The sequence below is a fragment of the Streptococcus sp. Marseille-P7375 genome (assembly GCF_902460365.1).
Lineage (GTDB): Bacteria > Bacillota > Bacilli > Lactobacillales > Streptococcaceae > Streptococcus > Streptococcus cristatus_I.
The window spans coordinates 115,344-172,155 of sequence record NZ_CABPTR010000002.1; the positions used below are offsets into that span (position 1 = coordinate 115,344).

Annotated in this window: 61 protein-coding genes, 1 tRNA gene and 2 pseudogenes (2 of these 64 only partly in view); 15 read left to right on the forward strand and 49 right to left on the reverse strand. The window is 41.8% G+C overall.

Annotated elements, in window-relative coordinates; translation table 11 throughout:
• The 3 genes in view from glyS to FZ954_RS05955 are tightly spaced (at most 20 nt apart) and all read right to left on the reverse strand, a layout consistent with a single transcriptional unit that may run on beyond the window.
• Positions 1-422 carry the 5' end (the start) of a glycine--tRNA ligase subunit beta gene (glyS, locus tag FZ954_RS05945; protein ID WP_148877722.1) on the reverse strand. It extends 1,618 nt beyond the left edge of the window, so the window shows 422 of its 2,040 coding nt (coding positions 1-422); it begins with the start codon at positions 420-422; its stop codon lies off the left edge, out of view.
• Between the two features lie 2 nt (positions 423-424).
• Positions 425-1,342 carry a glycine--tRNA ligase subunit alpha gene (glyQ, locus tag FZ954_RS05950; protein ID WP_002893545.1) on the reverse strand — a complete coding sequence of 306 codons (918 nt, stop codon included), beginning with the start codon at positions 1,340-1,342 and terminating at the stop codon, positions 425-427.
• A 20-nt stretch (positions 1,343-1,362) separates the two neighbouring features.
• Positions 1,363-2,124 (reverse strand): elongation factor Tu, encoded by a 762-nt coding sequence (locus FZ954_RS05955; RefSeq protein WP_148877723.1) that lies wholly within the window; start codon positions 2,122-2,124, stop codon positions 1,363-1,365.
• A 581-nt stretch (positions 2,125-2,705) separates the two neighbouring features.
• Between FZ954_RS05955 and FZ954_RS05960 the strand changes: the two genes are divergently transcribed.
• From FZ954_RS05960 to serS, 5 genes are all read left to right on the forward strand, one after another.
• Positions 2,706-3,698: a PTS sugar transporter subunit IIB gene (locus FZ954_RS05960; protein WP_148877724.1), complete on the forward strand. Its 993-nt coding sequence runs from the start codon at positions 2,706-2,708 to the stop codon at positions 3,696-3,698.
• Between the two features lie 44 nt (positions 3,699-3,742).
• On the forward strand, positions 3,743-4,546 hold the full coding sequence (locus FZ954_RS05965) for a PTS mannose/fructose/sorbose transporter subunit IIC (protein ID WP_005591779.1): 804 nt from the start codon (positions 3,743-3,745) through the stop codon (positions 4,544-4,546).
• Positions 4,547-4,564: 18 nt separating this feature from the next.
• A complete protein-coding gene (locus FZ954_RS05970; RefSeq protein WP_148877725.1) occupies positions 4,565-5,476 on the forward strand; it encodes a PTS system mannose/fructose/sorbose family transporter subunit IID in 912 nt (303 codons plus the stop codon).
• 70 nt (positions 5,477-5,546) lie between these two features.
• Positions 5,547-5,918, forward strand: a complete 372-nt coding sequence (locus tag FZ954_RS05975) for a DUF956 family protein (protein ID WP_005591777.1) — start codon at positions 5,547-5,549, stop codon at positions 5,916-5,918.
• A gap of 212 nt (positions 5,919-6,130) precedes the next feature.
• Positions 6,131-7,408, forward strand: a complete 1,278-nt coding sequence (serS, locus tag FZ954_RS05980) for a serine--tRNA ligase (protein ID WP_005592303.1) — start codon at positions 6,131-6,133, stop codon at positions 7,406-7,408.
• 286 nt (positions 7,409-7,694) lie between these two features.
• Here the strand turns inward: serS and FZ954_RS05985 are convergent, their stop codons facing one another.
• A complete protein-coding gene (locus tag FZ954_RS05985; RefSeq protein WP_187423337.1) occupies positions 7,695-9,653 on the reverse strand; it encodes a peptide ABC transporter substrate-binding protein in 1,959 nt (652 codons plus the stop codon).
• Between the two features lie 279 nt (positions 9,654-9,932).
• On the opposite strand from FZ954_RS05985, the gene pbp3 reads away from it, so the two are divergent.
• Positions 9,933-11,210, forward strand: a complete 1,278-nt coding sequence (gene pbp3 / locus FZ954_RS05990) for a D-alanyl-D-alanine carboxypeptidase PBP3 (RefSeq protein WP_148877727.1) — start codon at positions 9,933-9,935, stop codon at positions 11,208-11,210.
• 193 nt (positions 11,211-11,403) lie between these two features.
• On the opposite strand, the gene sufB is transcribed toward pbp3, so the two are convergent.
• The 9 genes from sufB to FZ954_RS06035 form a co-directional block, all read right to left on the reverse strand.
• Entirely contained in the window at positions 11,404-12,816 is a 1,413-nt protein-coding gene (sufB, locus tag FZ954_RS05995) for a Fe-S cluster assembly protein SufB (RefSeq protein ID WP_125383452.1), read from the reverse strand.
• Positions 12,817-12,833: 17 nt separating this feature from the next.
• A complete protein-coding gene (sufU, locus tag FZ954_RS06000) occupies positions 12,834-13,271 on the reverse strand; it encodes a Fe-S cluster assembly sulfur transfer protein SufU (RefSeq protein WP_002902442.1) in 438 nt (145 codons plus the stop codon).
• Entirely contained in the window at positions 13,258-14,490 is a 1,233-nt protein-coding gene (locus FZ954_RS06005) for a cysteine desulfurase (RefSeq protein WP_148877728.1), read from the reverse strand. Before FZ954_RS06005 ends, sufU begins: the two co-directional genes overlap by 14 nt.
• Before the next feature lie 40 nt (positions 14,491-14,530).
• Positions 14,531-15,793: a Fe-S cluster assembly protein SufD gene (gene sufD / locus FZ954_RS06010; RefSeq protein WP_148877729.1), complete on the reverse strand. Its 1,263-nt coding sequence runs from the start codon at positions 15,791-15,793 to the stop codon at positions 14,531-14,533.
• 41 nt (positions 15,794-15,834) lie between these two features.
• Entirely contained in the window at positions 15,835-16,605 is a 771-nt protein-coding gene (gene sufC / locus FZ954_RS06015) for a Fe-S cluster assembly ATPase SufC (RefSeq protein WP_005591767.1), read from the reverse strand.
• A gap of 83 nt (positions 16,606-16,688) precedes the next feature.
• Positions 16,689-17,861, reverse strand: coding sequence for a glycosyltransferase family 4 protein (locus FZ954_RS06020; RefSeq protein WP_125446084.1), 1,173 nt, complete (start codon positions 17,859-17,861; stop codon positions 16,689-16,691).
• The gene (mecA, locus tag FZ954_RS06025) at positions 17,852-18,595 is read right to left on the reverse strand and encodes an adaptor protein MecA (protein ID WP_148877730.1); all 744 of its coding nucleotides are present in this window, start codon (positions 18,593-18,595) and stop codon (positions 17,852-17,854) included. Before mecA ends, FZ954_RS06020 begins: the two co-directional genes overlap by 10 nt.
• Before the next feature lie 111 nt (positions 18,596-18,706).
• Positions 18,707-19,549, reverse strand: a complete 843-nt coding sequence (locus FZ954_RS06030) for an undecaprenyl-diphosphate phosphatase (protein ID WP_005591764.1) — start codon at positions 19,547-19,549, stop codon at positions 18,707-18,709.
• An 88-nt stretch (positions 19,550-19,637) separates the two neighbouring features.
• Entirely contained in the window at positions 19,638-21,533 is a 1,896-nt protein-coding gene (locus FZ954_RS06035; protein ID WP_148877731.1) for a DUF2207 domain-containing protein, read from the reverse strand.
• Positions 21,534-21,663: 130 nt separating this feature from the next.
• On the opposite strand from FZ954_RS06035, the gene FZ954_RS06040 reads away from it, so the two are divergent.
• Both FZ954_RS06040 and FZ954_RS06045 read left to right on the forward strand, forming a co-directional pair.
• On the forward strand, positions 21,664-23,229 hold the full coding sequence (locus FZ954_RS06040; RefSeq protein WP_148877732.1) for an ABC transporter substrate-binding protein/permease: 1,566 nt from the start codon (positions 21,664-21,666) through the stop codon (positions 23,227-23,229).
• Positions 23,226-23,966 (forward strand): amino acid ABC transporter ATP-binding protein, encoded by a 741-nt coding sequence (locus FZ954_RS06045; RefSeq protein WP_045500703.1) that lies wholly within the window; start codon positions 23,226-23,228, stop codon positions 23,964-23,966. Before FZ954_RS06040 ends, FZ954_RS06045 begins: the two co-directional genes overlap by 4 nt.
• A gap of 93 nt (positions 23,967-24,059) precedes the next feature.
• Here FZ954_RS06045 and FZ954_RS06050 read toward each other — a convergent pair whose 3' ends face one another.
• The 18 genes from FZ954_RS06050 to FZ954_RS06130 all read right to left on the reverse strand — a co-directional run bounded on the left by FZ954_RS06050 (position 24,060) and on the right by FZ954_RS06130 (position 38,359).
• Entirely contained in the window at positions 24,060-24,275 is a 216-nt protein-coding gene (locus FZ954_RS06050) for a hypothetical protein (RefSeq protein WP_001130035.1), read from the reverse strand.
• 110 nt (positions 24,276-24,385) lie between these two features.
• A complete protein-coding gene (locus FZ954_RS06055; RefSeq protein ID WP_148877733.1) occupies positions 24,386-25,282 on the reverse strand; it encodes an SPFH domain-containing protein in 897 nt (298 codons plus the stop codon).
• A 93-nt stretch (positions 25,283-25,375) separates the two neighbouring features.
• Positions 25,376-26,626 carry a threonine ammonia-lyase IlvA gene (gene ilvA / locus FZ954_RS06060; protein WP_148877734.1) on the reverse strand — a complete coding sequence of 417 codons (1,251 nt, stop codon included), beginning with the start codon at positions 26,624-26,626 and terminating at the stop codon, positions 25,376-25,378.
• Between the two features lie 66 nt (positions 26,627-26,692).
• Positions 26,693-27,715 carry a ketol-acid reductoisomerase gene (gene ilvC, locus FZ954_RS06065; RefSeq protein ID WP_005591758.1) on the reverse strand — a complete coding sequence of 341 codons (1,023 nt, stop codon included), beginning with the start codon at positions 27,713-27,715 and terminating at the stop codon, positions 26,693-26,695.
• A 65-nt stretch (positions 27,716-27,780) separates the two neighbouring features.
• Positions 27,781-28,257, reverse strand: a complete 477-nt coding sequence (gene ilvN / locus FZ954_RS06070) for an acetolactate synthase small subunit (protein WP_005591757.1) — start codon at positions 28,255-28,257, stop codon at positions 27,781-27,783.
• Positions 28,250-29,950, reverse strand: a complete 1,701-nt coding sequence (locus FZ954_RS06075; protein ID WP_148877735.1) for an acetolactate synthase large subunit — start codon at positions 29,948-29,950, stop codon at positions 28,250-28,252. Before FZ954_RS06075 ends, ilvN begins: the two co-directional genes overlap by 8 nt.
• Positions 29,951-30,111: 161 nt before the next feature.
• Positions 30,112-30,711, reverse strand: a complete 600-nt coding sequence (locus FZ954_RS06080) for a response regulator transcription factor (protein ID WP_148877736.1) — start codon at positions 30,709-30,711, stop codon at positions 30,112-30,114.
• Positions 30,708-31,814 (reverse strand): sensor histidine kinase, encoded by a 1,107-nt coding sequence (locus FZ954_RS06085; protein ID WP_148877737.1) that lies wholly within the window; start codon positions 31,812-31,814, stop codon positions 30,708-30,710. The genes FZ954_RS06080 and FZ954_RS06085 overlap by 4 nt, the downstream gene beginning before the upstream one ends.
• 4 nt (positions 31,815-31,818) lie before the next feature.
• Complete coding sequence (locus FZ954_RS06090; protein ID WP_148877738.1) at positions 31,819-32,553, reverse strand: ABC transporter permease; 735 nt, start codon at positions 32,551-32,553, stop codon at positions 31,819-31,821.
• Positions 32,554-32,564: 11 nt separating this feature from the next.
• The gene (locus FZ954_RS06095; protein WP_148877739.1) at positions 32,565-33,440 is read right to left on the reverse strand and encodes an ABC transporter ATP-binding protein; all 876 of its coding nucleotides are present in this window, start codon (positions 33,438-33,440) and stop codon (positions 32,565-32,567) included.
• The gene (locus tag FZ954_RS06100) at positions 33,427-33,621 is read right to left on the reverse strand and encodes a hypothetical protein (RefSeq protein ID WP_148877740.1); all 195 of its coding nucleotides are present in this window, start codon (positions 33,619-33,621) and stop codon (positions 33,427-33,429) included. Before FZ954_RS06100 ends, FZ954_RS06095 begins: the two co-directional genes overlap by 14 nt.
• A gap of 2 nt (positions 33,622-33,623) precedes the next feature.
• Positions 33,624-33,800: a hypothetical protein gene (locus tag FZ954_RS11750; RefSeq protein WP_187423338.1), complete on the reverse strand. Its 177-nt coding sequence runs from the start codon at positions 33,798-33,800 to the stop codon at positions 33,624-33,626.
• Between the two features lie 147 nt (positions 33,801-33,947).
• Complete coding sequence (locus tag FZ954_RS06105) at positions 33,948-34,538, reverse strand: SP0191 family lipoprotein (protein ID WP_048766462.1); 591 nt, start codon at positions 34,536-34,538, stop codon at positions 33,948-33,950.
• 201 nt (positions 34,539-34,739) lie between these two features.
• A complete protein-coding gene (locus FZ954_RS06110; protein WP_045500682.1) occupies positions 34,740-36,404 on the reverse strand; it encodes a DAK2 domain-containing protein in 1,665 nt (554 codons plus the stop codon).
• 2 nt (positions 36,405-36,406) lie between these two features.
• The gene (locus FZ954_RS06115) at positions 36,407-36,772 is read right to left on the reverse strand and encodes an Asp23/Gls24 family envelope stress response protein (RefSeq protein WP_005591747.1); all 366 of its coding nucleotides are present in this window, start codon (positions 36,770-36,772) and stop codon (positions 36,407-36,409) included.
• Between the two features lie 145 nt (positions 36,773-36,917).
• The gene (gene rpmB / locus FZ954_RS06120; RefSeq protein WP_001140948.1) at positions 36,918-37,106 is read right to left on the reverse strand and encodes a 50S ribosomal protein L28; all 189 of its coding nucleotides are present in this window, start codon (positions 37,104-37,106) and stop codon (positions 36,918-36,920) included.
• A gap of 135 nt (positions 37,107-37,241) precedes the next feature.
• Positions 37,242-37,907, reverse strand: coding sequence for a LiaF transmembrane domain-containing protein (locus FZ954_RS06125; protein WP_148877741.1), 666 nt, complete (start codon positions 37,905-37,907; stop codon positions 37,242-37,244).
• Positions 37,908-37,912: 5 nt separating this feature from the next.
• The gene (locus FZ954_RS06130) at positions 37,913-38,359 is read right to left on the reverse strand and encodes a LytTR family DNA-binding domain-containing protein (RefSeq protein ID WP_015605723.1); all 447 of its coding nucleotides are present in this window, start codon (positions 38,357-38,359) and stop codon (positions 37,913-37,915) included.
• 404 nt (positions 38,360-38,763) lie between these two features.
• Between FZ954_RS06130 and FZ954_RS06135 the strand changes: the two genes are divergently transcribed.
• Positions 38,764-39,027: a SemiSWEET family transporter gene (locus FZ954_RS06135; protein ID WP_005591744.1), complete on the forward strand. Its 264-nt coding sequence runs from the start codon at positions 38,764-38,766 to the stop codon at positions 39,025-39,027.
• A 52-nt stretch (positions 39,028-39,079) separates the two neighbouring features.
• Here FZ954_RS06135 and FZ954_RS06140 read toward each other — a convergent pair.
• Positions 39,080-39,152: transfer RNA gene (locus tag FZ954_RS06140), tRNA-Thr, on the reverse strand.
• 241 nt (positions 39,153-39,393) lie between these two features.
• Here FZ954_RS06140 and FZ954_RS06145 point away from each other — a divergent pair.
• The 3 genes from FZ954_RS06145 (at position 39,394) to FZ954_RS06155 (ending at position 40,815) form a co-directional block, all read left to right on the forward strand.
• A complete protein-coding gene (locus FZ954_RS06145) occupies positions 39,394-39,846 on the forward strand; it encodes a DUF3290 family protein (protein WP_148877742.1) in 453 nt (150 codons plus the stop codon).
• Entirely contained in the window at positions 39,846-40,475 is a 630-nt protein-coding gene (locus FZ954_RS06150) for a DUF421 domain-containing protein (RefSeq protein ID WP_148877743.1), read from the forward strand. The genes FZ954_RS06145 and FZ954_RS06150 overlap by 1 nt, the downstream gene beginning before the upstream one ends.
• A 136-nt stretch (positions 40,476-40,611) precedes the next feature.
• Positions 40,612-40,815 (forward strand): CsbD family protein, encoded by a 204-nt coding sequence (locus FZ954_RS06155; RefSeq protein WP_148877744.1) that lies wholly within the window; start codon positions 40,612-40,614, stop codon positions 40,813-40,815.
• A gap of 340 nt (positions 40,816-41,155) precedes the next feature.
• On the opposite strand, the gene FZ954_RS06165 is transcribed toward FZ954_RS06155, so the two are convergent.
• The 5 genes and pseudogenes from FZ954_RS06165 to FZ954_RS06195 form a co-directional block, all read right to left on the reverse strand.
• Positions 41,156-41,653 carry a GNAT family N-acetyltransferase gene (locus FZ954_RS06165; protein WP_262366231.1) on the reverse strand — a complete coding sequence of 166 codons (498 nt, stop codon included), beginning with the start codon at positions 41,651-41,653 and terminating at the stop codon, positions 41,156-41,158.
• A gap of 26 nt (positions 41,654-41,679) precedes the next feature.
• Positions 41,680-42,729: a DUF389 domain-containing protein gene (locus FZ954_RS06170; protein ID WP_148877746.1), complete on the reverse strand. Its 1,050-nt coding sequence runs from the start codon at positions 42,727-42,729 to the stop codon at positions 41,680-41,682.
• Positions 42,730-43,022: 293 nt separating this feature from the next.
• Positions 43,023-43,463 (reverse strand): annotated as a pseudogene (locus FZ954_RS06180) (ABC transporter); the annotation flags it as partial.
• A gap of 543 nt (positions 43,464-44,006) precedes the next feature.
• Positions 44,007-44,954, reverse strand: a complete 948-nt coding sequence (locus FZ954_RS06190) for an AEC family transporter (protein WP_148877749.1) — start codon at positions 44,952-44,954, stop codon at positions 44,007-44,009.
• A gap of 76 nt (positions 44,955-45,030) precedes the next feature.
• A complete protein-coding gene (locus FZ954_RS06195) occupies positions 45,031-46,656 on the reverse strand; it encodes a malolactic enzyme (protein ID WP_148877750.1) in 1,626 nt (541 codons plus the stop codon).
• Between the two features lie 359 nt (positions 46,657-47,015).
• Between FZ954_RS06195 and FZ954_RS06200 the strand changes: the two genes are divergently transcribed.
• Both FZ954_RS06200 and FZ954_RS06205 read left to right on the forward strand, forming a co-directional pair.
• Positions 47,016-47,366, forward strand: a complete 351-nt coding sequence (locus tag FZ954_RS06200; RefSeq protein WP_148877751.1) for a helix-turn-helix domain-containing protein — start codon at positions 47,016-47,018, stop codon at positions 47,364-47,366.
• Between the two features lie 127 nt (positions 47,367-47,493).
• Entirely contained in the window at positions 47,494-48,372 is an 879-nt protein-coding gene (locus tag FZ954_RS06205) for a LysR family transcriptional regulator (protein ID WP_148877752.1), read from the forward strand.
• A 492-nt stretch (positions 48,373-48,864) separates the two neighbouring features.
• On the opposite strand, the gene FZ954_RS06210 is transcribed toward FZ954_RS06205, so the two are convergent.
• From FZ954_RS06210 to FZ954_RS06240, 7 genes are all read right to left on the reverse strand, one after another.
• Positions 48,865-49,428: a TMEM175 family protein gene (locus tag FZ954_RS06210; RefSeq protein ID WP_148877753.1), complete on the reverse strand. Its 564-nt coding sequence runs from the start codon at positions 49,426-49,428 to the stop codon at positions 48,865-48,867.
• 159 nt (positions 49,429-49,587) lie between these two features.
• On the reverse strand, positions 49,588-50,238 hold the full coding sequence (locus FZ954_RS06215; RefSeq protein WP_148877754.1) for a DsbA family protein: 651 nt from the start codon (positions 50,236-50,238) through the stop codon (positions 49,588-49,590).
• Between the two features lie 19 nt (positions 50,239-50,257).
• Positions 50,258-50,437 (reverse strand): type Z 30S ribosomal protein S14, encoded by a 180-nt coding sequence (locus tag FZ954_RS06220; protein WP_014677714.1) that lies wholly within the window; start codon positions 50,435-50,437, stop codon positions 50,258-50,260.
• Positions 50,438-50,707 carry a hypothetical protein gene (locus tag FZ954_RS06225; RefSeq protein ID WP_148877755.1) on the reverse strand — a complete coding sequence of 90 codons (270 nt, stop codon included), beginning with the start codon at positions 50,705-50,707 and terminating at the stop codon, positions 50,438-50,440.
• On the reverse strand, positions 50,704-51,624 hold the full coding sequence (gene trxB, locus FZ954_RS06230) for a thioredoxin-disulfide reductase (protein WP_148877756.1): 921 nt from the start codon (positions 51,622-51,624) through the stop codon (positions 50,704-50,706). The genes FZ954_RS06225 and trxB overlap by 4 nt, the downstream gene beginning before the upstream one ends.
• A gap of 8 nt (positions 51,625-51,632) precedes the next feature.
• Positions 51,633-51,947 (reverse strand): thioredoxin, encoded by a 315-nt coding sequence (gene trxA, locus FZ954_RS06235; RefSeq protein WP_148877757.1) that lies wholly within the window; start codon positions 51,945-51,947, stop codon positions 51,633-51,635.
• 306 nt (positions 51,948-52,253) lie between these two features.
• Positions 52,254-52,922 (reverse strand): metalloregulator ArsR/SmtB family transcription factor, encoded by a 669-nt coding sequence (locus tag FZ954_RS06240; RefSeq protein WP_021143446.1) that lies wholly within the window; start codon positions 52,920-52,922, stop codon positions 52,254-52,256.
• Between the two features lie 413 nt (positions 52,923-53,335).
• Here FZ954_RS06240 and FZ954_RS06245 point away from each other — a divergent pair.
• Positions 53,336-53,638 (forward strand): annotated as a pseudogene (locus tag FZ954_RS06245) (tyrosine-type recombinase/integrase); the annotation flags it as partial.
• A gap of 94 nt (positions 53,639-53,732) precedes the next feature.
• On the opposite strand, the gene rpsI reads toward FZ954_RS06245, so the two are convergent.
• From rpsI to rlmB, 5 genes are all read right to left on the reverse strand, one after another.
• Positions 53,733-54,125 (reverse strand): 30S ribosomal protein S9, encoded by a 393-nt coding sequence (rpsI, locus tag FZ954_RS06250; RefSeq protein WP_002902303.1) that lies wholly within the window; start codon positions 54,123-54,125, stop codon positions 53,733-53,735.
• 18 nt (positions 54,126-54,143) lie between these two features.
• Entirely contained in the window at positions 54,144-54,590 is a 447-nt protein-coding gene (gene rplM / locus FZ954_RS06255) for a 50S ribosomal protein L13 (protein ID WP_003026230.1), read from the reverse strand.
• A gap of 183 nt (positions 54,591-54,773) precedes the next feature.
• Positions 54,774-55,637, reverse strand: a complete 864-nt coding sequence (locus FZ954_RS06260; RefSeq protein WP_148877759.1) for a DegV family protein — start codon at positions 55,635-55,637, stop codon at positions 54,774-54,776.
• Between the two features lie 142 nt (positions 55,638-55,779).
• Positions 55,780-56,424, reverse strand: a complete 645-nt coding sequence (locus tag FZ954_RS06265; RefSeq protein ID WP_148877760.1) for a hypothetical protein — start codon at positions 56,422-56,424, stop codon at positions 55,780-55,782.
• Positions 56,424-56,812: the 3' portion of a 23S rRNA (guanosine(2251)-2'-O)-methyltransferase RlmB gene (rlmB, locus tag FZ954_RS06270; RefSeq protein WP_148877761.1), read on the reverse strand. Its footprint extends 343 nt past the window's final position; 389 of the gene's 732 nt are visible here — the last part of the coding sequence; the start codon falls outside the window, past its right edge; the stop codon is at positions 56,424-56,426. The genes FZ954_RS06265 and rlmB overlap by 1 nt, the downstream gene beginning before the upstream one ends.

Sequence of the window (56,812 nt, forward strand, 5' to 3'; positions counted from 1 at the left end):
GTCAGAGCTTGCAGAACTTCCGTCACTGCTGGGATGATCTCCTCTACTGGGCGGCCGATTTCTTCCTTGGTCACATAGACATATTCTTCCCCTTTAATTTCGCGGAAAGTAATGTCCTCAACCGTCAAGCCTTTGCCACGGACAAAACCTTCGGCAGCCTTTGTAAAGTTCCCATCAGCGTCCAGAGCAATTTTCTTAGAAGGGCCTTTGAAATCTTCGGTCAAATCAGACTGCTTGTCCGCCAAGCCAACTACGCGCACCGCCAGACGACGAGGCGTAGAGAACATTTCAATTTTCTCAAAGGTCAGACGATGGTCTTTCAGGAAGGCTCCCATCTTGTCGCGCAGCTGCTTCATGCTCGGTGTCACGACATAGGCTGGCATTTCCTCCAAGCCTAATTCAACTAATAAATTTTTTACCATGATTATTCTCCCTCCTCTGCCAAGAGTTTCTCGCGAGTCTCAGCATCCAAAAGTGGGTAGCCTAGACGCTTGCGCTCAGCCACAAAGGTCTTAGCCACAACACGCGCCAGATTACGAATACGGGCAATATAACCAGCCCGCTCTGTCACAGATACAGCTCCACGCGCATCCAAGAGGTTAAAGGTATGCGAGCATTTGAGAACATAGTCATAGGCTGGGTGCACCAGATGCTCGTCCAGACAGCGCTTAGCTTCCGCTTCAAACTTCTCAAAATTCCCCAAGAGCAAGTCTTGGTCGCTGACCTCAAAGCTGTACTTGGAATGTTCATACTCAGGATGAGTGAAAATTTCACCGTACTTAACGCCATCTGCCCACTCAATGTCGTAGACTGAGTCCACTTCTTGGATATAAGAAGCCAGACGCTCCAGACCATAAGTCACCTCAGCAGTTACTGGCTGAGTTGGTAGACCTCCGACCTGCTGGAAGTAAGTGAACTGAGTGATTTCCATACCATCCAGCCAGACTTCCCAGCCCAGACCAGCCGAGCCAGTTGACGGGTTTTCCCAGTTATCCTCGACAAAGCGGATGTCGTGCTCCAGCGGATTGATGCCCAAGAGCTCCAAAGACTGCAAATAAAGTTCTTGGATATTGCTTGGAGACGGCTTCATAACCACTTGAAATTGATGGTGCTGGTACAGACGATTCGGATTTTCCCCATAGCGCCCATCTGCTGGCCGGCGAGACGGCTCTACATAGGCCGCGTTCCAAGGCTCTGGCCCAATTGCCCGCAGGAAGGTATAGGGACTCATTGTTCCCGCCCCCTTCTCATTATCATAAGCCTGCATGAGCATACAACCTTGGTCATTCCAGAACTGCTGTAAAGTCAAAATAATTTCTTGAAATGTTAACTTCTTAGACATTTGTTACTCCTTTTGTTTGTTTATATCTCTTTGTCTATTATTTTCTGTTCTATGAACCAATCCAACAAGGGAATTGTCTTATCTGTATTTGCCCACCGATGATAAGAATCAAAGACTGCTTGCACACTTCCTAAATTTTCTACTAGCTTGTCAACTGTCAAAAAACTGCGCCAGTATTCGTAAAAAATACTAGCATAATTCCCTTGATAAGTCGAAGTACCGAAATCATTCAATGAGTGCCAACCGTGCTTTTCCTGAAAGAGCTCAACAAGAGACTGATTACAAGCTTTTTCCACTCGAAATTCCTCATCTGTAAAGAAATACTTGCGGCTAATATACTCAACCATCCCTTCTTCAAACCAGATATAGGCACCGTATCCATCAAAGTCATCTAAAAAATGCTCCGACCAATGAGCTAACTCATGGCCCACAATCTGCAAGAGAGAATTTTCAGACAAAGACTGATAGTGGTTTGCTATTGCTTGAGTTTGGTGAGAGGTATCGTAATTCTCCAACTGAAGGAGATACAAATCTTTCCAAACCGTCAATTCGGGAGTCATAACCATCCGCCTATCATTTGTATAGGCTGGTACAGGAATTTCCCGAATGATCTGCGTAGCAGAATCAAAATCGGACCAAATGATGGCTTGCGGCAAGTCATAAACCGCAAACTCGTCTTTTAAAAATGTTAGATAATCCTGCAACTTTGCGGAATTCTTTGCGACGAAATCTTGAAAAGCTGCGAATTGGTTCTCGTCTTTTACAAGATAAAAGTTCTCCACGAATCTCCTTTCTTTCGAACAATAGGTTCAGTACGCAAAAGAACCACATCCGACAGTCCTAGGCTATGCGACCTAGGGGCGTCAAGACGCGGTTCCACCCTAATTTATTACTTCATTACGTTTAAAAATGTTAACCGAAAGCGCCATCTGCACTGCTTCCCTATCTGGCTCCCACCCACCCAGACTCGCTAAAAAGTAGACAATGAGAATTCTTTCTAAAAAAGATTATAGCAGAAAATAGATGATTTGTAAAATACTTCTTGGACTTCAGCTATAAATTCTTCCTATATAAATTCACTTTCTAATCAATTTATCAGATAAGCATTTTCATAGAAATTTTCATCCACTTTCATATATTAACCTAGTTACATTAGCAATCTAATCTTCATCTAATTATTTGGTGAGAAGAAAAGATCAAAAAAGACTGATATAACAACGTTTTTCACTAGAAATAGAATTTGAAAATAATTGTCTCCTCGATTCAGGTACTTGCATTTTTCATGAAAACGTTTTATAATAATAGTTAGCCTTAAAGTTTTCTTAAACTTAAGTCAAACATTTTATAAGGAGGAAAAACAATAATGAGTATTGGAATCATTATTGCCAGCCACGGTGAATTTGCTGCCGGCATTCATCAGTCAGGTTCTATGATTTTTGGTGAGCAAGAAAAAGTTCAAGTTGTAACTTTCATGCCAAACGAAGGTCCTGATGATCTGTATGCAAAATTCAATGACGCTGTGGCTTCGTTTGATGCGAACGATGAGGTATTGGTCTTGGCTGACCTTTGGAGTGGGTCTCCATTTAACCAAGCTAGCCGTGTCATGGGTGAAAATCCAGACCGCAAGTTCGCTATCATTACAGGCTTGAACCTGCCTATGCTGATTCAAGCTTATACAGAAAGGATGATGGATGCCAACGCCGGCGTTGAAGCTGTAGTGGCCAATATCATCAAAGAAGCCAAGGAAGGAGTCAAAGCTCTGCCTGAAGAGCTGAATCCAGCTGCTGAAGAAGCAAATGCTCCTGCTGCTGCACCAGTTGCTCAAGCGGCTATCCCAGAAGGAACTGTTATCGGAGACGGCAAGCTCAAAATCAACCTTGCTCGTATCGATACACGTTTGTTGCATGGGCAAGTTGCAACGGCTTGGACTCCAGATTCAAAAGCAGACCGTATCATCGTTGCTTCTGACTCTGTAGCTAAGGATGAACTTCGTAAAGAACTCATCAAACAAGCTGCACCCGGTAATGTTAAAGCAAATGTTGTTCCAATTGATAAGCTGATTGCTGTTTCAAAAGATCCACGTTTCGGTAATACGCACGCTCTTATCTTATTTGAAACTCCGCAAGATGCCCTACGCGCTATTGAAGGCGGTGTGCCAATCAAGACCCTCAACGTCGGCTCAATGGCTCACTCAACTGGTAAGACAATGGTCAACAACGTTCTATCAATGGACAAGGACGATGTGGCAACTTACGAAAAATTGCGTGACCTCGGAGTTGAATTCGACGTACGTAAAGTACCAAATGATTCTAAGAAAGATTTGTTTGACTTAATTAACAAAGCCAACGTTCAATAATCTTAAACGTTTCGCTCTCATATTATTATGAAAGGATTTAAAACATGTCTATTATTTCTATGGTTTTAGTAGTCTTTGTTGCCTTCCTAGCTGGTCTTGAAGGTATCCTGGACCAATTCCAATTCCACCAACCATTGGTTGCATGTACCTTGATCGGTCTTGTAACTGGTAACTTAACTGCTGGTGTTATCCTTGGCGGATCTCTTCAAATGATCGCTCTTGGTTGGGCAAATATCGGTGCTGCTGTTGCACCTGATGCTGCCCTTGCTTCTGTTGCTGCTGCTATCATCATGGTTCAAGGTGGAGATTTCACTGACAAAGGTATCACAGTTGCAACTACAATCGCGATTCCTCTTGCCGTAGCTGGTCTCTTCCTTACTATGATTGTGCGTACTATCTCTGTTGCCTTGGTTCACGCTGCAGACTCTGCTGCTAAAAAAGGCGACTTTGCTAGCGTTGAACGCGCGCACTTTGTAGCTCTCCTTCTTCAAGGACTTCGTATCGCGATCCCTGCAGCCCTTCTTCTTGCTATCCCCGCAGAAGCAGTGCAAAAATTGCTTGCTATGATGCCTGATTGGTTGGCAGGCGGTATGGCTGTCGGCGGGGGAATGGTTGTTGCCGTTGGTTACGCTATGGTTATCAACATGATGGCAACTCGCGAAGTATGGCCATTCTTTGCTATCGGTTTTGCTCTTGCTGCTGTTAGCCAATTGACTTTGATTGCCCTCGGTGCTATCGGTGTAGCAATCGCCCTTATCTACCTCAACCTTTCTAAGAAAGGCGGAAACGGTGGTGGCGGTTCTGCTACATCTAACGACCCAATCGGCGATATCCTAGAAGACTACTAAGAAAGGAGCTGCTATATCATGACTGAAAAAATTCAATTATCTAAATCAGACCGTCAAAAAGTTTGGTGGCGTTCTACTTTCTTGCAAGGTTCTTGGAACTATGAACGTATGCAAAACTTGGGTTGGGCTTATTCTTTAATTCCAGCTCTCAAGAAACTTTACACTAAAAAAGAAGATCAAGCTGCTGCTCTTGAGCGTCACTTGGAATTCTTCAATACTCACCCATACGTTGCTGCTCCAATCATCGGTGTAACACTCGCCCTTGAAGAAGAAAAAGCAAATGGTGCAGAAATTGACGATGCAGCTATCCAAGGGGTTAAAATCGGTATGATGGGACCTTTGGCTGGTATCGGTGACCCAGTCTTCTGGTTCACAGTTCGTCCGATCCTTGGAGCACTCGGTGCCTCTCTTGCTTCAACAGGGAACATCATAGGACCAATCCTCTTCTTCGTTCTTTGGAATGCGATCCGTATGGCCTTCTTGTGGTACACTCAAGAATTGGGTTACAAGGCTGGTTCTGAAATCACTAAAGACATGTCTGGTGGTATCCTCCAAGACATCACTAAAGGTGCTTCAATCCTTGGTATGTTTATCTTAGCTGTATTGGTTGCACGCTGGGTAAACGTTAGCTTTGCGCTTCAATTGCCATCTACAAAACTCTCTGAGGGAGCTTACATCAACTTCCCTAAAGGTGCTGTAACTGGCGAGCAACTTCAAAAAATCTTGGGTGATGTTGCAGGCGGATTGAGCTTGACTCCTGAAAAAGCAAATACCCTTCAAGGACAAATTAACTCTTTGATTCCAGGTTTGATGGGACTTCTCCTTACCTTCCTCTGCATGTGGTTGCTTAAGAAGAAAGTTTCTCCAATCACAATCATCATCGGACTTTTCGTTGTTGGTATCGTTGCCCGCGTTATTGGTTTGATGTAATCAAAAAGAAGGTTTCGGCCTTCTTTTTATTATGGTATAATAGCTATAGTATTTAAAAGGGAGATGTTCTATGGCGCAATCGCAAAATAAATCGATTGAATTTCAAACGACAGGGGTTTCCTATCTGGGTTTAGGTGGCAAGGTTGGGAAGTTTTTAGTTGGTGATGTTGCACTGGAATTCTACGCCGACGCTAATGTAGAAGACTATATCCAGCTACCTTGGTCTAGCATCCAGCAGATCGGTGCCAATGTCTCTGGAAAAAATGTCAGTCGCCATTTTGAAGTCTTTACAGACAAGGGCAAGTTTCTCTTTGCCTCCAAGGACACTGGAAAGATTCTCAAAATTGCACGGCAACATATCGGAAATGAGAAAGTTGTCAAATTGCCTACCTTGATCCAAACAATTGGCCAATTCTTTAAAAATCTATTTGCAAAAAAATAGAAAATCCTGTATAATCTAGGAAACGGATAAGTAAGACTATCGCTTCTTTCAGAAAGTCTGCGGGTGCTGCGAGCAGATAGGAGCCTAGTGTGAAATTCTACCGTTGTAAAACAACTACATACATAATCAAGTGCACACCTGTGAAGTTGGATGGAACCGCGGCCTAGCCGCTCCAACAGTCTCCTCGGTGTGCTTTTATTTTTGGAGGTCTTATGTTAGATTTAAAACGTATTCGGACAGACTTTGATGCTGTCGCAGAGAAATTAGCTACCCGTGGTGTAGCAGCTGATGTGCTCAATCAAATGAAGGAAATTGACGAGCAAAGACGTGATTTACTGGTGAAAGTAGAAAATCTCAAAGCAGAACGCAACACCGTTTCTGCAGAGATTGCCCAAGCCAAGCGCAACAAAGAAAATGCAGATGACAAGATTGCAGCCATGCAAAAACTATCTGCCCAAGTCAAGGACTTGGATGCTACTTTAGCTGAATTGGATGCTAAACTAACCGAATTCACTACAACCCTGCCAAACATTCCACACGATAGCGTGCCAGTCGGAGCAGACGAGGATGACAATGTAGAAGTCCGCCGTTGGGGTACACCTCGCCAATTTGACTTTGAAGCTAAGGCTCACTGGGATTTGGGCGAAGATTTGGACATCTTAGACTGGGAACGTGGCGCAAAAGTTACTGGAGCCCGCTTCCTCTTTTACAAGGGATTAGGAGCTCGATTAGAGCGCGCCATCTACAACTTTATGCTAGACGAGCATGGCAAAGAAGGCTATACGGAGGTCATCACTCCCTATATGGTCAACCATGACTCTATGTTTGGTACTGGCCAATATCCTAAGTTCAAAGAAGATACCTTTGAGCTAAGCGATACCAACTTCGTGCTCATCCCAACTGCCGAAGTTCCACTGACCAACTACTATCGAGACGAAATTCTAGATGGCAAGGAATTGCCAATCTACTTCACAGCTATGAGCCCATCTTTCCGCTCTGAAGCTGGTTCTGCTGGTCGTGACACACGTGGTCTGATCCGCCTGCACCAATTCCACAAGGTTGAAATGGTGAAATTTGCCAAGCCAGAAGAATCTTATGAAGAGCTGGAAAAGATGACTGCCAATGCAGAAAACATCCTGCAAAAGCTCAATCTGCCTTACCGTGTCGTTGCTCTTTCTACTGGCGACATGGGCTTCTCTGCTGCTAAAACCTACGACTTGGAAGTCTGGATTCCAGCTCAGAACACTTACCGTGAAATCTCTAGCTGCTCTAACACAGAAGATTTCCAGGCTCGTCGAGCACAAATTCGCTACCGTGACGAAGCCGATGGCAAGGTCAAACTCCTCCACACTCTAAACGGGTCTGGATTGGCTGTCGGACGTACAGTAGCTGCTATCTTAGAAAATTACCAAAACGAAGATGGCTCTGTAACCATTCCTGAAGTCCTACGTCCTTACATGGGCGGCTTGGAAGTCATCGCACCAAAATAAACAATGAAAGGTCCGAAACAATCGGACCTTTTCTTATACTCCTTAAGGAGAAACTCAACAGTTCAGAAAGAGAAACGAAATATAGGATTTTCTACTTTAAAAAGAGGCTGGGACAAAAGTCCTAGCCTCTCAATTGTCTTTGGATTGTCGAGCAAGGCGCAGTGGTTGAGTGGGCTCTACTACGCTGATTTCATCAGCTTTTACAGCCCTACTCAACTGTGCGGAGGTGGGACGACGAAATCGAATTCTAACGAATTACCGATTTCTGTCCCACTCTCCTTTTCTGTTACTTAACGTGACTTGCTAACTCTTCTTGAGCTTTTTTATTTGATTCTTCTTTTTCTTTTTCCCATTTTTTCAAAGCCTTTTGATAATCAGCTACTGTCAGAACCTTATCTTGAAGCTCCATTCCCTTAAATACATAGACATCACCCTTGATACCTACATAAGAGTAGGCTTTGGTAAATGGTACGACCTTTTGAACCATTGGTGAAGCGCCTGCAGAAATAGATGGAATGACAATAGAACTATCTGTTAACCAAGCCTGCGCTGCTGCATATTTCGTATAGCGAGCATTGGTGTCTTGCTTTTCTGCATCTGCCTGATCCAAAAGCGCTTTGTAGTCCGTTAAACCAACCTTGGAAGCAAGATCTTGGTTTTGGCCTTTTGTCAGACCAATATTGTCCAAGATATCCCCTGTCTCTGGGTTAAAGATATTCAAATAAGTCACTGGATCTTGATAGTCCGCTGACCAACCAGACATATTGAGGTCATAGTCCTTTTGGGCAGCTGTTTCTGCGAAGTAAGTAGAGTTATCAAAATCGTCTGATGACATTTGATGCACGTCAATCACAACGTTTTCTTGGCCTAGAGCTGCCTCAACAGATTGTTTGAAGGAGTTGGTCCGCTGCACCATGATTTTATCAGTTTGGTCAACTGGTACATCTAGATGAATTGGGAATTCAACTCCCTGTGCTTGCAAAGCTTCTTTTGCCTTAGCAAATTCTGCCTTGGCCTTATCTGGGTTGTAAATGCTGTCTTGAGCATCAGCTAATTTGACACCTTTCCATTCATCCCCATAAGAAGCCAACTGTGATTCAACAACATCCGAGAAGTCCTTGCCATCTACTTGCACAAAACTAGGAGGCACAAGCAAGCTTCTGATAATTTTCGTTGCTCCTTCATTACCATTCATCTGGGCACCAAAGGATTTACGGTCAAAAGCAAAGTTGATTGCTTGGCGGAAGTCTTTATTTTGAATTGCTTCTTTGCTGGCAGCTTTTTGGGCATCTGTCTTAGAAGTGTGGCTATAAGCCTGACGATTCAAGTTAAAGGCATAGAAATAGCTAGTTGAGTTTTGTGGAGTAAAGATGATGTTGTCCTTGTATTTCTTTTCTACTGATGCGTAGTTTGAGCTAGTCGGATAGAGACGAGCTTGTGTGTAAGCACCATCAGTAAAGTTACGGATCAACGACTCTTGGTCAGAACCATCGTAGTAAGTCAACTTGACATCTTCGATCTTCACATTGTCCTTGTCCCAATAGTTTTGGTTTTTAGAATATTCGATAACAGACTTAGAAGTAAATGACTTTAATACATATGGACCATTGTAGAGGATACCGGAAGGTTTCACGGTACCAAAGTCTTTGCCTTCTTTCTTCAGAAATTCTTCGTTAATCGGGAAGAGAATGCCCATCGTTGTCTTAGAATTCCAATAGCTTTCTGGCTGATTCAGAGTGTATTGAACTGTATTGTCGTCGATTGCCTTGACACCGACAGTAGAGAAATCATTGCTTTCTCCTTTGATATAAGCATCCAAGCCCTTGATAGAGTTTTGCACGATTGGTAATGCTTCTGATTTTTCATCTGCAGCGTGCTTGAGCCCTGTGACAAAATCTTGTGCCTTGACAGCAGCATACTCTTCACCTTCTGCTGTGTACCATTTAGCATCCTTACGCAACTTATAAGTATAAGTTAGGCCGTCTTTGGACACAGTCCAGTCTTCAGCCAATGAAGGGACAAGATTCCCATATTGATCATTTTCTAAAAGACCGTCGACCAAATTGGCAATAACGTCAGAAGTGGAGGCGCGATTGGAGTTTACATAATCCAATGTATCTGGATCTGTATTATAGACATAAGAATATGTCTTTGCCGAGCTGGTGCTTGACTTGCCACAAGCAGCTAAGAATAGCGCTGATGCTGCAACCAAACCAGTAATAGCCAACCATTTAGATTTTTTCATGAGCAAATCTCCTTCTTTAGATTATGTATTATTATACATCATTTCCAGACAAAAACAAGTCTTATTTAAGAAAATTTTAAAATTCTATGCATTTTTCTTATTTTTATTGAAACAAAGTATAGGAAAATTTTTATGCATTTTCATATATTTTCATAAACATGCATAAAATCTTATAAATAAAAATTTGTTCAATATTTTACAAGGATTCTTGAATAGGATTATCAAAAATATCGGCTTTTTTATGTTACAATAGATTTATTACTAATCTAGGGGAAAGAAATGAAAAAACTTTTTATATTTCTACTGCTATTCTCTGGTCTGATTGCCAAGCCTGTTCTGGCAGATGACTATGAAATTGCCGCTAAAAGCGCCATTGCTGTCGATGCAAACTCAGGAAAAATCCTCTATGAAAAGGAGACTACAAGCCCACTAGAAGTCGGTGCTATTACTAACATTTTGACTGCTTATCTGGTTTACGAAGCCATTGCTAATGGCAAACTGAGCCTAGAAACTGAGGTTGATATTTCTGATTATGCTTACCAGCTGACAGTAAATCCCTCTATCGCGAACCTGCCTCTGGAAGCGCGACGCTACAAGGTAAAGGACTTGCTGAATGCCTCTCTTTTGGCCAGTGCCAACAGCGCCACTATCGCTCTGGCAGAAAAAGTTGCTGGAAGTGAAGAAAATTTTGTCAAAATGATGAAAGCCAAACTCAAAGAATGGAATATTTCTGATGCAACCATTGTAAATGCTACTGGTACAGATATTCGTTTACTAGATGGTTCGCTAGACACTACTAATACCGAAGAGGAGGCCGCAGAGAATTCTAAAAGCAAGAAAAAACAAGAGACTGTCAATAAGTTCAGTGCTTATGATATAGCTGTGATTGCTTCACATCTGATCGATGACTACCCAGAGGTCCTTGGTATCACTTCCAAATCTCATGTGAATTTTGCAGGAATCCAACTAGAAAATCCCAATTTAATGTTGGAAGGCTCTCCTAGTTTTCGGACAGGAGTGAAGGGCTTGAAGACAGGTGGGTCCAAGCAGAATGGTGTCTCATTTGTCGGCGTAACAAGTGAAAAAGGGATGCGATTGATCACAGTCGTTTTAGGGGTCGCACAGGAAGATAACGACCCTAATACTCGTTTTGGCGTTACATCTAGCCTAATGACCTACGTTACGCAAAATTTTTCTCCGACAGTCTTGGTCAAAAAAGGGGAAAGATACAACAACTCCCAAGTAGCTATTAGAGACAGCCAAGAGGATAAGGTCGCTGCAGTTGCCAGTGAGGACCTGGTAATCCTAGAACGGATAGCCAATCAGGCTGAACATAAAGTTACCTTTACTCCAAGTTCACAGGAGCTGCAGGCACCCTTGAAAAAGGGTAGTGTAGTGGGCACCCTCACTTATACAGATTCTGAGCCAATCGGCCAGGGCTACATCGAAAATAAGAAAACTTCTATTTCTATGGTTACAGAAGAAAAGGTTGAAAAAGCTATCATTTTCAAAGTCTGGTGGAACGACTTCATCCGCTTTGTCAATGAGAAGTTATAAAAGAAATACCGCGAATCAATTGATTCGCGGCTATTTGTATACTTTGTAAACGTTTAAAGTAATCAAAAAAAGTTCTTTGAGGGGTAATTAACAATATAGTATTCTGCTACTGTTTAACAGGTCCTCTGAATTTTTTAAACACTTTGCTTAAGCAAAGATTTATTCACAATTAAAAAGAGGCCAACGCCTCTTTTTATCCAACAGACCCTTCCATTTCATAGCTGATGAGACGGTTCAACTCAACAGCGTATTCCATTGGCAGTTCCTTGGTGAAGGGCTCGACAAAGCCCATGACAATCATTTCTGTTGCTTCGGATTCCGATAGGCCACGGCTCATGAGGTAGTAGAGCTGCTCCTCTGAAATCTTAGAAACCTTAGCTTCATGTTCCAAAGCCACTTGCGAGTTGTGAATTTCATTAAATGGAATAGTGTCTGAAGCAGACAAGTCGTCCATGATAATAGTATCACACTCGATATGGCTGACAGATTTCTTAGAATTGCGAGCAAAGGTCACTTGTCCGCGGTAGTCTACCTTACCTCCGCCCTTAGCAATGGACTTGGAAACAATAGATGAGCTAGTATGTGGCGCATTGTGAATCATCTTAGCCCCTGTATCCTGATGCTGACCAGCATTGGCAAAGGCAATAGAAAGCATGGTACCACGCGCCCCTTCTCCATCAAGGTAAACAGATGGGTACTTCATGGTTGTTTTGGCACCCAAGTTTCCGTCAATCCACTCAACTGTCGCATCTTTCATGGCCCGTGCACGTTTGGTTACCAAGTTATAGACATTATCAGACCAGTTTTGGATGGTCGTATAGCGCATATAGGCGCCGTCAAGGGCAAAGATTTCAACAATAGCTGCATGTAAGCTGTTACTTGAATAAGTAGGCGCTGTACATCCTTCTACGTAGTGAACACTTGCTCCCTCATCAACGATAATCAAGGTCCGCTCAAACTGACCGGAATTTTCATTGTTGATACGGAAGTAGGTTTGAAGCGGAATGTCTACCTTAACACCTTTTGGCACATAGATAAAGGTACCACCAGACCAGACGGCGGAGTTGAGAGCTGCTAGCTTGTTATCTGTTGGAGGGACTAGCTTAGCAAAATACTGCTTGAAGAGCTCTGGGTATTCCTTAAGAGCTGAGTCGGTATCCGTGAAAACGATTCCTAGCTTTTGGAACTCTTCCTTCATATTGTGGTAGACCACTTCGGACTCATACTGGGCAGCTGCACCAGCAAGGTAAGCTCGCTCTGCTTCTGGGATCCCAATCCGCTCAAAGGTTTCCTTGATCTTCTCAGGCACTTCATCCCAGCTTCTAGCTGGCTTATCAGAGGCCTTTTGGTAATAAATCAAGTCATCAAAATTAATTTCTGACAAATCCGGCCCCCAAGTCTGCATCGGCATCTTTTTGAAAACCTCGTAGGACTTAAGGCGGAAATCCAACATCCACTCTGGTTCACCCTTGGCTGCAGAAAGCTCACGAATAACCGCTTCATTCAGCCCTTTCCCTGTCGAGAGAACAGGCTCAACATCGTCATGGAAACCAAACTTGTACTCACCGAGATCAATTGGTTTTGGTTCTACTCTTTCTTCTGACATAATTTCCTTTCACATTCTTACTTTTTATCTTCTTCAATTGCTCGCTTGAGGGCATTCCAACCCAAGGTCGCACACTTAATCCGCTGCGGGAATTTGGCAACGCCAGCTAAAAAGGCTCCATCTCCCAATTCTTTCTGGCGACTGTCTTCTTGGCCCTGAACCATCTGTGAGAAGACTTCTGCTAATTCCAAGGCCTGCTCTTTTGTCTTGCCCAGAACCGCATCCGTCATCATGCTGGCCGAAGCCGTTGAGATAGTACAGCCGGAATTCACAAAGGCAATATCCTCTATCTGATTTTCAGCATTAAACTTCACTGACAAACTGATAACATCACCACAGGTCGGATTATTGAGGACTACCTGCTCCACATCTTCCAGTTTCCCATGATGATGGGGGTGAGCCGAGTGATCGGTCACAACCGCCTTGTAAAGACTGTCTAACTTAGAAAGCGCCATTGAAAAACTCCTTTGTCTTTTCTAAAGCATCTATCAACTTGTCACAATCCGCATAGGTATTGTAGATATAAAAGCTGGCCCGCACAGTCGCTGGCACCTGCAGGTAGGTGAGCAAAGGCTGAGCACAATGGTGACCCGCCCGAACAGCCACTCCTTCGTAGTCCAGAGCCGTTGCGGCATCATGTGGATGGAGACCATCCAGGTTAAAGGCAATCACGCCTGAGCGCTGGGCCAAATCCTGAGAGCCATAAATGGTCAAGCCTTCCACTGCCCGTAACTTAGGAAATACGTAGGCAATCAAGTCCTGCTCATGCTGAGCAATGGCATCCATGCCCAGCTCTTCCAAATAATCAATGGCCGCCGCAAGACCGATTGCACCTGCCATATTTGGCGTACCGGCCTCAAACTTCCAAGGAAGCTCCTTCCAGGTCGCTTCCTGCTCATAGACGAAATCAATCATTTCGCCGCCGAACTCGACTGGTGTCATCTGCTCTAGCAGCTCTTCCTTGCCATAGAGAACTCCGATACCAGTCGGGCCTGCCATCTTATGCCCCGAAAAGGCGAAGAAGTCCACATCCAAATCCTGCACATCAATCTTCATGTGCGGAATGGATTGAGCTCCATCCACCACCAAAAGTGCTCCTCGCTGATGAACCAGTTGGGCAATCTCCTTGATGGGATTGATGACACCGAGGACATTAGAAGCATGAGCCAGAGAGACAAACTTGGTTCGCTCATTGAGCTTGGCACGGAAATCTTCCATATCCAGAGCACCGTCTTTGAGATAGACATAGACCAACTTGGCTCCAGTCTTCCTACAAGCTTCCTGCCAAGGGATGACATTGGAATGGTGCTCCATGATAGAAATCAGCACTTCGTCACCAGGCTGCAGCCTTTCAGCCGCAAACTGAGCCACCCAATTGAGACTCGTCGTGGTTCCTCGCGTAAAGAGGACTTCTCTGCTAGAAGCCGCATTGATAAAAGAGCGAACTCTTTCTCTGGCTGCTTCATAGGCTGCTGTTGCCCGCTCGGCCAGCGTATGCACACCACGGTGGACGTTGGCATTGTCTCTAAGATAGTAGTTTTCGATAGCTGCCAACACCTGCTTGGGTTTCTGGGTTGTCGCCGCATTGTCCAAATAAACCAAAGGCTCATCATTGACAATTTGGTCCAAAATGGGAAAATCTTTCTTGATTGCTTCTGCATTAAATCCAGACATGAAGACTCCTATCTACTTACGCGGGACAAGGCCCAGCTTTTTATCTTTTTGCGAGAATAATATCGATATTTTCAATCATTTCATCACGGACTTCTTTAACAGGGATTTCCACAATCACTGAGCCTAAGAAGCCACGCACGACCAAACGTTCAGCCGTCGCCTTATCAAGACCCCGACTCATGAGGTAATACATATCCTCCGGATCAACCTGACCGATAGAAGCCGCGTGACCAGCTGTCACATCGTTCTCATCAATCAAGAGAATTGGATTTGCATCTGAGCGCGCTTGGTCAGACAGCATGAGAACCCGGCTTTCCTGCTGGGCATCTGCTCCCTTAGCCCCTTTGATAATATGGCCGATACCATTGAAGGTCAGCGTTCCTTTTTCCAGGATAACCCCGTGCTGTAGGATATTTCCGATAGAGTTGCAGCCATAGTTAGTCACTCGGGTGTCAATTCCCTGAACCTGCTTGCCACTTGAGAGCGCCACTACTTTCATATCCGCATGGCTTCCATTACCGTAAAGGTCGCTATCAAAGTCAGCCACGACATTGCCTTCGTTCATAACGCCGATAGCCCAGTCAATCATGGCATCATTATCCAACTTACCGCGACGGCTGATATAAGCCGTCACATTTTCGCCCAAACGATCAATAGCGGAAAACTTAATCTGAGCTCCAGCCTGGGCAATGACTTCAACGGTGATATTGGCAGTTGCTAGAACAGTTCCCTCACCGTAAGTTTCCAAGCGTTCCAAGTAGCTAACCTTTGAATGCTTGCCTGCGATAATCAAAATATGCTTGTTAAAAGGAACATCGCTTTCGCTATCCTGATAAAAAATTCCTTCAATCGGCTGGTCAATCTCAACATTATCCGGTACATAAAGAACCGCACCGCTGTTGAAGTAGGCCGTATGGTAAGCCGCCAATTTATCCTCGTCATACTTGACTGCGGACATGAAATGCTTCTCTACCAACTCTGGTATCTCTTCCAAAGCAGAGTGGAAATCAGTGAAGACCACACCTTGCTCTGCCAAATCAGCTGGCAATTGCTCAAGGACAGTTTGGGTTCCCATTTGAATAAACTTGAGATTGTCTCCAAGAGCCGTGAAATCTGGCACATTAGTCAAAGGCTCGCTATCCGAAATACGGCCGTCACCCAGATTCCAGCGGTGAAATTTGACCCGCTCAATAACTGGCAAGTCCAGTTGATCAATCTTGTCAAAAGCCTGCTGACGGAGATCAGCCAACCATACTGGTTCTGCGTGAACTTGTGAAAATTCGTGAATCAATTCTTTTGTCATGTCATTCTCCTATCTTTTATCAAAGTCAAAAGAATGTTTGACTAGACTTCTTCAGTATAGTTGAAGCCCAACTCTTCAGCCAATTTGGCATAGCCTTCTTTTTCCAAGCGAACTGCCAGTTCTGGACCGCCAGAAAGAACAACTTTCCCCTCCATCATGACATGAACTACGTCTGGAGTGATATAGTTGAGCAGGCGTTGGTAGTGGGTGATGATCATAGCGCCAAAGCCTTCGCCGCGCATAGCATTAACCCCTTTAGACACGACCTTGAGAGCGTCGATATCCAGACCTGAGTCAATCTCATCCAAAAGCGCAAAAGTTGGCTCTAGCATGAGCAACTGCAGGATTTCATTACGTTTTTTCTCACCACCTGAGAAACCTTCATTAAGGTAGCGCTCAGCCATCTCTTCCTTCATGTTGAGCAATTCCATCTTTTCATCTAGTTTAGTAATGAAGTCGCGGACAGAGATTTTTTCATCGTCTTCCTTGCCAGCATTCATGGCCGCACGGAGAAACTCTGCATTGGTAATACCAGGAATTTCACTAGGATACTGCATCGCAAGGAAGAGTCCCATACGAGCCCGTTCATCCACTTCTAGCTCCAAGATATTAACCCCATCAAAAAGCACCTCTCCTTGAGTTACTTCATAGTTAGGATTTCCCATAATAGCTGCAGACAAGGTAGATTTCCCTGTTCCATTTGGACCCATGATGGCTGCAACTTCTCCCGTTTTCAGAGTAAGATTTACTCCTTTGAGGATTTTTTTTCCTTCAATTTCAACATGAAGATCTTTGATTTCTAAGACAGACATTTCTTTTTCCTTTCTTTGCTTAGCTGATTTACATACTTTAGTATACCAAAAAAAAGCCCAAAAGGCTTTTATTTTGTTTAGAACTATTCTTGTTTGTGTTTCTTTTGGTATCTCTTCTCTCGAACTTCTTCTCGATAAGAAGAGTTTCCGATAAAGCGTAGGATATTGAGCAGAGGCGTCCTCTGTGGACCCAGAACACCTATTAGTTCTACCAAGAGTTCGACACCTAGCAGAAGACCAATTACGAGGAGGAGTCCACCGATGCGGGTTGATACATTTAGCAGGAGAGAAATCATTGAGAAAATCATAGAAATCCCATAGATAACCAGAACTGTTCCCCGATGTGTCAGCCCCAAGGACAAGAGCCTATGATGAAGGTGGTGACGGTCAGGCTGGTAAAATTTCTGACCTGACAAAGTTCGACGAACGATTGCCAAAAAGGTATCGGTAATTGGTACACCCAAGATAATCATAGGCGTTACAATCGCTACCGCTGTCGCATTCTTCAAGCCTTGTAGAGACAGGACCGAAATCATAAAGCCAATGAAAAGAGCCCCCGTATCCCCGCCATATATAATGGCTGGATGATAATTGTAAGGAAAGAAGCCAGCAATAGAGGCCACTAAAACCAAGATGGTCAAAGTCAGAAATAAATTATGACCCGGCAAGAAAAAGTAGGAAACAATGCCCATGGTTAGCAAGGAAATAATGGAGACCCCGCTAACAAGGCCGTCTAAACCATCCATGAGATTGACCGCATTAGTAATAGAGACAATCCAGAGAATGGTCAGAATAAAAGATAGCCAAGGTGGGAAAAAAAGATGGGGACCACCAAACGGAATCTTAAAGTCATCCAAGCGGAAATCCGTCAGCCACCAAATCAGACAGGCAGCTAGCACAATCCCCCCTAACTTCATCAGAGGACTTAATTCTTTAATATCATCGATAAGCCCTGTCAGGGCAACAATCAAGCCCCCCAACACCACCGGCCAAATATAGTCAAAATAAGTCTGTTCAAAAAAAGTGACGCCAACAATCTGCGGCATGAAGACCAAAGTTGCCAAGGTAAAAGCCGTCACAACTGCCAGACCGCCTGCACTCGGCATGGGCTTCTTATTGATTCGTCGAGCATTAGGATAGTCGACTGCATCCATTTTAAAAGCCAAGAGGCGAACGAGGGGAGTCAGCAAAACTCCGACAAAAAATGTCGCTAGTAGCACCAAAATGAACTTCAATGGAAAAGCAATCATAAGCATTCAACTTTCTGCAACTGTTGGATGGCTTCTGTCACCAAAAGCAGACGTCCGTGTTCTTGTAGGACAGCACGAGTAATATCTGTATCCTCAGCAAATTCCCGCATTTTAGACAGTAACCAAGCTGGATAGAGCTCTGGTTGCTCTTCCAAATCTACCAAAATAGTCAGGTAGTAGGCAGAGTCATATTTATAGAGTTCTGACAGGTCTATTGGATAGTCAACCGTTTTGGCGAAAGAAACTGCACTCTGCAAATTAGTAAATGACAAAATATAGTAGACATAACGATCTAGATTTTCTTCCCTATCTTCTGAAGAATCTACAGAGGCCTCCTGATCAGCCTCTGCTGCTTCTAAAGATTTGACTGCCTCAAGGTCATCCTTACTCTTTTCAAAGATATTTTTCTCTAAAGTCTTTAAGAACTCATCTGGAGACATCTGACTGAGCTCATCCATGTCTGGTAGATTGCCCAAATCTTCAAAATTCAAATTCTTATCAATCTTGGATCTCGTCACAAAGACATCCAACTTGTCTGGCTTAGGCGTCACTCGAAAGCTTAGCATGCCACTGTCCAAGAAGCTTTCCGGCATTTCCAACTCATCCAAAATAGTATAGAAAAATTCTTCTGTTTTTTCTTGGGGAACTAGGAAATCCGCGATTTCCATTCCGTGTTCTTCTAGATCTTCCAACTGGATGGTGATTTTAATCGTCGAATCATTAATCTGTTTCACTTCCATCTCATCAACCTCATACTTTCATAGTCTTTCTATTATACTAAAATTCTAAACTTATTTCAAAAAAATAACTGGTCAAATAAGAAAAGGCTGGGAAAATTTCCCAAGCCCTGATTAGCCAATAATGACCTTAATCAGACCGTAAACCAAGAGCAAAACTCCGAGTCCGATCCGATATTTACCAAAGATTGTAAAGTCATGATTCTTGACATAGTCTGTCAGGAAGCGAATCACATAAAGACTGACACCGAAGGCCACTCCCATCGCTACCAATAAAAGGAATAATTGATCGAAACCTAAAGAATTACCCTTGATAATAAATTTCAGGATTTTCAGCCCACTTGCACCAAACATGATTGGAATACCTAAGTAGAAAGTGAACTCTGTCACAACTGGTCGACTGACACCATTCAAGAGACCACCGACAATGGTCGCACCTGATCGGCTAGTTCCTGGAAAGAGGGACAAGACTTGGAAAAGACCGATATAAAGGGCTGTTTGATAAGGAAGTCTACTCAATTCTGTAACAGTCGGTTCCACCTGCTCTCGTTTTTCCAGATAGATAAAGGCAGCCCCGTAGATAATCAGCATGATCGCGACGGATACCAGATTATAAAAATGCGCTTCAAACCAATCATCTAGGAAAAGACCGATGATTGCAGCTGGCAAAGCAGCAACGACTACCTTGGCCCAGAGCTGCCATGTCAGCTGAATTTGACGAGCTGTTTTCCCTGGCTTAAAAGGATTGAGCTTATCAAAATAAATCACCACAACCGCCAAGATAGCTCCCAGTTGAATGACAACATTGAACATTTCCATGAAGGCTGGATTTTCATTTTTATACTTGATAAAGTCTTGAATCAGAATCAAGTGGCCGGTACTCGAAATGGGTAGCCACTCTGTAATTCCTTCAACAATTCCATAAATAATGGACTTTAAAATTTCAATAATAAACATACATAACTCCTAAAACAACTTTAACATTTATTATACCACATATTGGAGGAGAGGAAAAGCTTTCTCAAGGGCTTTAGCAAGCTTTTTATCAAAAGGCTCCGCCACCTCCGCCTCCACCGCCACCAGAGAAGCCACCTCCTGCTCCCCCTCCTGATGAAACAGAAAAATGACTGGCCGTCGAGGCAATGTGTCCATAATTTGAAAAACTATGGGAGCTTGCGTAGAAAATAGGATGAAGATTATATTGTAGATAAGTATTCATAGACGCGTTTTCCAAGGAAATCTGACGCAGCTTCATGACCCGACTAACCCGATCCGCATAGCCAAATAGGGTAGCATAGACCAAAAGTCGGTTCCACAGGACAATGCCCTCTACCTCGGTATCGTATAGGCGAGCGATGTAGCGTAGCATATTCGCAAAGCTATTCCAGAGATAGAAATCATGGGCCCCCTCATCGCTCAAGACACCATCCCGCTGATATAACTGCAAGGCTCTGCCCAGCAGAACGGTCAACACCGAAGCGACAGCTGCAAGCGGAAGATAGGACCAAATAAAACCGTCTAGCTTGATCAAATAGATAAAAAATGTCAAGAGAGACAAGCCAAAAGCAAGGAAACTTGCCATTAGAGCCAACCACAAGAGAAGCTTTTCTCCTCGTTTCAAAGGACGATAGTGATCCAGCAAGTTTAGCTCCCGAATCTCCTTTAATACTTGTTCAGACAAAAGGTTTAAATCAGTTGAAAAGCGATTTTTTATTCGATTTCCAATTTGGCGGATTCGTGCTTCATCTGTTGATTTTTTATTTTTATAAAGATCTTCTGAAATCTGATAAGATTCAAACAAGTCTGCTACAGCTGTCTGTTTATGGTCACCAAATGCCATCTGTAAGAATTGACCTTCAAACTCTGACAAACCTTTTTTAGAAGTTGGTTTCAAGATTGGCTTGTCTGCAGTTCCTAAAAGCTCGATATAGCCTCGATCCATCAAATCCAGCAAGGTCGCCTGCACCAAATTTTCAAATTTCAATGCGGCTCGTCCGCCACTGGTCGGATCGACTTCCCTCATATCCACAGCAAAGATATTGGCCGCTACAATGAGCGGAGCCAGATCTTGCGGAGCTTCATAGAGGCGAGCATCTTTTGGAAAAGCTTGGCTAGGACGAATCTTAACTCGAAAGATCAAATAAAATATTCCCGAAAGCATCAGCAAGAACAACCCCAAAAGAGGCAGATAAACTTCCCCCAAGCGATGATAAAACTGGCTCTTGGCTACAATCTCTTTCTCAACTGCTTGAAAAGTCTGTAGATAGTTGGTTGCTTTTGGATCCTCTACTGCCTGATGTAAGGCTTGGCGATGCCAATATCCATGCAGTTCAACCTTCTTCCTGCTAGGCAAATGAGATAGCTGTATCCGATAATCACCTCGGTCCCTATTTATAGTAGCCGATTGGCCAAAATAACCTGTATGAACATACATGTCTGTTAGAGACCAAGTTCCCAAGCCCCAAACCTTAATCGTCACATTTTGCAGCTCTTCTTCCCAATCACTGATTGGAGTCCATTTGAGCTCTGCAATATCTTTATGAAGAAACAGAAGATTGGTCAAGTTCCATGTGACTGTTACTTTGACCGTATCGCCTTCTTTACCCGCATTGTAAATCTTAACCTCGTAGCCATCTCCTAAATCCGTGACTCGTGGTTCAAAGTCATATTTTACGACTCCATTCGTTTTCACAGAAACTTTTGGATCTGAATCAATAGCAAAGCCTTCTGGCATCTTTCCTGCTGAGCCTAGGGAAACCATCTGGCCATTGTAATCATCATCAAAATGATAAGTCACCTCTTCTGTATAGGTAGCTGTATTATCGGCGTGGATCTCCAAATCTCCATTATAAGACTGGATTTGATAGTCTAAAGCTGACACCGTTCCAGCAAAAAATAAACTCAAAAAAAGAATAAAAATCCCTGACAAGTACCTTTTCATAAACCAAAGTCCTTTTCTAAATCTTTATCCTATTATAGCATTTTTCTCAAGTAAGGGCTTACCGGGATTGAAAAGTCGAATATTTTTCGGTAGAATAGAAAGAACTATTTTAGAAGGACTAGGAGAGAATATGAAAAAATTCATTTTAACCTTATTGACAGCCCTCCTCGTCTGTCTGGGGACCTTTACCGTAGCTCAGGCGGATGATTATCTCAGAATTGGGATGGAAGCGGCCTATGCCCCTTTCAACTGGACCCAAGATGATGATTCGAATGGCGCTGTTAAAATCGAAGGAACAAATCAGTATGCCAATGGTTACGATGTCCAAGTTGCTAAAAAGATTGCTCAGGAAATGGGCAAGGAGCCTCTAGTTGTAAAAACTTCTTGGAACGGACTGATTCCAGCCTTGACATCTGGTAAAATCGATATGATTATCGCTGGTATGAGCCCAACTGCCGAACGGAAAAAAGAAATCGCCTTTTCTAACAGCTACTATACTAGTGAGCCTGTTATGCTGGTTCGAAAAGACGGCAACTACGCTAATGCTAAGACCCTCAAAGACTTCAAGGATGCTAAAATCACCTCTCAGCAAGGTGTCTATCTTTACAATCTGATTTCTCAACTGCCAGGTGCTAAGCAAGAGACCGCCATGGGAGATTTCGCCCAAATGCGTCAAGCTCTAGAATCCGGTGTTATTGACGGATATATTTCTGAACGTCCCGAAGCTCTGACAGCTGAAGCTGCCAACTCTAAGTTCAAGATGATCCAATTTAAAGAGGGCTTTGAGGTTGGCGAAGAAGATGCCTCTATCGCTGTCGGTATGCGTAAAGACGACAGCCGAATCGAGCAAGCTAATGCAGCTATCGCTAAACTCTCAACGGATGACCAAGTCCAGCTGATGGATCAGATGATTAAGAAGCAGCCGGTGGACACCGATACTGACGATGCTGAAGATACATTCTTCAACAAAGTTTTTAAAATTTGGAAGGAAAATTGGCCTCAGTTCTTACGCGGAGCTGGTTTGACCTTGCTTATTTCCATCACAGGGACGATCGCTGGTCTCCTCATCGGTTTGTTGATTGGGGTCTATCGGACAGCGCCCATTTCAAAAAATAAGGCTCTAGCCTTCCTGCAAAAACTATTCGGTTGGTTCCTTAATGTTTACATTGAAATCTTCCGTGGTACGCCTATGATTGTACAATCCATGGTTATCTACTATGGAACAGCTCAGGCCTTTGGTATTTCGATTGACCGGACGGCTGCAGCCATCTTTATCGTTTCTATCAATACTGGTGCCTACATGAGTGAAATTGTCCGCGGTGGTATCTTTGCCGTTGATAAAGGACAATTCGAAGCGGCTACTGCCCTCGGAATGACCCACGGCCAAACCATGCGCAAGGTCGTCCTACCACAGGTAGTTCGCAATATTCTGCCTGCAACGGGGAATGAATTTGTCATCAATATCAAGGATACATCTGTCCTCAATGTTATCTCCGTGGTGGAGCTCTACTTCTCAGGAAATACCATTGCAACTCAGACTTATCAGTATTTCCAAACCTTCACTATTATCGCAGCTATTTACTTTGTCTTGACCTTTACCGTCACTCGAATCCTTCGTTTCATCGAGCAGAAATTTGACACAGATCATTACACAACAGGTGCCAACCAAATGCAGACGGGAGAATTGAAACAATGACCGAAACAATTTTAGAAATCAAAAATCTCAAAAAATCCTATGGAGAGAACCAAGTCTTGAAAGACATTTCTCTGACTGTCCGCAAGGGCGAAGTTATCTCCATTATCGGAAGTTCTGGTAGCGGAAAATCAACCTTTCTCCGCTCCATCAACCTCCTAGAAACACCTACTGCTGGCGAAATTCTCTACCGCGGGAAAAATGTCTTGGACGAAAACTACGACCTGACTCACTACCGCGAAAAATTAGGCATGGTGTTCCAAAGTTTTAATCTTTTTGAAAATCTCAATGTGCTGGAAAACACCATCGTAGCTCAGACAACCGTACTCAAAAGAGAGCGTGCTGAAGCAGAAAAGATTGCCAAAGAAAATCTGGAAAAGGTCGGTATGGGTGAGCTCTACTGGCAAGCCAAGCCTAAACAACTCTCAGGTGGACAAAAGCAGCGGGTTGCCATTGCACGTGCGCTTTCCATGAATCCTGATGCCATCCTTTTCGATGAGCCAACTTCAGCTCTTGACCCAGAAATGGTCGGCGAAGTTCTGAAAATCATGAAGGAATTGGCTAAAGAAGGCCTGACTATGATTGTCGTGACCCACGAAATGGAATTTGCCCGTGATGTTTCCAGCCGTGTTATCTTTATGGATAAAGGCGTCATCGCAGAAGAAGGCACTCCACAAGAATTCTTTACCAATCCTAAAGAAGAACGAACCAAGGAATTCCTACATCGCTTCTTGAAATAAACAACCAATCAAACAAACAAGACGGAAAAAGATACATCCGCCTTGTTTTTTTATTCGCAAAATAAAAAAGCGGGTTTCCCCACTTTCCGAAGATTAGTCTTCAAACTTTTCATGATTCTTATCGTAGAAATCAATCAAGCCAAGAGCTGTTTCAAAAGAAATATTCTTTACTTTTGCACGTCCTTGAGCAAGAGCAATAATTGACATTTCACGCGCGTTTGTTTCTTTACTAATACGGTAACCTGTAATTTTTTTGTCACGAACCCATCCAACGACTGACTCTACTTTTTCAAAATTTGATTTAGCCATTTCTTACTCCTCTCTAACTTATTTCGAATACTAATATAATGGTTTTTATACAGTTTGTCAACTTAGAAAAACCAAAACAAACAAATTAAATAATTCTGAATATTCTATATTTATTTAGCTTTGAGGGCTGAAAGGATCTGGGTGCGAATACTCTCCACTCCATCAGGATTTGCTGGAAGGAAGATTGTATTATTTCCTTGCTTATCTGCAAAATTATTCAAGGTATCTAAATATTGGTTAGTCAAGAGGATGGACATAATCTGTTCTTCTGTCAATTCAACATTGGCGCCTTTGAGCTCCTTAATTGAATCTGCTAAGCCATCTACGATTGCCTTCCGCTGCTCTGCAATACCGACCCCATGAAGACGATCTTTCTCAGCCTCAGCTTCTGCAGCAGTTACAATTTTAATCTTATCTGCTTCTGCCAATTCCTGAGCTGCCACGCGCTTGCGTTGAGCTGCGTTGATTTCGTTCATAGACTGTTTAACTTCTGCATCTGGCTCAACCTTGGTAATCAAGGTCTTGACAATGATGTAGCCATAGGTTGACATTTCTTCTGCCACTTGCTTTTGGACTTCTAGGGCAATTTCGTCCTTCTTTTCAAAGAGCTCGTCCAAGGTCAGCTTAGGAACAGAGGAACGCAGAGCATCTTCGATGTAGGACTTAATCTGCGCTTCTGGCCGCATGAGTTTATAGTAAGCATCTGTAACATTGTGTTCATTTACCCGATACTGGGTCGCCACATTCATGGTCACAAAGACATTATCCTGAGTCTTGGTCTCAACAATAATGTCGCTTTGTAGCAAACGCAACTGAACACGAGCGGCGATTTTGTCAATTCCCAAAGGCAAACGGACATTCATCCCACTTGTACTAGTCTTGTGGTAACGACCAAAACGCTCAATGATGGCAACAGATTGCTGGCGCACGACATAAAGCGAGCTAAGTGCCAATAGACCACAAAGAAGGACAAAAATGAGAAAGAAGAAAAAGAAATTCAGTAACATAATCGTATCTCCTTAATTTAATATAGTATATTCTAGCACAGTCCTCACTCACTTGCAATTAAAAAGTGGGATTTTGCTAAAATATTTTTAGGATCAGACTAACATGTTGTAAAGCGTTTCATTTCCGTTTAGATTGATGAAGGAAGGATCAAAATGCTCGATTCGATTGATCAGACCCGCATAGTCATGCTTATTGGCCAAGGCAATCCCAATCAGGACCGGTCCGGTTCCTTTGCTGGCCCGCTTGATGTATTCAAATCGAGTGATGTCATCATTTGGCCCTAAAATATCATTTACAAATTCACGTAAGGCACCTGGCCGCTGCGGGAAGTTTACTACAAAATAATGCTTGATGCCATCATAGATGAGGGCACGCTCTTCCATTTCAGGCATACGGTTAATGTCATTATTTCCGCCCGAAATGATACAGCAGATAGTTTTTCCTTTGATATATTCTCGCAACACCTCCAAGGCCGCCACGCTAGCTGCACCAGCAGGCTCTGCGATGATTCCTTGTTTAGAATAGAGATCAATCAAGGTTTCTGAAATCAAGCCTTCATCAACCCCGATAAGTGTTTCTACATTCTTCTTCGTCGCTTCATAAGTAGAGGCCCCTACCTTTTGAACTGCGATACCGTCCGCAAATTTGTCAATTTCATTGAGTTTGACAGGACCGCCTGCTTCAAAAGCTGCTCTCATACTGCGGGCTCCATTCGCCTCTACTCCGATCACTTCAATTTGTGGCTGGCTTTCCTTGATGTAAGTGGATACTCCTGCGATGAGACCGCCGCCTCCTACTGGTACCAAGACCAAGTCTAAATTGATGGACTCCCGAGCTGTATCTTCTAGGATTTCATAAGCAACCGTTCCCTGACCTGCTTGAACATGAGCATCATCAAAAGGATCAATGAAAGTCCGATTTTCCATCCGTGTGAATTCCATAGCAGCCCGAGCAGAAGCATCAAAAGTATCTCCTACTAGCTTAATCGTAACAAAATCACCACCAAAGAAACGAACCTGCCCAATTTTTTGCTGAGGAGTTGTGATGGGCATAAAAATAGTAGCTGGAATTTTCATTTCATTACAAGTGTATGCGACACCCTGAGCGTGATTGCCCGCAGAAGCGCAAACAACCCCACGTTCTCGCTCTTCCTTGCTCAACTGAGAAATGGCATAATAGGCACCACGTATTTTGAAAGAACGAACACGTTGGGCATTTTCCTTTTTAAGATAAATCTTTGCCCCGTACTTCTCTGACAAGTAATGATCATAATCAAGCGGTGTATTGACAACAACATCTTTTAATACCTTATGAGCACGGACGATATCTTTTGCTGTTAACATTCATTTTCCTTTCCAAATGAGGTAAACAAACTCAGCTGGGATTCCAGCTGAGTTTTCCACACAATCTTAGTTGTAGATCTTGAAAGCATCGTCGTCGTTTTTACCAACGAATGGCATTGCTTTACGCAATTCCGCACCGACTTTTTCAATTTCAAGGTTAGCTGCTTGTTCACGGTAAGCAGTGAGTTTTGGACGTCCAGCTTTATAGTCATTTACAAAGTCATTTGCAAATTTACCATTTTGGATATCTGCAAGAACTGCTTTCATGTTTTCTTTGACTTGCTCAGTAATCACACGTGGACCTGATACATAGTCACCGTATTCAGCAGTGTTTGAAATAGATTGACGCATTTTCTTGAATCCACCTTCATAGATCAAGTCAACGATGAGTTTCATTTCGTGCAGCACTTCAAAGTAGGCCAATTCTGGAGCATAGCCTGCTTCTGTCAAGACTTCAAAACCTGCTTCGATAAGGGCAGTCAAACCACCACAAAGTACAGCCTGTTCACCAAACAAATCTTCTTCAGTTTCTTCTTTATAAGTTGTTTCAAGCAAACCAACACGAGCTGCACCAACACCTTTACACCAGTCCATCGCGATGTCTTTGGCATTCCCAGTCGCATCCTGATATACCGCGTAAAGAGCTGGAACACCGAAGCCTTCTTCAAAAGTACGTCGAACCAAGTGACCAGGACCTTTTGGTGCACACATGAAGACATCTACATCTGCAGGAACTTTGATAAATTCAAAGTGGATATTGAAACCATGAGCAAATCCAACTGCATTACCAGCTTCCAAGTTAGGAGCGATTTCTGTTTCGTAAAGTTCTTGTTGGATTTCATCTGGAGCCAAGATCATGATAACATCAGCCAATTTAGCTGCTTCTGCTACTGTGTACGTGTCAAAGCCATCTTCTTTAGCTTTGTCAAATGACTTACCAGGACGAACACCGATAATCACATCATGACCTGTATCACGCAAGTTTTGTGCATGAGCATGACCTTGTGAACCATAACCGATAACGGCGATTTTTTTACCGTCAAGCGCTGCTACTTTTACATCTTTTTCGTATTCCATTGTTACTGCCATAATGTTTACTCTCTTTTCTATTTTTTATTGCCTTATAGGCTTGTTTAACAAATTAAAGGTTTCGTTTAATCACGGGTAAAGCCAGTTGCCCCAGTCCGTGCGATATTGCGAATGCCGTAAGGACGGATGACTCGTAAGAGCGCTTCGCTCTTTTCTGCATCGCCCGTCATCTGGATAGTGATTGAGCTTGGTGCCACATCTACTACCGTTGCCCGGAAAGGCTGGATAATGGCCAAGATTTCTGCACGCTTAGCAACTGGTGCCGATACCTTGATCAAAATAACTTCTCGCTCTAGGTGAGGATGATCTGTAATATCTCGCACCCGAATCACATCAATCTGGCGATTAAGCTGCTTGATAATCTGCTCCACTTCATTGAGGGAATTTACATCAATGATAATGGTGATCCGAGAAACATTTTCATCCTCAGTCGCACCGACAGAGATACTTTCGATATTGACCTGACGTCTGGAAAGCACACCCGTGAAGCGATTCAGAACACCCGAACGATTTTGGAGTTTAGCTGTCAACATTCTACGCATGGAACTTCACCCCCAACATCTCATGATTGCTCTTGCCAGCTGGCACCATTGGAAGCACGTGCTCCTTGCGAGAAATATCTACCTCGATAAACATCGGTATATCTTCCTTTAGGACTTCCAAATCTTGAGCAATGGTCTCTGGATTATCAAATTTATAGGATTTGACACCATAAGCCTGAGCCATCAGCTGAAAATCTGGCAAACTGTCAAAGACTGACTCGGAGGTACGACCATCATAGAAAGCTTCCTGCCACTGGCGAACCATACCTAGCGAATGATTATTGAGCATGATGACCTTAATCGGAATCTTGTAGATATTTAGGATGGCCATCTCTTGATTGGTCATCTGGTAGCCGCCGTCTCCAACGAAGAGAACCACATCTTTATCTGGATTGGCAATCTTGGCTCCAATCGCTGCTGGAACACCAAAGCCCATGGTTCCGAGACCGCCAGACGTGACGAGCTGACGTTCGTTGCGATAAGGATAATACTGGGCTGTCCACATTTGGTGCTGGCCGACGTCCGTCACCACAATAGCATCGCCCTTGGTCAACTCACCCACGCGCTCAATAACAGCCTGAGGTTGTACGACACGCTCTTTCTTATCATAGGAGCGTACCCGCTCCTTGTCTCGTGTCACCTTTTCTATCCACTTGCTGGTATTGTTGTGCACTTGCTCTTCTTCAAGCAACATTTGCAAAGCTTTCTTGGCATCTCCTACAATAGGAATATCTACGCTGATGATCTTACCAATTTCTGCTGGATCGATATCAATGTGGGCCACCTTAGCACTTTTAGCAAAGGTCTTAGGATTACCAGTCAGACGGTCATCAAAACGACATCCAATGCTAATCATGAAGTCCGCTTCCGTCATCGCAATATTAGCCGCGAAAGAACCATGCATACCACCCATACCTAAGAACAAAGGATGATCTGTCGCAATCGTTCCCTGACCCAACAATGAGGTCACTACTGGAATCTGATACCGCTCTGCAAAAGCAACCATCTCCGCTGCTGCCCCTGCATAGCTAATACCACCACCAGAAAGAAGAACAGGTTTTTTAGCCTTAGAAAGCTGTTTAAGAATCTTCTTAATCTGTAATTCATTAGGCTCAATTGTTGGTTGATAGCTTGGCAGATGCAACTGAGTGTCATAGATAAAGTCCGTATCCAGAGCTGAGACATCCTTTGGCAAATCAATAACGACTGGCCCTGGACGACCTGTGGTCGCAATATGAATAGCCTCCGTAATGATTCTTGGTATGTCTGCCGTCTCCCGTACCTGATAATTGTACTTAGTGATGGGAGTAGTAATACCGACAATGTCGGCTTCTTGAAAGGCATCCTTACCAATACCTGGCGTCGCTACCTGCCCAGTAAACACCAAAAGGGGAACACTGTCACTCATAGCGTCGGCGATCCCAGTAATGGCATTGGTTGCCCCCGGACCACTGGTTACAACGGCCACACCAATTTTCCCAGTAGACTTAGCGTAGCCTTCTGCTTCATGAACACACCCCTGCTCATGGCGACCAAGAATATGGCGGATACCTTTAAAGCTATAAATAGCATCATAGAGGGGCAAGACTGCACCACCAGGATAGCCAAAAATAGTATCAACACCAAGATTCTTCAAGGTTTCCAAGACCAGCTGCGAGCCGGACTTAGGAGTTTCTAATTGGATTCTTTCCATATTTCCCCTTTCATTTATTTACAATTTTCTAAAAATTCAAAAAGCTTTCTACTATGATAACATTTTTGAAAAAAATTGCAAGTATCGCGGATGTTTTTTTTCATTCTGATTGAAAAAGATAAAAAAATCCCGCTAAATCCGAATGTAGCGAGATAATTATTTTATATCCATCCTTGTTCTTGAGCAATTCGGACAGCTTCCGTACGATTGTCTGCTGCTAGCTTGGTCAGGATGGTCGACATATAGTTGCGAATAGTTCCATTTGATAAATAGAGTTTTTCAGCAATTTCTTTATTAGAAAGTCCAGTTGCTGCTGCTTCTAAGACTAGAAGCTCCTGATGAGAGAGGGGATTTTTATGAGTCATCAGCACTTCCATGAGTTCAGGTGAGTATTCTTTTTGTCCAGCCAAAACCGTGTGGATGGTTTTCATCAGATCCGCAATGCTACGTTCCTTGAGTACATAAGCATCAACATCCGCCTTAACCGCTCGCTCAAAATAGCCTGGCCGCTTAAAAGTTGTCACAATGATAACCTTGACAGTTGGCTGGTATTCCTTGATCCATTCTAGGACATCCAGCCCTGTCTGATAGGGCATTTCTACATCCAAGATAGCCACATCGACTGGATTGGTCTTGAGCAGTTCAACAGCTTCACGACCGTCTACCGCTTGAGAAACACTAGCAACATCCGGCTGCAACTGCAAGAGCTGGCAAAGGGCATCCCGCAGCATACTCTGATCTTCTGCTAATAATATCTTCATCGCTCGTCTCCTTTAATCCTATACGGCAAGAGCACGCGAATAATGGTTGGCTTGTGATTGCTGATGACCTCCACGCTACCGTCAAGCCCCTCCAAGCGCTCACGTACCGAATGCAAGTCTTGGCCCGTCACTTGCCTAAAGCCTCGGCCGTCATCTTCAACTTCCAAGATCAAATCTCGGCCCTGACTATACAAATCAATTCTGGACTTCTTGGCCTCCGCATGCTTGATAATATTGGTTGCCAATTCCAATAAAATCATACTAATGGTAAACTGTATTTCCGTAGGAATGCTGGCGACATTGAGCTGATTATGAAGCTCCAAATCAATATCACTCATCTCCAGCATGGTTCGGATTGTTACTAACTCTTCATCCAGCGTCCGCGTCTTGAGATTGTCTACAATCCGTCGAACATCAGCCATGGCCTGCTTACTGATCCGCCGCACTTCCTCCATCTCTTTCTCCGCCTGCTCGTAGGCCTTCATTTGCAGGAATTGCTGGGCCAACTCTGTCTTGACACTAAGCATGGCAAAGGTATGCCCTAGACTGTCATGTAAATCCCGTCCGATTCGATTGCGCTCATTTTCCGCTAGGAAGAGATTGAGCTGGGCATTCTGCTTACTTTTTTCTTCCTTGAGCTGTTCAGCAACTTGGATACGATGCAGACCTAGGGTCAAGAAATCCGAAAAGAGAAAGGTCGTTGAGAAAAGAATCAAATCACCTATACTTATTTGATTTTGAATATAAAACCCAAACAAAATAGACGGTTGGATAGCTAAGAAACTCCAGAAGCGCCAAGATGTAAAGGAAATTTCCTTATAATGATAAATTAGAAGATTGGACAAATAAAAAATATACCACACGAAGCCCCCATTCAGCCAAATGGAAGTGTAAAAAATGTAGGCAAGCATGATCCACCAGGACAGCGCCTGATAGAAAGGCTTTTTCTCTGTGAGGATGGTATAGTAAGCCACTATAAACAATGCTGTCCAAAGCAAAGTCAAAAGCGGGTATTCACCGCTGATGACACCCGCTATTGGAAAGATGATAAAGACCAGAGAAATATGAAACATATGATGTATGTTTTTGAACTTTTCCCACATAGAATTATTTAACCTCAATCCGTTTTTTGAGCTGAAGGACTAAAATGCTAAAGAAAATGGTGTAGGCTAGGACGATTAGCATGGCAGAGACATTCCAGTCATGGTGTTCCAAATAGGCAGAAACCACCTGCATGAGCTGGTAACTCGGAGTTAGCTTGCCGATAGATTGCAACCAGTCCGGAAACATAGTCAGTGGAAACCAAAGCCCACCCAAGACCGCTAAAGCCATATAAACGATATTGCCTACGACCGACATGAGCTGGGCACTGGGCAGGAGACTAACCAAGACGCCCATGGCGATAAAGACCATACTACCGACCAAAAGAATCAGGGCAATCGCCAGCCAGTCCATCATGGGCATATTGACTCCACGAACGAAATGTCCAACAGAGAAGACCACGATGATGGAAAGCAGAAAGGTCAACAAAGTACTGAAAAGCTTTGATATATAATATTCTACCATAGAAACGGGCGAATGCTGAATCAATTTTTGCCAGTTATTGGTCTTGTCCGACTGCAAGGTACTGGGAATACTGAAAAAGGCACTGGACATGATGCTAAAAACGGTCATAGAAAAGAGGTAGGTATGTAGCGCAAGCGTCGGCACATCAGAACCTGACATCATTCCTGAAAAGATCAGATAGAACACGCTGGGCAGACCGATAGAGAGCAGGTAGTAAGCCGCCTGCCGCTTCATTAAAATCAACTCCATTTTCATTAAACTAACCATATTTTTCATAATGCTCTCCTTTACTCTTGTGTCGTCTCAAAAATGCTATCCAGCAGGGTGCGATTGCGGACTTCGATTTCTTCAATCGTACAGCCATGCTCCTGCAGAATTTGCCAGACCTGACTGGCATCCTTGGTCGCAAAAGATAGAGCCTTTTGCTTGATTTCAATCTCTGTTACACCGGCTATCTTTTCCACGATTTCTTTATAGGAAAGGGGCAGAGTGAAGTGTTTTTCCTGCTCTTCCTTGCGCATAGCATAAGGCGTGGTGTCGCGGATGAGCTCTCCCTTATGGAGCACCAAAATCCTATCAGCCGTATGCTCCACTTCTTCAATATAGTGGGAAGAATAGACAATAGTCACACCTTGCTTCTTGAGCTGATCCACAATTTCCCAGAAATGCTGGCGCGTCGAGGTATCCATAGCAGATGTCGGTTCATCCAAGAAGAGAATCTTTGGACGGCCAATCAAGGCTAAAATAAAGGAGAAGAGGCGTTTTTGACCACCAGAGAGCTTGGAAGCTAGCTGGTTCTTCTGCTTGTCAGAAAAGCCCAACAAGGCATTGATTTCCTCTTCAGACAGGCTATTGGGATAGATGGATCGAAAGAAAGCGAGGAGTTCCTTGACTTTCAAATCTCCCACTACTGTATTTTCCTGAGGCAAAATGGCAACCATCTCCTTCAAACGATTATCCGTTGGCTTTAGCCCCTGAACTAGTGCTTGACCAGAAGTCAGGAATTTATCGCCTAGGAGACAATCTATCAGAGTTGTTTTGCCAGCTCCGTTGGGGCCAATCAGAGCCACACAATCCCCTTCTTCAATGTCAAAGGAAATGTGACGCAAGATTTCCTTCCCCCGAATGCTTTTAGATAGCTTTTTCACTTCAATCAATTTCATGATCTTCCTCCTTAATAAAATCATAGATGAGCGGCCAGATGACAAAGACAACTAGAATCACTCCCTCTACTCCCATATAAAATTGCTGGGGTAGAAATTCTAACAGAAAACCCGGTATCATTTGAAAACACCATACACCCATTGCAACTCCAATGAATAAGATGGACAAGTACTTTTTCATTTCTACTTTCTCCTCTTGCTTAACTTAGCCGCTTCCTTTAGGACATAGCTAGCCAGCCCCAAGCTAGCAAAAATCTCCCAAGGAAAGCGGTAAAGAGCTGCTCCGCTCATTCTCGCCAACTGATAAAACATCATCCCAACGAGACTCAAGACTGCTACTTTTATCAACCATATTTTCATGTAACTACTCCTGATTTCTTCATTTCTTACTTGTATTATAGACCTTCCTGCATCTTCCGACTAGATGATTTTGTCACTAGACCATATGACAAATGTCATGGTTTCTAGACAGCAAAAAAAGACGAGATAACTCGCCTTTATACACTCTTATTCTTCTTTCAAGCCGCCTAATTTCATACCTAAAATAAACATTGAAGGAGAGGTGTCTTTTATGTCATTAAGTCCCAAGTCTTTAAAGAAAGATAGGCTTGCTGCTTTCGCTACATCCATTTTCTCAAAATCCAGATCAACTATGGCCTGTAATTTCTTATCAGCTGTTACGGAGTATTCAATCGTCACTCCCTCCATATTCTTAGCTTCCACATAGTTTGGTTCTGATTCCATTCCTTCTCGAATAATAGCGGTCATTTCCTCTGGGCTCATAGTAGCTGCAGCACCACTGGCTTCTTCTGGCAAATTACTCAACAGCTCCATTCGAAGTTTCAAGAGTTTGTCTCCTCGATAGGTCACCGTATCACGATGATGGATGCCTTTGAGGTCTCCGACCAAGGTTTTAGAGACAATAGCTGTACTTTCAGAAGAAGCACTCGTAGAGGAGTCACTTGAGCTGGAACTTGAGCTCGTTTCAGCGACTCTTGATTCAGCTGGAACCTTTGGACGATGCTTGCCAAATTTCGGAACTACACATCCTGTCAATAATACAGAAGCAGAAATAACTAGAATAAATAACTTTTTCATAGTACACCTTTTCTTTTTATTTTTTCCAGTATACCATAATGCCACTATCTTGTCTAAAGCTTGCATATAAAAAAATCAAAGAGGCTGGGGCAAAAGTCCTAGCCTCTCAATTGCCTTTGGATTGTCGAGCAAAGACGCAGTGGTTGAGTGGGCTCTACTAAGCTGATTTCATCAACTTTTACAGTCCCACTCCCAAATAAATTATTCTACACTAAAAATATATGGATACACTGGCTGATTTCCTTGGTGGATCTCAACTTCTAGATCTTCATATTCTTCCATCAGATCTTGAGCCAAGCCATTTGCTAATTCCTCGTCACCATCTTCACCGATATAGATGGAAACAATCTCACTGTCTTCATCCAACATCTTCGCAAAGGTTGCTTTTAAAGTTGTTAACATATCTGGATTTGACACAAGGATTTTGCCATCAACCATACCCAAGTTATCATTTTCATGGATTTCGAGGCCATCAATGGTCGTATCACGAACTGCAGTCGTAATGCTACCGCTGACCACGTCGCTCAAGGCAGCTGTCATTCGCTCATGGTTCTCTTCGATGGTTTTTCCACTATCAAAGGCCAAAAGGCTTGTCAAACCTTGAGGAAGCGTGCGTGTTTCAATCACTGTCGTTGGTTGCTCAAGCACTTCCGCTGCAGATTGGGCCGCCATGAAGATATTTTTATTGTTAGGTAGGAAAATGATATTGCGCGCATTAACCTGGTCAACAGCCTTGATAAAGTCCTCTGTAGAAGGATTCATAGTCTGACCACCAGAAATGATATAGTCCACACCCTGAGCCTTGAAGATTTCAGCAAGGCCGTCACCAGCTACCACGGCGATAATAGCGTATTCTTTTTCTTCAGCTGGCTTGGTAGCTTTTTCTTCCTTCTCAAGCTGGGCTTCGTGCTGGTTGCGCATATTGTCCACTTTTACCTTGACAAGGCTACCATACTTCAGTCCTTCTTGCATGACCAGACCTGGATCTTCTGTATGGACGTGGACTTTCACGATTTCATCATCATTAACTACCAGCAAGGAATCCCCAAGCTCATTCAAATAATTACGGAATTCATCATAGTCAAAGTCCTTGACATAGGTTGGTCCTTGCTTCAAAGCCACCATGATTTCTGTACAATAACCAAAAGTGATGTCTTCTGTCGCCACATGGCCTGCTACAGATTTGTGGTGTTCAGCATTGATCATCTCAGTCATCGTAGCCGGAGTCGCTTGAAAATCTTCTGATGCGATATATTCGCCAGTCAGGGCAGAAAGGAAACCTTCATAGATAAAGACCAAACCTTGACCACCAGAGTCCACAACACCAACTTCCTTGAGAACTGGTAACATATCTGGCGTTTTAGCAAGGGCAGCCTTTGCTCCTTCAAGAGCCGCTTTCATAACTTCGACAGCATCATTTGTCGCTTCAGCTTTCTTTTTAGCACCGATGGCCGCACCACGAGAAACGGTCAAAATTGTTCCCTCAACTGGCTTCATAACAGCCTTATAGGCTACTTCTACACCAGATTGGAAGGCAAGAGCCAAAGCTTGTCCATCAAGCTCATCTTTTCCTTTTACGCTTTGTGAAAAACCACGGAAGAGCTGAGACGTGATAACACCAGAGTTCCCACGCGCACCCATCAAGAGTCCCTTAGCAAAGATAGCTGCTACTTCACCAACTGTTGAAGCTGACTTATCAGCTACTTCTTTGGCACCATTTTCAATGGTCATCCCCATGTTTGTCCCAGTATCTCCATCTGGTACTGGGAAAACATTTAAAGAATTGACATATTCAGCCTGTTTATTTAAACGAGTTGATGCCGCCTGCACCATTTCTTGAAATAAACTAGTAGTAATATTTGACACGATTATTCTCCTACAACTTTAATATTTTGGATATAGACATTCACTGTGTGGGCAGTGATCCCAAGTTGATTTTCCAAACTAAACTTAACGCGTTCTTGGATATTTTTGGAAACTTCACTGATTTTAATGCCGTAGCTCAAAACGGTATAAACATCAACTGCAATACCACCATCCTCAGATGTTTTTACTACCACACCCTTGGCATAGTTTTCTTTACCCAAAAGAGCTTGAAAGTTATCTTTAATTGCATTTTTGCTGGCCATTCCAACCACACCAAAAATTTCGGTTGCTGCGCCGCCAACGATTGTCGCAATCACGTCATCAGTCAGCTCAATTTGACCATCTTTTGTATTGATTTTTACAGTCATCACTTGTACCTCAAAAGTATTTTATAGTTTATTTTACCATATTTTAGACAGGGTGTAAAAGAGGAAGGACAGAAATAAACTGTCTAGTCTGAAAATTCAACAACAAAAAAGGGAAGGAATAAATCTTTCCAATCCCTTTCATGTATTAAACGCGTTCAACTTTACCTGACTTAAGCGCGCGAGCTGAAGCCCAAACTTTTTTAGGTTTTCCGTCGATCAAAACAGTAACTTTTTGAAGATTTGGTTTAACAGCGCGTTTTGTTTGGTTCATCGCGTGAGAGCGGTTGTTTCCAGATACAGTCTTACGACCTGTAAAGTAACATACTTTAGCCATTAGTGTGTTTCCTCCTATTAGATCTAATATTACGGATGTGCTAGCACCACATACCGTACTATATTATCAAAAAACTTGGCGTTTGGCAAGTACATTTTCCCAAACTTTACAATTTCTAATCAATAATCCGTTTTCTTAGATGTAAACAATCTTCAAAGAGCCAAAGGCAACATTGCCGCGCACATATAAAGTCTTGTCTTTCTCATTGACATTATGCGGATTGACCACTGTACCGAAAGCATTGTCCACATTTAGCTCTACTTGCCAGTTACTTGGGATGTAAAGCGTCGCACTACCGAAGGCTACTTCCACATCAAAACTAGCAGAATCGCCTAAAATTCTGGCATTATCAAAATATACAGTCGCACTACCAAAAACACATTCTACTTTATCATGGACGAAATTCTCCGAATTGATATAGCGAGTGCCGCTGCCAAAAGAAATCTCTCCTTCCGTTGTAGACAAGCCCTTTCTAGACAAATAACGAACACCCCAGATCCTTCTTGGCTTGAAAATCATGTTAAGCCCAATGCAGGCCAAAACACCACCCATTACCAAGGTGCCTGTAGAGATTGCCAAGAAGTGATAGACAGAATTAGCAATTATCAGAGCAATAATCGTCATGATCAGGGCAGCACCAAAATCTTGCTCCAAGAAATTTTCCAAAGCAAAATACGCAAACATACCGACCAAAAGCAGAGGCCAGATATTAAAATTAAACATAGGAATACCAAAGTTTCCCTGAAGCAAAATCCAGCCGGCTAAAACCAAAAAACCGACGCCTAGAATTGTTTTTTTCATGATGATTACCTCACTTCACTTAACTTTTCTTTTAGTAGTTGATAATAATGCCTTGAAACATGCACTTTTTTATGCGTTTCAGAAAACTGGACGGAACTGGTACCTGAGAAAGACTTTTCTAGAGAATAAATCGCCCTAGCATTAGCAATGGTTGACTTGGAAATTCTGCAAAAATAGCGAGGCAGCAACTCCTCCAGCTCATAGAGTTTCAACTTGACCTCGTAGGCATCATTGCGCGCGTGGGCAAAGATTTTGGCTCCGTCCGTCTCGAAAAAGAGGATCTCCGCCAAGTCCACAAAATATTCACTATTTTCCTTGTAAAAGAGAATGGCTGGAGCAGTCGCTTCATTCAAAGCATCTTGAATCTTCTGAATCCTCTCATCAATCCGCGATACTCGAATCACCAATTCTGTATCAGCCAAACGATCGTCTAGCTCAATCCGAACCTTCATAAGCACTCCTCCCCTCTTTCTATCTTCATTATAACAATTTCTTGAAAAGAAACAAGGGACTTTCAGTAAGTGGTCAATATGGGCTGGTAAGTGGTTATTTTAAAAGATTAAAATGAAATAAAAAATCTTGAATTTTCCCAGCATAAGGCTTCAAAGAAATTAATCATTACCCATTTTTATCAACACGACAATACTGATTTACTACTATTTCTATGATCATAAGCTCTCTATCCAGCCTAACAATGGATAAACCAGGTATGAACAATTCTAACGCTACTTCTCAAACCACACTTGGCTCTTTCTCTTAGTTTTAGATAAAAACTAAAACTTATTCTCCATACTGGCTTACGTCTCATTTGACAATTTTTTCCGTTTTGATATAATGGACGTTCAGGAGGTATCGTATGTCAAAACAAAAAATTAATCGTTTTGTCGGATCTATTGGAGCTTTTATTGGAATTCTTGTATTCGTCGCTTATATTCCACAAATTATCGCAAACTTACAAGGATCCAAAGCTCAACCTTTCCAACCACTATTCGCAGCGGTTTCTTGCCTGATTTGGGTTATCTACGGTTGGACAAAAGAACCTAAAAAAGACTGGATCCTCATTATTCCCAATGCTGCGGGAGTGATATTAGGTGGCCTAACTTTTCTTACTTCTTTATAAGAATTATATAAACAAAACCAGCAACCCCATAAAAAGGTGCTGGTTTTCTTTCTGCCGATTGCAGGGATCGAACCTGTGACCTACGCGTTACGAGTGCGTTGCTCTACCAACTGAGCTAAATCGGCCTCTACCTGTCTCCTATTCTAGCACTCTGAATGATTTTGTCAAGTTCTATTGGCAGTTTGGAAACTCGAATGAAGCAAATATTTTACCTGAGAATATACAGTATCTTTTTGAAAGATCACCAGCAGTCAAACTCATATTTCAAACAAGTTCTAGAAAACCTTATTTTTCCGATATAAAGCTATTGATGTAGCCGCTAAATTGTTTTATAATAGCTTGAATTCAAAAAAAGTGAGGGATCTTATGAAATTCTATTCATATGACTATGTACTGAGTCAGATTAGCCAGCAGAATTGGGTGATGGTGATTGTATCAGCCTGCTTGGTTTTGGTGACGGGATTTTTCGCCTTTAAGGCCTATAAAGACAGACGAGGAAGTAAGTTTCGCGAACTGTCCATTATTTCTATCTTGACCTTAGTAGCCACTGTTTTGATTAGCATTACTAACTTCCAAAACAATCAGTCAAATGACAATCAATTCCGTAGCTCCTTGCATTTTATTGAGGTTGTCTCAAAAGAATTAGGCGTTGAGAAAGAAGAAGTCTACGTCAACACTTCAGCTACAACAGATGGAGCTATCATTAAGGTTGGCAAACAATTCTACCGTGCTATTAGCGGAACCGATCAGGATAGCTATTTATTAGAAAAAATGGAACTGTACAAATCAGACGTTGAACTCGTGGAGGTTGAAAAATAATGAGCTTTTTTATTACAATTGCGATTAAGTTAGCTTTGGGACTCGTTTCTCTCGTTTTTGTCATCAATATGACAGGTAAGGGAAATTTAGCACCAAGCTCTGCAACAGACCAAGTACAAAACTTTGTTCTCGGTGGCATTATCGGCGGGATCATCTACAATAGCTCCATTACTATCCTTCAATATGCAATCATCCTAATCATCTGGACTATTCTGATTTTGCTCTTAAAATGGCTGAACACCAATGTTTCCTACATCAAGCATCTGATTGATGGGAAGCCAACCATTATCATCAAAAACGGTAAACTAGATCCTGAAGCCTGTCGTTCAAAAGGGCTATCCGCATCAGACGTCGCTCTGAAATTACGCTCCCAAGGAGTCTTCCAACTGAAAGAAGTCAAAAGAGCCGTTATCGAGCAAAATGGTCAGTTGATTATCGTAAGAATTGGCGATGAAAATCCGAAATATCCAATCATTACCGATGGAGTTGTCCAACTTGAAATCTTAGAAACTATCGGCAAGTCAGAAGAATGGTTGATGACCGAATTACAAAAAGAAGGCTTTGAAAATGTCTCCGATATCTTCATTGCAGAATATGACAAAGGCGAAATTAATGTCGTGACTTATTAAAAATTATTTGTCATTTCGTAGCAGTTATTTGCTTTTTCTTAGTAAAGAGTCTATACTTGTATGTATTATCTCGCTTGAATGAGTATCAAACCGCATCCAACTTAGATAATACATTTAATAAAGGGAGGAAATTTCCATGTCAATCGAAGAAAAATTCAACCAAGCTAAAGGTTCTCTCAAAGAAGGATTGGGAAAACTTACTGGCGATACAAAAACTCAAGCAGAAGGCACTGCTGAAAAACTAGCTTCAAAAGCGAAAGAAGTTGCTGAAGACGCAAAAGGCGCTGTTGAAGGTGCTATCGAAGGCGTTAAAAACATTATCAAAAAAGACGAAGAATAATCATCATCTATCGTTCTTATAGAAAAACACTCTTATCCAATGCTTTTAGCAGAACTAGGGATGAGAGTGCTTTTTCTATATTGCTAAGGCATCGATTTTTCAGAAGAGAATAAAACTATCTCATGAATGTCAAACTAAGATACACAGGAGCCAGGTTAACAAAACAAGCTGGAGTTTCACTACAGCCTGTTTCTGGAGCCTTAACTCATAGTGATAAACAGGTAACAAAAGCATATGTAATTACAGCTGATTCGCTAATCAAACAGTTGATGAAAATTCTTGAATGTCTGCAAAGGTTGATAACTCCATCTATCCTGTCAGTAAACCGGGAATGATGATGTTATAGATTCATTATCTCAAATACCGCTGTATGAACCCACTCATTATTCATTTGTAGGTCATTTTCTATGATCCTACTAAAGGTGAAACCATTTTTTAAAAGCACTCTCTTAGAGGCCAGATTATCCGTTGCCGTTCCTGTAACAATTCTATTTAAACCATAAGTATGAAATGCCTTGTCTAAAACGAGTTTAACCGCTTCGCTGGCATAACCTAAATTAGTATATTTTTCTCCAATCCTATATCCAAGTTCTGCTGTTTTTCTATCGCTCCCTAAAACACTTAAATTGATTCTTCCGACCATCATGCCTTGCGAATCTCTAATAAGATGCATGTAGGTGTCATGATTTTCTTGTTCCATTAACAATTCCGCTGTAATTTTTTTAAAACCTTCTGGATCAAAATAGTTAGCTGGTCTGGGAGGTAAATTTCGCTCAAAATACTCCCGATTTTCTTTTTCAAAAGAATAGACATCTAGACTATTTTCTTCAGACAGCAACTCTAAACCTATTCAGTTCATCGTCCTCAATCCTTGTCTGCTTCATTTTCTTTTACGAGATCTTTTTGTGAATCTTTTTCAGAGAGTTTTTGATCGATATACTTGTCAATGGTTTCATAAAATTCCTTGGTCGCTTCACTATCTAATTTTGTCGAATTATGGACTTGATTGACTTTCAATTGAACAGATTGAATACCGTAAGAGGCTTGTTTTTGGCGAATTGTTTCTAATTCTTCTTCTGAAATCGGATCTCCAACGACCGTCAAGACCAATTCATTATTCCTTGACTTGTAGACTTGATTTATGACTGTATGATTGGCGAACTCTTTTCCTACAAACTGTTTGATCCCTTCTTTTCGCGCTTGATCCATCGTCAGAGTAACTGCTGAATAGCTGGCTGGAAGAACCAATAATACAATCAAGGAGATCAACCCAATTCTCATTTTAATATTTAGCTCTTTAAATGAACTTAAGGGAGATTTTCTCATCATAATTCTTGTTCCAACAATGTTGATTAGCATGATAAAGACACAGTTGATCAAGAAAAGATAAAGAGCCCCAAATAAAAATCGTACATTTTCATTAGCTAAACCATATCCTGCAGTGCAGATAGGTGGCATCAGAGCTGTTGCGATGGCTACTCCTGGTACGATATTGTTTGCTTCTTTTTTCCTTGAACCAATAAAACCTGCTATCCCACCAGCAATAGCAATGAGAACATCCCAAATGGTTGGAGAGGTTCGTGCAATCAACTCGCTACTTGCATAAGATAAGGGAGAAATCCAGAAATACAGAGTCGATACAAGCAAACTGACTAATACTTGAGTAAATAAAACCTCTAGAGATTGTTTGATTAAACGCGTATCAAAAATAGCTAAACCAAACCCCAGTCCAACAATCGGTGTCATAAGAGGGGAAATCAACATGGCTCCAATAATGACAGCTGTTGAATTCATATTTAGACCTATAGAGGCAATAAAAATCGCACACATCAAAATCACTGTATCTCTTAATCGAACATGAAGGTCATCATATAGTTTCTCGCGGAATTCACGTGTTGAATAGTTTCCGGACATTGGTTACTCCTTTTATTTCATATAATTTTTTCTGCCTGGATGATGGTAGAGAGACTTCTGTCCAATCTTACATATTTTTAATGCTCACCTGTCATTCTTTTGAAAATTATCCTTTAAGCATCCGTCAGTCTATCCTTAACATTATATCAAAAATTTTACAGTCTTTCTCTGCAAAAATATATCAATTTAAAAGATAGAGAAAGGAAGAAAATTTTGTTTCCTTATCCGAAAAAGAAAAAACGGTATCTCCTCTGTATGTTTATATTCTAGGCACTCTATTGCATTATTATTTTTTACATTTGAACAATCTTATGATAACTTCTTGAAGTAATCATAAAGATTAAAACATAGATGAGTGCAAAGATTCCACAGATTGATAAGGTTATCGTCAACATCATGGTCGCATCGACTACTCCAATGACCTTTAGAATCAAGCTCAACATATGATAAGCAAAGGCCAGATGGAGGAAGGCAAAGATTACAGGAAGAAAGAAAACGATCAAGATTTGCTTATTAATAGTTTGCTTGATCTGCTTTTGATCCAAACCAACCTTTTGCAAAATTACAAAGCGTTCGAGGTCTTCATATCCTTCAGAGATTTGTTTGTAGTAGATGACTAATACAGTACCGACCATAAAGATAATGGATAGGAAGATACCGATAAAGAAGAAGCCACCAAACATTGCATTGCCTTCTTGGCTATTATTTGCTTTACTAGATCCGTAAACAACGCTTTCCTGATTTTCAAAATGAAGCGATTGTTTATAAGGAGAGAACAAATCTTGTCCTCTCCAGAGTATGACTTTTGGTAACCCACTACAGTTGACAAAAATACCAGATGAGGTGTTTTTTAGCATGCCCTTTATGGATCAAAAAGTGTTAAAAATAAGACAGTAACCTCAGAATAGCTACTGTCTTATCTCTTTTTTTACTTAAAGCCTTGATAGAATTGACAAATGGTAGAAAAGAGCCTGAATTTGGTGTGAAAAGTGGTGTGAATTTTGTTAGAAAACGTCAAAAAACACCCCATGGTGTGAACCATGAAGTGTTGTAAATGCTGTATTATAGCTGGTTCTTAACGTTTTGAGAACTGGCTAGCTTTACGAGCTTTCTTAAGACCTGGTTTGGAAAGTATGGGTTTCAGTTGGACTAAAAACAGCGTATTATCAAGGCTTTTCAGAACGATATCTACTGATTAATTTCATAAAATTTGGATCAATATTTTTTAAATAAGGAAATTTCTTAACGCAGAACTTTCAATCCTATCCTCTTCCTTCTTATCCTAATAAAGTTTGTAATATTGGAATAACAACGATAAATAGAACCGTACTTAGAGTCACTACATTCGTAGAGAATTCCACATCTCCTTTTCCTTGATTAGCAAGGATTGGGAGAACAGCTAGAGCTGGTGTCGCGGACTGAATCATAAAGGTCTTAAATTCTACTGCCGCCATATTTGGGGCAAAGAACTTCAAGACAAGAAGCATGATTAGAGGAGCTAGGATAAAGCGTCCAACTAAAGTGACAATTGTATCTTTATCAAAAGCAATGGTATTCAAGCCTGCCTTAGCAAGAACGATACCAATATAAATCAGAGATAAGGGAGTGACGATATTTCCAACATAGGTTAAGGTGTTCGTTGCGAAATCTGGAATAGGAATTCGGAGAATCAAAACTATTAGAGCCACAAGAAAACCTACAAGCGGAGCTGGTAGCAATTTCTTCCAGTCAAATTTACTTGTCTTCTTGCTTTGACCCGATTTACTGTCGCTCGTCATCAAATACACGCCCAATGTCCAGGTGGAAATCGTATTGGTGATATAGTAAATTAAGAAATAAGGAAGAGCCTGATCCCCAAAAAGAGCAACATTTAAAGGTAAACCGATAAAAATAGTATTGGCATTAACAAAGGTATTAATCATGGTTCCTCGTCGTCCTGGACGGATCTTGAAAAGCATAACTGCAATATAAGCTACCATATATCCTAAGATAAAGGCCACAAAAGTATAAAGGAGGCCTCCAGAAAGACTGATTAGTTTATCTAGTGTTAGGTATTTCATCACCGACACAAAAATTGACGCTGGCAAGGCTACATTCATGATCAAACGAGACAGATTGGGACCAAAGTCATCTCCAAACCATCCCCTCACCTGAAGAATATACCCCAAAACAATAATAGCAATAATCGGAATGATACTCGTAATCGAGGTTAAAAAGAGTGACATAGGTATCCTTTCTAAATTTCTTAAGTCCACAGCCCATATAAATCTGTCGCTATAGAAGGATAGCAGCAGGAATGAATTATCTATACTCTGGATACCACTTCAAATCACGAACTGCTTTGGCCATATCTGTTTCCTTAGCACGTGCAAGACCTTGTTCTTGCGCTTTTTTAGCGACTGCTTCAGCTACTTTAATAGAAACATCTGCTACATACTTGAATGGTGGCAAGACAGGAGCTCCTGGTTGGCCTGGATTGACAATACCACTCAACGAATGAGCCGCCGCTCCAATCATTTCATCTGTTAAAAGACTTGCTTCAGAAGCCAGCATACCTAGACCAAGACCAGGGTAAATCAAGGCATTATTGGCTTGACCAATCACATAGTCTACACCTTTATAAGAGACCGTATCAGCAGGAATTCCTGTTGCGACAAAAGCTTTGCCATCTGACCATTCGATCAAATCTTTGGCGCTTGCTTCGGCCAGCTTGGTTGGATTTGATAATGGGAAGATCATTGGACGTTCAGTATTTTCGCACATAGCTTCTACTATTTCTTTAGTGAAGGTATTAGGTTGAGTTGAAGTTCCTACAAGAATGGTTGGCTTCACAGTCTTCACTACTTCAAGCAGGTCAGTCAACTTGTCTGCGTTACTAAAGTCGGCACGTTTCTTAGCAAACGGTTTTTGTTCAGGAGTTAGGTCATCCATGTCATCAAAGAGAAGACCTTGTTTATCAACCATAAAGAAACGTTTATAAGCTTCTTCTTCGGAAAGACCTTCACTCACCATTTCACGAAGAACACGAGAGGCAATTCCTGCACCCGCAGTACCACCACCATAGCAGAGATAAACTTGATCGGTTAATTTTTCACCACTAATATCCAATGAACCAAAGATACCACCTAAGGTAACAATTCCTGTACCTTGAATATCATCATTAAAGGTCGGAATTTGTTTCCTGTACTTTTCTAGAATATTCGCAGCATTCAAGCGACCGAAGTCTTCCCAGTGAAGGTAGAGTTTAGGAAAGAGACGTTCTGCTGTTTGAACGAATTGGTCAATGAAGTCGTAGTAACGATCTCCGCGGACCCGTTCGTGACGATTTCCTAAGTAATTAGGATTGTTACAAAGTTCTTCACGGTTAGTCCCTGCATCAATGACTAAAGGAAGGACCATAGAAGGATCGATTCCAGCAGCGCCAGTATAGACCATCAATTTCCCAACAGAAATATCGACACCATTTGTTCCCCAGTCTCCAATTCCAAGGATTCCTTCTGCATCTGTTACAACAATGAGACGAATCTCGCGATCACCAGCAGCATTTTTCAAAGTGGCTTCAATATTTTCAGGATGATTGATATCAAGATATCCCGCATATTGGGGATCTACAAAGAGATCACTATAGCCTTCAATGGTATCTGCAATGGTTGGATCGTATACAATTGGATTGAATTCTTCCAAATGTTGAGAAAAGAGATAATAGAAAAGAGTACGGTTGGTATTAAAAATTTCCATTAGGAAAAGACGTTTTTCCAAATCATTTACTTTTGTTTGCATTTGTGCATAAGTTTGCGCCGCTTGTTCTTCAATGGTTTGAACATAAGGTGGCAATAAACCAATAAGACCTAGTTCCTTTCGCTCCTCTAAGGTAAAGGCAGTACCTTTATTGAGGAAAGGGTTGTTTAAAATATCATGTGCAGTCATAGTGCAACCTCCTTTTTGATAATATTATACCACTTGATATGTATTTTGATACGAACTTTGTTATTTAAAAAATACAATCGTTAGTGTATATGTTATAATGAGTCTAGAAGTAAAGTGCTTTTGAAAACTCTTTATTCTGTAGGTTATTACTCAAAGCACCATTTTGTGATTCTTTAACCTCTTTATGTTATAAATTTCAATACTCGGTAATCGCTCTTTACCATAGGACAAATAGAGCCATACCAAAATATAAATTGATAAAGCAAATTACAATAGATAAATATCATTTAAGTTTTTTATACAATACTTCGTATTTTTTAAGGTGTTTTTTTGTCATACAAAACTTGTATTCTATTTATATGACAACTAAAAACTATTTACAACAATATATTTCCAAAAAGGTGAAATATTTTCGAACACAAAACAAAATAAGCCAGGAAGAACTTTCGGAACAAGCGGGACTTGGGCTTAAGTATATCAACCAACTAGAAAACCAAAATGTGAATCTGACCATTCACAGTCTTGAAAAAGTGATTGACGCCCTAGAGATGACCCCAGAGGAATTTTTCAATTTTGATAGCCTTGAATCAACCTCTGATAAGACTGACAATCTTTCACTCAAAAGAATCAACATGAAGATTAAACAACTTCCTACTGATAAACGAGAAAAGATGTTAGCTATTTTCGAAAGTATATTAGACAATCTCTGATACTCCTGACTCATCTACATTGTAACTGGTGAAGGTCCGTATAGTCAAATTCAATGATACAGATAAAAATCATTTATCTGGTGATTTTCGCTTTTTTTCCTTCTCCAACTAATGAAAGTGAGCCTATATGAATTTAAAAGATCTACAATATTTTTATGACCTCTGCCAGCTTCAATCCTATACAGAAGTAGCAAAACAACACAAAGTCAGCCAACCATCTATTTCTTATGCCATCAAGCGCTTAGAGGAATCTTTTAATTGCAAATTGATTCACCATGATCCTTCACATCGCTCCTTTAAACTAACTAATCAAGGACAAATCCTTCTGAAGCATACAGAACTGATTTTACCTGAGGTCATTTCTACTCGCAAAGAAATTGATCGCTCTTTGGCGCATTGCTCTACTGTAGGATTCCCTCCTATTATCATTCAGTATCTTTTCACTGTCTTAAATAAAGAAACTGAATTTGATTTTTTAAAAAAGGTACGTCCTATTCGTGGTGGATCCGTAGAATTATTAAACCTTCTCCTTAAGGGAGAATTAGATGCGAGCTTACTCGGATTGATTGAACCACTCAATCATCCTTCAATAGAGACGCATGAACTCTTTCATAAAGAACTTTATGTCGTTTTATCTAAGAACCATCCTCTTGCTACTGCTCCTTCCCTCACTTTTGAAGAATTAGTAGATCAATCCTTTATACTCTTAGACGAACACTTTGTTCACCTGAAAGCTTTTGAACTACTTAATCAAAAGTATCAAAACAAGGCAGAAATATTCTTTAAGAGTGACGACATTATCATTATTAAAGAACTTTTAAAGAAAGGGATTGGCGTTAGTTTACTGGCTGATATCGCACTTTCTGATGAAGATGATGATTTAATAAAAATCCCTCTAATACCGGAGGACCGGATAACATTTACAGTTTATTACGCTTATCTCAAATCAGCTACGCCATCATCAGAAGTAGAGGCCTTATTTAATTTCATTAAATCATATGAATAGAAAAAAACTCTAACTATCAACTACCTGATAGCTAGAGTTTTTTACATTATAGGTATTAGACTAAAGTACGAAGAAATAGGATATTATCAACGAATCTTTTCATTTACCTGATACCATTCAAGGAGATGCCCAATTATAAATCTACAAAGTGTCGATAAAAAAGAACACCCCGAAAGGTGCTCTTTGTAAGTATAGTAATTCTTTCGAAGAACGTTTTGAGTGCAGTGGTTGCCATCCAATCAAACATCGCTTCGCTTGTTTTCTTGGGGCAACTGTGCATAGCATATCTCTATGCGACTAAAGTCGCTAGAGCTATCCTAATTGCGCACCGCCAGTTCTTATAGAAAAACACCTTGCAATATGCAAAGTGTTTTCGTTTGTATTCTGCTGTCCAGCAACGAATTAACGTTTAGAGAACTGGCTAGCTTTACGAGCTTTCTTAAGACCTGGTTTTTATAACCGATGCTATTTAGCCATTATTTTTAGTCTTTTTCAAGATTTGTTGCTTAAAAAACCATAGATAACATTAACAATCATCAGTAGCGGGGCAAGAGAAATGAGATTTGGAAAAAGATAACCAACTAATAATATGATCACTAGCTGCAATCCATATAATAGTGCCCACCGATAAGGTATCATTTTTTCTTCAGCTGATAACGGTCTTTGACTCGTCTTGATCACCATTGCTGTCATGATTATCCAAGCTACATCCCAAAGGGCAAGAACGATGAGGTAAAACAGGAGAAAGGCAAAATTAGCGGAATGCTGTCCAATCCCTCGAGTCGCTAAGGGAACAAAACTAGCTGCTAAAAGCCAAAAACTATTGGCTCCAAATAAACGAAAGCTGACATGATCTACTAATTTGTAGAGTTCATGATAATATAGCCAGACTACCATGATTTGCAAAAAACTAGTAATGTAGATAAAAAGCATGGGTAGCATGCTTCTAAGTCCTACTACGGTCAATTCCTCAGGTAACTGTAACTCCAAGGCCATAATTGTGACAATAATGGCCAATATAGCATCTGACAAGGCTTCTACCCTTTGTTTTTCCATTCTGCCCTCCTAATGACTGCTTTTTTGCTTTTTTCTAATGGCTGAGAGTGAGTTTCTAACGGCTGTGTTGAGGGCTCTATGCTGCAGCCATCAATCCCACAAACTAAACCTGTCTCTTCTGAATTGCTGTCTAGTAGTTGAAAAGGGGTATCTATCATTTTATTGTGCTCCTTCCTCTGCTTGAATTTGTTTTAATACCGCTAACATGTATTCATAAGGCTGAGCACCTGAAATGCCATACTTATTGTTCAGAACAAAGAAAGGTGCACCTTGAACGCCTGATTGATGGGCTTCTAAGATATCACGTTTGACCTCGTCAGCAAACGCATCGCCAGCAAGAACCTGCGCTGCCTCTTCTTGTGGTAGAGCGAACTCACTGATAACAGCTAGTAACACAGAATGATCCGCAATATTGGCATGTTCTTCAAAGTAAAGATAGTACAAGGCCATAATGAAATTTTGATGATCTTTTTTATCTAAATACTTCTGCGACCATTTAATAAGACGGTGAGCTGAAAAGGTGTTGGTTGGGATAATCCCCGCCATATCAATACGAAGCCCTTCTTCATTTCCCATGCTTTCCATGTGCGCAAACTGAGCTTTAGCTTGCTCAGTGGTCATACCGTGACTGGCAGCAAACTCTGGGAGCATGGTTTCACTTGTTTCTAAAGGCGCATTGGGATTTAGCTGGTAAGCTTTCATTGTCAAATCTTCCGGGTTTAAACCAACAGCTGCCATAGCACGCTTCATCCGACTAGCACCAATGTAACAAAATGGACAGGCAATATCTGACCAGTAACTAATTTCCATATTTCTTCCTTTCTTTCCACTACCAAGAAGCTTTTTTCAACCCAGGAATGACACCTTGGTAAACTTGCTGGCGTAAACAAATCCGACAAAGTTTAAACTTGCGGTAAACCGAATGCGGGCGGCCGCATGCCAAACAGCGTGAGTATTCTTGAACCGGATAGGCCTTCTTTTTCCTTTGTATCAAAGCTTTTCTTGCCATTTAAACCTCTTTCTTATCAACCAATTGACCCTTTTTAAAGACTAATAAACTCGTCAGGGTAGGCTGAATGCCAAATAAAGAAATAAGACGGGGCACTTGAAAAATATCTGCTTGGTAAAGCACCAAATGCTCTCGTTCAGCCGTGTCTATGAGTTCTTTTTGCCAAAGAGACGATAGACTGCATTGATTTCCTGAAACAAGAAGAGCTAGATTTTGATGTTCGGCTAACAGTTCTTCTAATTCGATACTAGATGTGACTGATTTCATCATAGGTTATCAATATAGGCCAATGTATCTAGGGCAGCAATGGCACCGCTACCTGCTGCAGTAATGGCTTGTTGGTATTTTGGATCTTGCACATCACCAGCTGCAAAAATACCTGCAACAGAGGTCTTTGCTGTTCCTGCCTGTGTTTGAATATAGCCTTTATCATCCAATGCTAATTTTCCATCAAGAAAATCGGTGTTTGGCTGATGACCAATGGCCACAAAGAGACCGTCAGCCTGAATGTGCTCAATATCACCTGTTTCATTATTACGAACATCCAAACCAGTCATTCCCATCAGATTAGATGTAACTTTGATAGGCGTGTAATTTAACATCCAATGAATTTTATCATTTGCCTGAGCCCGTTTGGCCATAATATCAGATGCGCGTAACTCATTGCGGCGGTGGACAACGGTCACTTTCGATGCAAAGCGTGTCAAATAGAGGGCTTCTTCCATAGCGACATCACCCCCGCCAACTACAAGGACTTCACGCTCTTTATAGAAGAAAGCATCACAGGTCGCACAAGCGCTGACACCTTTTCCGACGGCCTCTTCTTCGCCTTCAATACCTAGGTATTTAGCGCTAGAGCCTGTTGCGATAATAACGGCCTTGATATCAATGATTTCACCATTATCCAGATGTACCTCGAAAGGAGACTTTTCGCCTTCAATTTTTTGAACAAATCCAAAGGTCATTTCGGTGCCAAACTGTTCTGCTTGGCGGCGCATTGTTTGGACTAATTTATTGCCATCAATCCCGTTTTCAAAACCTGGATAATTTTCTACAAGGGTTGTGGTGGTTAATTGACCCCCCTCAGAATAGCCTGTGATCAATCGATTTTTCAAACCAGCTCGACTTAAATAAATGCCAGCTGTGTAACCTGCAGGTCCTGAGCCTACAATAATTGCATCATACATAAATCACCTCATGATAACTGTGCTTGGATTTTTTCCATCAATGTTTGTTTAGGATGAACACCAACAAGAGCATCAACGGGTTTGCCATCTTTAAAAATCACCATTGTTGGGATAGAACGAATGCCAAAGAGATTGGCCAGATCTTGTGATTGGTCCACATCCACCTGAGCAACCGTTACTTTTCCGTCAAAGTCCTGTGAAAGTTCTTCCACTACCGGCTCCATCATCCGACAAGGTGGGCACCACTGCGCCCCAAAATCGATAAAACTTACCCCATTTTGGATAGATTTCGCAAATGTTTCGGTTGTTAGTTGTGTCGTCATAAAAAACTCCTATCTAAAATAAATCGCTTCTATTCAATCATATAATTGAATAGCATAAGAATAAAAGAATGAATTTCAAAAAGGTTAACTTAGCCCTTCTGAAAATCCAATTTGTATCACTTAGTTTCTTTGAGATACTAAATAAGAAGTATTTCAAAGATGTAATTCAATAAAATTGTTGAATAGGTTGAGTAAAAAAGAAATTCAACTTTTTTATTGAATAATTGAATTATAGCACACTAAATCTATTTTGCAATGATTTTGCTCACGAGTCTCCGGTTATAAGAAAAGACTAAGGAATACACCTTAGTCAAGTTCTGAACGAGAGGATGTACCCCACTTCCAATCAGCAAAACTGCGATTGAGACTATAGATACTGTAGCCTAAACTCTGTAAATCCTGTGCTGCTAGGTTAGCATAGCCACATTGGCGCCCGCGACAATAAACAATGATGGTCTTCTCTTTGGGAAGCTGAGCTTTTTTTTGATCAAACTCATCGATTGGTAAATTAAGAGCTTTTGGCAAGTGCCCTGCCTCATACTCCTCAACAGGCCTTAAATCAAGTAGGAGAGCATCTGTCTTAGCTGCTAATTCAATTGCATTAGCGAGCTCAATCTGAGGAACACCAGCTGCCTCATCATAGTCTGACTCAATCGCTCTGACTTCTGCTAACTGTTCTTCACCGACGGCAAATAACAGAAGGACTAACTGGACAACCTTTTCAGAAGCCAAGCTATAACGGATAAAATTACCATTTCGACTCGTCACCACCAAGTGACTTTCTTTTAAAACCTGAAGGTGGCGCGAAGTATTGGCAACAGAGAGACCCGTCGCATGCGCAATTCCCTCAACTGTCTTTGGCCCCTGTGATAATATATTTAAAATATCAAGACGCTTCTCACTTCCTAGCCCCTTTGTTAAGCGAGATAGCTCTTGGTAAATATTTTGTTTGTAATCAATCATTGTCTCTTGCATCAAATCAACTCCTTATCTATTCAATTCAATAGTATAATTCTTAAAAACAGTTGTCAACTATTCCATTCGAAAGATGTTGATACTCATTTGTGGCAAAAAAGCCGGTATTCGCCAAAAAATAAAAAGAATACTTATCCTTAACATTTACTAATATTAATAGGTAAATCATGTAAAAAGAGACCTATCTCTGAAAAAATGGAATTTTTAACGAGCCGTAGTTTCTTTTGTGACATACTATCTATGTGCGACCATAAATTGTATCAAAATAATTTACTTAGAGCTCTCAACTGCCAACAATTTTCTAATGATTAATTTGAACATTCACAAAAATAATCCACAACTACTTCTGTTGTCGCTATTATCTCAAAGCCTAAAACAAGAGACAAGAAGTAAACAGCATGCAAGACATACTACCTGAACAGTTTGTCTTTACTTATATAGACACTAGAGGAAACATCAACAAGCCTTTACATGCTGACTATCTCAATAATAAGATGAAAACTATCAGAAAGCGACACCCAGAGCTTACACACGCTACACCACACAAATTACGTCATACTGGTGCAACACTCGCTAAACAGGCAGGAATGAGCTTAGAAGCCATTTCCGAAGCTCTAATACACAGTGACACAGGAACAACACAGATTTATGTAAATACTTCTAATATAGTTCCTATGACAGTAGATGAATTTGCTTTAAAGTCTCTAAAACAATAAGGTGAAAATAAGGTAAACTTTTCAAAAAAACACGAAAAAAGCACCCATAAGGTAAACTTTTGAGTGCTTTGAAACGTTGATATAATCGGTTCGATTAACGTTTTGAGAATTGTGAAGCTTTACGAGCTTTCTTAAGACCTGGCTTCTTACGTTCTACCATACGAGCATCACGAGTAAGAAGGCCTGCGCGTTTCAATGAATCGCGGAAGTCTGGGTCTACTTGAAGAAGGGCACGAGCAATACCGTGACGGATAGCGCCTGATTGACCAGCGTAGCCACCACCATCAACGTTTACGAAAACGTCGTATTGACCAACAGTTGAAGTAACTGCGAATGGTTGGTTGATAACCAAACGAAGGTCAGCGTGTGGGATGTACTCTTCAACATCTTTTTTGTTTACAGTGATTTTACCAGTTCCTGGAACAAGGCGAACGCGTGCAACAGCGTTTTTACGACGTCCAGTACCTGCATATTGTGCTTGTGACATACTTTATTGTTCCTTTCCTTAGATAAGTCCTGAAATATCAAGAACTTCTGGTTGTTGTGCAGCGTGAGTGTGCTCAGCGCCTACAAATACTTTCAACTTCATACCTTGAGCACGGCCAAGAGTATTGTGTGGAAGCATACCTTTAACTGATTTTTCGATCAAACGAACAGCGTTCTTAGAGCGAAGTTCACCAGCAGTGATAGACTTCAAACCACCTGGGTACATTGAGTGAGTGTAGTAAACTTTATCAGTTGCTTTTTTACCAGTCAATTTAACTTTTTCAGCGTTGATAACGATTACGAAGTCACCTGTATCAGTGTGTGGTGTGAATGTTGGTTTGTTTTTTCCACGAAGTACGCTTGCTACAACTGCAGAAAGGCGTCCAAGAGGTACATCAGTAGCGTCTACTACATACCATTTGCGTTCAACTTCACCTGGCTTAGCCATGTATGTTGTTTTGTTCATGATTTCTCCTATATGAATATCGTTTTTGTTTACAGGGCGGATGTTCCGGTCCGCGGGTTATTTGAAAGGTTCCGGGGCCTTACAAATGGGGTAAACAATACCGCCTACTATCATACCAAATTTTCTAACCAAAAGTCAATATATTTGATGCAATTATTTATAAAATAACGATTTCATTTCTATTTAGTCTGAAAGTTCACTGCTAATGCTAAAGAGTCCTAGAGTACCTGGCCCAGTATGCGTCGAAATAACGGGACCAAGAGGCAGGATAAGGACTTCTGTAACCTGGCCAGAAGCTAAAAGCTGCTCCTTGACAGTTTCAGCAACTTCTTTTTCACCCGCATAGGCGACCACCACCCGCGGATCAGAAATCGTCTCTAAGGTCATCCGAACCACCTCAGCCTGCGCCTTCTTCTTGCCTCGCACCTTAGCGACCGAATCCAGACTTCCATCAGCTGTCACCGCGATGATGGGCTTGATATTGACCAAGCTTCCCATGAGAGCCGCTGCCTTGGAAATACGGCCACCCCGCATAAGGTGGTTGAGGTCATCCACCAAGAAATAGGTCTGAACTCTAGGCACTAGACTCTGAAGCAAGTCTGCCGTCTGCTCTAGGCTTTGACCTGCTGCTCTCGCTTCTACAGCCTTCATGACCAAGAGCCCTTCACCCATCGAAGCCGCCTTGGTATCAAGGATGGTGATGATCGCCTCAGGATAATCCTCTAAAACCATCTCCCGCGCCATGACTGCACTTTGGTAGGTTCCAGACAGGGCTGAAGCAAAAGCCACATAGAGAACCGCTGTGCCCTCCTGAGCATACTGGCGGAAAACATCTTCAAATTGGCCGACATTGATCTGGCTGGTAGTCGGCTTGCTACCAGACTCCATCTTGGCTAAAAGCTGCTCACTGGTCAGCTTATTCGGTCCGACGGTCTCGTGGGTTTGGCCGTCCAGCTGAATGGTCAAGCCCAGAACCTGCACATCATGTTCTTGGGTCCAGCTTTCCGGCAAGTCTGCCGTCGAATCCGTTAAAATTTTAAAGGTCATCTTTTTTCTCCATCATTTTTTAGTTGCCACAGAGAAGGCTTCTCCATGGACATAAGCGGGCTATTCCTGGTGATTTTCCTACCAACATGCCGGGACTAGCTATTAGAAATTTCTTGCTTTTTAGGAAAGCTATTTCGCTCGGTCAGTCTAGAACAGGACTGACACCTTGAAAACCTTTCAAATCAAAAATATATTGGAAATATTCATCTTGTGAAGCTTTTAAAATCAAGTTTGCCTTACCATCAAGTAATTCAATACAGGTCCATTCCCCATCTAAACACTCAACATCATATTTTTTATCTTCTAAAAATAAATTTGTTAATTGTCCTTCTGGATATTTATTTTGAAAAGAAACCATCCCAGAGTTATCATTTCTACAAGCAAGCACAGGAACTTTCACTTTTTGGTTCCCCATATAAAAGGAGCTCATACACCTCTTTTCAGCAAGGCACTCATATTTTCCTTTTACATAATTAACAATCTCTTTATTTAAAATTGTAGAAAGATTGAGAATGCTGATGAAATCCGCCTTATCAATGGATAAGGTTTCGACCTCAATTAGGTATTTCAAAGAGCCATTTACCTGACTTCCTTGACCGTATAAATCCGTGCAATTCAAGGAATATTGGGTCAATAAATCCTCTAAGGGATACTGATCTGCTTCCTCAGTGATTTCAAAGCAAAAGCAATAATTATCTTCTCTTTTATTATGATAGATATCATAAATGATCGGTTCAAACGTTTCTGTTTGATATTTCTCTAACAGATAGCTTCCAAGTACTTGCATTAGCCCACCCGATTTCTAAAGACTTCATACATGAGAATGGCCGCTGCGACGCTGGCATTGAGGCTTTGAACATGACCATTCATAGGAATGGTCAGCATCTCATCCACCTGCTTCTTGATGTTGCTGGAAATGCCCTTGCCTTCGTTGCCAATGATGAGGGCTAGCTTGCCTGCCGTATTCCACTTATGAACAGGCGTCCCCTGCATATCCGTCCCAAAAATCCAGAAGCCAGCTTCCTTGAGCTTGTCCAGGGTCTGGCTGAGATTGGTCACACGGGCAATAGGAATATGCTCGATAGCCCCCGTAGAGGTCTTGGCCACAACGGGTGTCACACCAACTGCTCGATGCTTAGGAATGATCACTCCCGTGACATTGGTAGCGTCAGCCG

Bases quoted from the DNA above. Each gene is read 5' to 3' on its own strand.
- glyQ (WP_002893545.1), bottom strand. From the start codon at position 1,342: ATGTCTAAGAAGTTAACATTTCAAGAAATTATTTTGACTTTACAGCAG.
- FZ954_RS05960 (WP_148877724.1), top strand. From the start codon at position 2,706: ATGAGTATTGGAATCATTATTGCCAGCCACGGTGAATTTGCTGCCGGC.
- FZ954_RS05965 (WP_005591779.1), top strand. From the start codon at position 3,743: ATGTCTATTATTTCTATGGTTTTAGTAGTCTTTGTTGCCTTCCTAGCT.
- FZ954_RS05970 (WP_148877725.1), top strand. From the start codon at position 4,565: ATGACTGAAAAAATTCAATTATCTAAATCAGACCGTCAAAAAGTTTGG.
- FZ954_RS05975 (WP_005591777.1), top strand. From the start codon at position 5,547: ATGGCGCAATCGCAAAATAAATCGATTGAATTTCAAACGACAGGGGTT.
- serS (WP_005592303.1), top strand. From the start codon at position 6,131: ATGTTAGATTTAAAACGTATTCGGACAGACTTTGATGCTGTCGCAGAG.
- FZ954_RS05985 (WP_187423337.1), bottom strand. From the start codon at position 9,653: ATGAAAAAATCTAAATGGTTGGCTATTACTGGTTTGGTTGCAGCATCA.
- pbp3 (WP_148877727.1), top strand. From the start codon at position 9,933: ATGAAAAAACTTTTTATATTTCTACTGCTATTCTCTGGTCTGATTGCC.
- sufB (WP_125383452.1), bottom strand. From the start codon at position 12,816: ATGTCAGAAGAAAGAGTAGAACCAAAACCAATTGATCTCGGTGAGTAC.
- sufU (WP_002902442.1), bottom strand. From the start codon at position 13,271: ATGGCGCTTTCTAAGTTAGACAGTCTTTACAAGGCGGTTGTGACCGAT.
- FZ954_RS06005 (WP_148877728.1), bottom strand. From the start codon at position 14,490: ATGTCTGGATTTAATGCAGAAGCAATCAAGAAAGATTTTCCCATTTTG.
- sufD (WP_148877729.1), bottom strand. From the start codon at position 15,793: ATGACAAAAGAATTGATTCACGAATTTTCACAAGTTCACGCAGAACCA.
- sufC (WP_005591767.1), bottom strand. From the start codon at position 16,605: ATGTCTGTCTTAGAAATCAAAGATCTTCATGTTGAAATTGAAGGAAAA.
- FZ954_RS06020 (WP_125446084.1), bottom strand. From the start codon at position 17,861: ATGCTTATGATTGCTTTTCCATTGAAGTTCATTTTGGTGCTACTAGCG.
- mecA (WP_148877730.1), bottom strand. From the start codon at position 18,595: ATGGAAGTGAAACAGATTAATGATTCGACGATTAAAATCACCATCCAG.
- FZ954_RS06030 (WP_005591764.1), bottom strand. From the start codon at position 19,549: ATGTTTATTATTGAAATTTTAAAGTCCATTATTTATGGAATTGTTGAA.
- FZ954_RS06035 (WP_148877731.1), bottom strand. From the start codon at position 21,533: ATGAAAAGGTACTTGTCAGGGATTTTTATTCTTTTTTTGAGTTTATTT.
- FZ954_RS06040 (WP_148877732.1), top strand. From the start codon at position 21,664: ATGAAAAAATTCATTTTAACCTTATTGACAGCCCTCCTCGTCTGTCTG.
- FZ954_RS06045 (WP_045500703.1), top strand. From the start codon at position 23,226: ATGACCGAAACAATTTTAGAAATCAAAAATCTCAAAAAATCCTATGGA.
- FZ954_RS06050 (WP_001130035.1), bottom strand. From the start codon at position 24,275: ATGGCTAAATCAAATTTTGAAAAAGTAGAGTCAGTCGTTGGATGGGTT.
- FZ954_RS06055 (WP_148877733.1), bottom strand. From the start codon at position 25,282: ATGTTACTGAATTTCTTTTTCTTCTTTCTCATTTTTGTCCTTCTTTGT.
- ilvA (WP_148877734.1), bottom strand. From the start codon at position 26,626: ATGTTAACAGCAAAAGATATCGTCCGTGCTCATAAGGTATTAAAAGAT.
- ilvC (WP_005591758.1), bottom strand. From the start codon at position 27,715: ATGGCAGTAACAATGGAATACGAAAAAGATGTAAAAGTAGCAGCGCTT.
- ilvN (WP_005591757.1), bottom strand. From the start codon at position 28,257: ATGCGTAGAATGTTGACAGCTAAACTCCAAAATCGTTCGGGTGTTCTG.
- FZ954_RS06075 (WP_148877735.1), bottom strand. From the start codon at position 29,950: ATGGAAAGAATCCAATTAGAAACTCCTAAGTCCGGCTCGCAGCTGGTC.
- FZ954_RS06080 (WP_148877736.1), bottom strand. From the start codon at position 30,711: ATGAAGATATTATTAGCAGAAGATCAGAGTATGCTGCGGGATGCCCTT.
- FZ954_RS06085 (WP_148877737.1), bottom strand. From the start codon at position 31,814: ATGTGGGAAAAGTTCAAAAACATACATCATATGTTTCATATTTCTCTG.
- FZ954_RS06090 (WP_148877738.1), bottom strand. From the start codon at position 32,553: ATGAAAAATATGGTTAGTTTAATGAAAATGGAGTTGATTTTAATGAAG.
- FZ954_RS06095 (WP_148877739.1), bottom strand. From the start codon at position 33,440: ATGAAATTGATTGAAGTGAAAAAGCTATCTAAAAGCATTCGGGGGAAG.
- FZ954_RS06100 (WP_148877740.1), bottom strand. From the start codon at position 33,621: ATGAAAAAGTACTTGTCCATCTTATTCATTGGAGTTGCAATGGGTGTA.
- FZ954_RS11750 (WP_187423338.1), bottom strand. From the start codon at position 33,800: ATGAAAATATGGTTGATAAAAGTAGCAGTCTTGAGTCTCGTTGGGATG.
- FZ954_RS06105 (WP_048766462.1), bottom strand. From the start codon at position 34,538: ATGAAAAAGTTATTTATTCTAGTTATTTCTGCTTCTGTATTATTGACA.
- FZ954_RS06115 (WP_005591747.1), bottom strand. From the start codon at position 36,772: ATGACTGTAAAAATCAATACAAAAGATGGTCAAATTGAGCTGACTGAT.
- rpmB (WP_001140948.1), bottom strand. From the start codon at position 37,106: ATGGCTAAAGTATGTTACTTTACAGGTCGTAAGACTGTATCTGGAAAC.
- FZ954_RS06125 (WP_148877741.1), bottom strand. From the start codon at position 37,907: ATGAAAAAAACAATTCTAGGCGTCGGTTTTTTGGTTTTAGCCGGCTGG.
- FZ954_RS06130 (WP_015605723.1), bottom strand. From the start codon at position 38,359: ATGAAGGTTCGGATTGAGCTAGACGATCGTTTGGCTGATACAGAATTG.
- FZ954_RS06135 (WP_005591744.1), top strand. From the start codon at position 38,764: ATGTCAAAACAAAAAATTAATCGTTTTGTCGGATCTATTGGAGCTTTT.
- FZ954_RS06145 (WP_148877742.1), top strand. From the start codon at position 39,394: ATGAAATTCTATTCATATGACTATGTACTGAGTCAGATTAGCCAGCAG.
- FZ954_RS06150 (WP_148877743.1), top strand. From the start codon at position 39,846: ATGAGCTTTTTTATTACAATTGCGATTAAGTTAGCTTTGGGACTCGTT.
- FZ954_RS06155 (WP_148877744.1), top strand. From the start codon at position 40,612: ATGTCAATCGAAGAAAAATTCAACCAAGCTAAAGGTTCTCTCAAAGAA.
- FZ954_RS06170 (WP_148877746.1), bottom strand. From the start codon at position 42,729: ATGTCCGGAAACTATTCAACACGTGAATTCCGCGAGAAACTATATGAT.
- FZ954_RS06190 (WP_148877749.1), bottom strand. From the start codon at position 44,954: ATGTCACTCTTTTTAACCTCGATTACGAGTATCATTCCGATTATTGCT.
- FZ954_RS06195 (WP_148877750.1), bottom strand. From the start codon at position 46,656: ATGACTGCACATGATATTTTAAACAACCCTTTCCTCAATAAAGGTACT.
- FZ954_RS06200 (WP_148877751.1), top strand. From the start codon at position 47,016: ATGACAACTAAAAACTATTTACAACAATATATTTCCAAAAAGGTGAAA.
- FZ954_RS06205 (WP_148877752.1), top strand. From the start codon at position 47,494: ATGAATTTAAAAGATCTACAATATTTTTATGACCTCTGCCAGCTTCAA.
- FZ954_RS06210 (WP_148877753.1), bottom strand. From the start codon at position 49,428: ATGGAAAAACAAAGGGTAGAAGCCTTGTCAGATGCTATATTGGCCATT.
- FZ954_RS06215 (WP_148877754.1), bottom strand. From the start codon at position 50,238: ATGGAAATTAGTTACTGGTCAGATATTGCCTGTCCATTTTGTTACATT.
- FZ954_RS06220 (WP_014677714.1), bottom strand. From the start codon at position 50,437: ATGGCAAGAAAAGCTTTGATACAAAGGAAAAAGAAGGCCTATCCGGTT.
- FZ954_RS06225 (WP_148877755.1), bottom strand. From the start codon at position 50,707: ATGATGAAATCAGTCACATCTAGTATCGAATTAGAAGAACTGTTAGCC.
- trxB (WP_148877756.1), bottom strand. From the start codon at position 51,624: ATGTATGATGCAATTATTGTAGGCTCAGGACCTGCAGGTTACACAGCT.
- trxA (WP_148877757.1), bottom strand. From the start codon at position 51,947: ATGACGACACAACTAACAACCGAAACATTTGCGAAATCTATCCAAAAT.
- FZ954_RS06240 (WP_021143446.1), bottom strand. From the start codon at position 52,922: ATGCAAGAGACAATGATTGATTACAAACAAAATATTTACCAAGAGCTA.
- rpsI (WP_002902303.1), bottom strand. From the start codon at position 54,125: ATGTCACAAGCACAATATGCAGGTACTGGACGTCGTAAAAACGCTGTT.
- rplM (WP_003026230.1), bottom strand. From the start codon at position 54,590: ATGAACAAAACAACATACATGGCTAAGCCAGGTGAAGTTGAACGCAAA.
- FZ954_RS06260 (WP_148877759.1), bottom strand. From the start codon at position 55,637: ATGACCTTTAAAATTTTAACGGATTCGACGGCAGACTTGCCGGAAAGC.
- FZ954_RS06265 (WP_148877760.1), bottom strand. From the start codon at position 56,424: ATGCAAGTACTTGGAAGCTATCTGTTAGAGAAATATCAAACAGAAACG.